This is a genomic window from Sandaracinus amylolyticus (assembly GCF_000737325.1).
Lineage (GTDB): Bacteria > Myxococcota_A > Polyangia > Polyangiales > Sandaracinaceae > Sandaracinus > Sandaracinus amylolyticus.
In genome coordinates this window covers 8,895,081-8,952,393 of record NZ_CP011125.1, presented here as the reverse complement: position 1 = coordinate 8,952,393, position 57,313 = coordinate 8,895,081, and the positions used below count along the sequence as shown (strand labels likewise).

Here is a 57,313-nt window from a genome sequence, read left to right as displayed (position 1 = left end):
GCCCGTGGCCCGCGCCCGGCGCGGTCGCCGACGCCGGCGCTTCGTTCGCCGACGCGGGCGGCGGCGTGACCGTCCACTTCCGCGGCGCGGTCGGTCCGTACGACGCGGTCGTGCTGCAGTCGGGCTCGGCCGACGAGCTCTTCGCGTGGCTCGACGAGAACGAGTACCGCATCCCCGACTCGTCGCGCCCGCTCGTCGCGGACTACGTCGCGGCGCGCCACGTCTTCGTCGCGCTGAAGCTCCTCGCGAACGCGAGCACCCGCGAGATCCAGCCGATCGTGCTGCGCTATCGCGAGGGCCAGCCGTGCGTGCCGATCCGCCTGACCGCGATCGCGACGATCCCCGACATGCCGATCATCGCGTACTTCCTCGCCGATCGGTACGCGACGCCGAACAACTACTCGCGCGTCGAGCCCACGTACGACGACGTCCGGCTGTGGCGGGACTTCTCGTATTACCCGACGTACGTCTCGAACCTGATCGACGACGCGGGTGGGCGCGGCTTCGTGCCCGAGTTCGCGGGGCGCACGCCCGATCTCTTCCTCGAGCTGCCCTCGGTGAGCGACCTCGCGACGCTCACCGATCCGACCGACCTCCTCCAGCAGCTGCGCGGCCGCGGGTTCGTCGGCGACTCGCAGCTCCTCGGCATCCTCGCGCGCTTCCTGCCGCCGCCTGCGATGTACGCGAGCGATCCGAGCCAGTACTACAACTGCCTCTTCTTCTCGTGGGGCTCGGCCGCGACGTGCGGCTTCGACGGCGAGCTCGACGCGGCGGGGCTCGTCGCCGCGCTCGAGACGCAGATCGTCGAGCCGCGTCGCGAGGCGCAGCAGATGCTCGCGCGGCACGCGCGGCTCACGCGCCTCTTCACGACGATGAGCGCCGACGAGATGACGCTCGACCCGACGTTCTCGCTCGACTCGGGCCTGCCCGACGTTTCGAACGCGCACGTCGCGACGGTCGTGACGGAGTGCAGCGAGCAGTACCTGCACTGGACCGCGCCGCAGCGCATCGAGCTGCCGAGCGGTCGGGCCGAGCGGTGGCGCGAGGGCATCGCGTACGGCGGGAGCGACGAGGACCTCTGCGACGACATGCGCAGCGGCGACTTCGCGCCGTGGACGTCCGAGGATCGCCTGCGGGCGACGGCAGCGCGCCGCGCGCTGCGTCCGGGCGGAGGAGGACCGCGCTGCGCGGCGAGCGCGAGCTCGCGCGCAGGAGGAGCCAGCGTGCTGTTGGCCGTCGGTGTGGTGATCGCGCTCGCGATCACGCGCCGCCGGCGTTGATGCACGCACGAGCGACCGCGCGCGTTTGGCCGCCGAGCAGCGTTGAGCGCGCGGGGAGGGGGGACGCCGCGAGGGGGCGCGATCGCGAGATCGTGTCCCCTCGCGCGTCTTCCCACCCCTTCTTTCCGTGCGATCCGCACCGCTGATAGGCTCGATCGCATGCCGCGCCACGCAGTGTCTTCGCTCTCGCTGCTCGTGCTCGTCGCGATCGTCGCCGCGGCTCCATCCGCGAGCGCGCAGCGACGCGTGCAGTACGACACGCTCACGAGCGAGTCGCCCGCCGCGATCTCGTGCGGCTTCTGCGCCGGCGAGCGGTTCGGCATGGTGTTCCGCCCGCTCGATTCGGGCGGTGGTCTGCGCGCGGACGAGTTCCCGCTCACGCTCACCTCGGTCGACGTCGGCGTCGCGCGCACTCAGATCACGGGCGGCATCCTCGAGGGCTACACGTGCTCGGGCACCGCGGGCGGCGGGATGGTCTCGATGATGATCGAAGTGTACGCGGGTCCCACCGCGCCTCGCGGATCGATCACGAGCATGCCCGGCTCGGGCCCGTGGCCCGGCGAGACGCAGGTCTTCGCGGAGAGCGCCGAGCTCAACCTCAGCGTCGAGACCACGCCGGGCTCGCGCATGTACGAGGTGATGCTGACGTCGGTGCCGATCTCGGCGCGCGTCGATGCGCCCAACACGTATCTGCGCGTCGTGGTGACGATCCCGAGCGGCGCCAGCACGTCCGCGTCGTGCAGCGATCTCGGCCTCGAGCCGCCCAGCGCGGTCGGTCTGCGCGACGACGACGGACGCATCGAGAACAACGTCGGCTTCATCTACGCGGTCGAGGCGCTCGGCGGCGCGGTCCCCGCGGGCTGGCACTGGAACGAGTCGAGCGACATCAGCGATCCCGCGACCGGCGCGACCGGCATCGGCGGGGACTGGGCGATCCGGCTCGACGTCGCGCCCGCGGGCTCGACCACGAGCGACGCGGGCGTGCGCGACGCGAGCACCACGCTCGACGCCGGCACCTCGTCGAACGACGACGCGGGCTCGAGCTCGACGAGCTGCACCGAGGATCGCGAGTGCGCGGGCGGCGAGCGGTGCAGCGCGGGCGAGTGCGTGCGCGTGACCTGCACGATGCCGACCGACTGCGCGGGCGGCATGACGTGCGTCGGCGGCATGTGCCGCGTGCTCTGCGACGACGACGACGAGTGTCGCGGCGGCGAGGTGTGCAGCACGATGGGCGGCTACTGCATGCCGGTGAGCACGTCGAGCGATGGCGGCTGCGGCTGCCGCGCGGTGGGCGCGACGGACGCACGAAGGCCGATCACCACGTGGGCGATCGGCCTCCTCCTCGCGCTCGTGATCGCGCGACGTCGCGCCGCTCAGCGCAGCTTCACGAACTGATACGACCAGCCGGGAAGCCTGACGCGCGGCGTCGCCTGGTTGCCCTCGACCTCGTAGATCTGCGTCGCGTAGCCCTCGGCCTCGCCGCCCGGGACCATCAGGAGCAGGCGGTCGTCGAACTGCACGGGCGTGAACGCGCCACCGTTGAAGTCGAGCCCCTCGAGCGGCGCCGCGGTGCTCGGGTCGTCGATGTCGAAGCGCCAGATGCGCCAGTTCAGCGTCGACAGGTAGCTCCACGGGTTCGTCGTCTCGTCGAACGACGTGCGCTCGTCGTAGAACGCCGACGCGAGCGCCTCGCCATCGCCCACGTAGGTGAACATCGCGCCGTGATGACCGTCGGTGACGTCGGCGTAGTCGAGCGTCCACTCGGGGTCGAAGCGGGTCTCGCCGGGCGCGATGCGCAGGACGCAGCTCTCGGGCGCGTCGCGCATGATCGTGCCCGCCAGCGGCCACAGCCAGTTGCTGAAGTAGATGTTGCCCGCCTCGTCCTGGTGCACGAGGTTGCCCGGCACCGGACAGCGCGTCTCGGTCACGAGCTCGATCAGCTCGTCGCTGTCGGTGTCGTAGATGGCGAGCAGGAAGTCGGTCGAGTACTCGGCCGTGTCGTAGTTCACCCAGTTGAACGTCCGGAACAGTAGGTTCCCGCGCACGGCGGCCGGTGCGCCCTCGAGCGAGAGACCCTCGCGCAGGAACTCCTCCGCGGGCTCGATCTCGCCCGTGATCTCCATCGTCGTCGGGTTCCAGATGATCGTCCGCCCGTCGGCGAAGTTCACGAGGTAGGCCTTCGTCGGGCTGAGCCAGGTGATCGCCCAGTCGTCGAGGACCGCCGACTCGAGGCCGTAGTTCGAGAAGCTGACGCGCCCCTCTTCCACCAGCTCTCCGTCGTCGTCGACGCTGTAGCGGATCACCGTGGGAGACTGCGCTTCCCCGACGAAGAGCCAGCCGTTGTAGGCCTGGATGAACGCGCGGCCGCCGCCGTACTCGCGCGTGCGTGTCGTGTCGATCTCTTCGATGTCGAGCGAGTCGAGCAGGCTGAGGTAGCTCGTCGATCCGACGTCGTCGTAGACCTCGTACATGACGGCGTAGAGCGGTCCCTCCGGGCCCGGGCCGCCGCCCGTGTCGTCGTCGCCGCCGCACCCGACGGCGCCCGCGAGCATCCCTGCGAGCAGCAGCCCGGCTGCTGCGGATGGGTTCCTACCGGTCGGCGTCCTCGAGCGCATCGTCTGCATCCTTTCGGCGAAGCCGTCCCAGGATAGGCGATGTGAGAACGATTCGCAATGTCGTTCTCAGGTAGCTCAGAGCTCCGCCGTGACGCGAACGAAGAACGAGCGCCCCGGGCGCTGCGCGCCGAAGAAGTCGAAGAGCGCCGCGTCCGCGAGGTTCTGGACCTCGAGCGACGTCGAGATGCGCGGCTCGCCGTCGACCACGTAGGTGAGCCACACGTCCTGCGCGAGCTGCGAGGACACCGTCTGCTTGTGCTCGACGCTCCCCTGCGACTCCCAGCCGCGGAAGAACTCGTGGACGTAGCGGCCACGCCATCCGAGCGTCAGCTCGTCGCGATGGCCGAGCACGCCGCTCGCGTGGAGCTCGGCCGAGAAGTTGGCGAACAAGAAGGGCCGGTTCGGGATGCGATCACCGCGGACCCGCGCGAACGTGCCCTCGGCGCTGGTGTTCCGGTCCTCCTGGTACGTCGCGTTCGCGGCGAGCACGACCCAGTCGCCCGGGCTCGTCCAGCGCACCGACGCCTCGCCGCCGACGACGAGCGCGCTGTACACGTTCTGATAGGAGAAGCTCCGCTGGGTGCCGAGGAGGACGATCATGTTCTCCCGCGCGCGCACGAAGCCGGCGATGCTCGCCTCGAAGCGCCCCGGGTCGGCGCGCACGTCGAGCGATCCCTCGAGCGTCGCGTTGTGGCTGCGCTCGGGCAAAAGATCGAGGTTCTCGACGACGAGGACTCCGTCGCCGAACACCTCGTACGGCTCGGGCAGGCGCGTCGCGTACTCGTACGTCGCGCGCGCGAGGATGCCGTCGGCGATGCGGTACCGCGCCGCCGCGCCGGCGCCGACGTCGTGCGTGCTGCGATCGTGGCGCGCGACGATCGAGTCCCGCAGCACCTCCTCCGACGCGCTCGCGTAGACGTAGTCCTTGATGAACAGCGACGTCTCGAGCGCGTCGTCGAAGACGCTCATGCGGTGCTCGATGCCGGAGACCATCGTGAAGAGGTCGCGCTGCGCGCTGAGCGGATCGCGCGCCATCGGATCGACCTGGACGCGCTCGTCGCCCGAGCGGCTCGTGAATTCGGGCGTGACGTTCGCGACGAAGAGATGCTCGGGCGTGAGCTGGAACGACAGCGTCAGGCGCGCCGGCGCCGCGTCCTCCCACACGACCTGGTCGCGCGCGCGAGGATCGATCTCGCCCGCGACGCGTCGCTCGCGGACGCGCCGTCCGTGCCAGTCGTAGACCCACGTCGACGCGTCGCGGAACGTGATCTCGCGGCGCGTGTAGCCGGCGAACGCGTCGATCGACCACTGCGTGTCGATCGTGTGCGAGTAGCGGAGGAGCCCGCCCGCCGAGACCTCGCCGTACGTCACTTCGCCGTAGGGCACCGTCATCACGACGTTGTGCTGGAGCTCGCGGTCGTACTCGTTCACGAAGCCGCGGAGCAGGAGCCGATCGGCGAACGGGACGCCGACGAGACCGACCTCCGCCGCGACGCCGTACGCGTCGTACGCGTCGTGGAAGCGGCGCACGCGCGCCGGTGAGAGGCGCCCCGCCGCGTCGGTCACGAGCACGTCGATCGGGTAGTCGTTGTCCGCGTGATCGACGAACGCGCTCGCGCCCGCGTAGAAGCCCGACGCGTCGTGCCGGTAGCCGCCGTCGACGTACGCGCGGTAGGTGCCCCACGAGCCCGCGAGGAGCGATGCCGACGCGTGCGGGACGAAGTACGCCTGCTCGCGCACGAGGTCGATCACGCCGCCGAGCGCGTCCGTGCCGAGCCGGATCGGAACCGCGCCGCGATAGATCTCGACGCGCTCGACCATCGAGAGCGGGACGTTCGAGATCCCGTGGCCGAACCCTGCGAGCTCGAGCGGGACGCCGTCGAGGAAGTAGCGGATCCCGGCGTCGCAGATCCCGTGGATGCAGATGCGCGCGCTCGAGCCGAGCCCTCCTCCGCGGCGCACCGAGATCCCTTCTTGTCGCGCGAGGACCTCGCCCGCGTCGGCGGCCTGGATGCGCACGACGTCGGTCTCGAGCACGAGCACCGAGTCCGCCGACTCCGCGATCGCGTCGGCCTCGCTCGTCGTCGACACGACGACGTCCTCGGTGAGCAAATCGTCGTCGTCGAGCTCGTCCGACGCCGGATCGGGCGCGTCTGGATCCTGCGCGAGGGCGCGCGACGCGCACGTCGCGAGCGCGAGCGCGATCAGCACGGCGACGCGCGCGCTCATCTCATGCCTCGCGCGCGCTCGGGCCGGAGACCGCGACGCGGCGCACGACGTCCGGCGCGACGGCGCGCCCGATGCGTGCTCCCGCGGCGATCGCGGCGATGCCCGTCACGGCGAACGTCACGTCGATCCACCACGCCGCGCCGAACGCATCCCCGACCGCGACGAGCGCCGTGAGCGGCGCGAGCACGCACGCGACGCCGAGCGCCACGAGCCCGAGCCGCAGCACGCTCCGGAACGAACGACGCGCCGCGTGCCACACGACGATCGCCGGCCCGAGGACCAGCGACACCGCCATCGCCGCGTACGGCGACGCGCCGGAGGCGTTCGCGAGCGCCCACGCGTGCACCGCGACCGCCGCGCCGAGCGGAAGCCCGAGCCCGGCGCCGATCGTGAGCACGCCCGCGACGCGCCCTGCGCGCGCCTCGGCGCCGCCGGTGCGTCGCACGCTCCAGATGCCGAGCCCGGTCAGCGCGAGCGACGCCGCGAGCACGCCGAGCAGCATCCACAGCGCGCGCACCAGGCCTCCGCCGAAGTTCCCGTAGTGGAGCGCCGACATCCACTGGTAGAGCGCGCCGCCGAACGACTGTCCGTTCCCGAAGCACGCGCGGACGCTCCGCCAGGTCCCGTCGCCGTCGTAGCGATGCGAGACGTCGTACTGCGGGCCGAACACCGGGCTCGTGTAGAGCGTCATGTGCGCGTCGCTGCGGCTCCAGTGCGCGACCTCGATCCACTCGACGCGCCGCGCGTCGTGCTCGCTGCGGCTGCGCGCGTCCGTGAGCGCGGCGCCGAGCGCCGTGGTCGCGGGCGCGATCGCGATCTCGGCGGCGGGCTCGGGCGCGCCGGAGAACGCGCGATCGAGCGCGGCCTCGTCCCCGCCGAACGCGGCCTCGGTGAGGAGCGGGAACACGAGCGCACCGCCGAACGAGAGGAACGCGCCGGTGAGCGAGAGCACCGCGGTGAACGGCAGCGTCCACACCGCGACCACGGTGTGCAGATCGTGCAGCAGCTTCCTCGGCGCGGCGGTGCCGCGGACCCGCGTCGCGTGACGGAAGAACGGCCGGTGCACGAAGAGCCCGGTCACCACGAGCAGCAAGAGCCCGAAGCCCACGAGGCCGGTCGCCCAGAGCCCGGTCGTGTCGGGCAGGAACAGACGGATGTGGAGATCGACGAAGAAGCGCGAGAGCGCCTCGCGTGGCGAAGGCGCGAACACCTCGTCGACCGTGCCGCTGCGTCGCGCGCGCTCGCCCCAGCTGGCCGGGTCGAGGTGCACCACCGTGCCGCGCTCGATGGGCGCGCCGCTCGCGTCCGTCGTGTGGTGATGCATCCACGCGACGACCGAGCCGTGCGCCGTCCAGAGGCCGATGTCCTCGAGGTGCTCGGGCGGCACCGTCGTCGCGACGCGCGCGATCGCTCGCTCGAGGCCGAGCGCGTCGACGTCGTGGAGCTCGGGGTGCGGTCGATCCCGGTGCGCCCACACGTCGATGTCGTCCGCGAAGACGACGATCGCGCCCGAGCCGATCACCACGAAGCCGAGGAGCCCGACGAGGAGCCCGCTCCACGTGTGCACCTCGAAGAGTCGACGGCGCGTCGACGGCCCGCTCGCGGACGGCTCGCTCATCGCGCCATCACGAAGGGCAGGAGGCTCGCGGCCGAGACCGCGACGAGGGCGGCGACCGACGTCCCGCTCCGCCCTCGGCGGACCTGGAGCACGAGGAACGCGGTCGCCCAGATCACCGGGAAGACGACGACTGGCACCACGACGTGGTCGACGCCTCCGCCGGGAGGGACCCACCGCGTCATCCCCGCGGCCACGCAGACCGCCACGGCGAGGCTCGCGACCAGTCGGATCGCGATCGCGAGCACCGCCGCCGCCCGTGGCGCCCGGTCAAGAATGATTCTCACTCGCGCGAAACTGACGGCGCGATGTCCCAGTGTCAAGGCATCGCCAGCGTCGCGTCAGCGCTCGATCACGACGCGAGCAGCGCGCGACAAGCACGCTCGCAGCGCCGGCACGCTTCCGCGCACAGCCGGCAGTGCTCGTGCACGTCCGCGTGCTGCTCGCACTCGCGCGCGCACTCTTCGCACGCGATCGCGCACGCCTCGACCATCGTGCGCGCCATGCGCGTGCCGTGCGGACCGACGCGCGAGAGCACGCGCCCCGTCGCGTCGCACACGTCGGCGCAGTCGAGGTTGAGCCGGATGCACTGGCGCAGCATCGCGACCATGCGCTCCTGCAGGCACGCGTTCGCGCAGAGCGTGCAGACCTGCGCGCACTCGAAGCACGCGTCGATGCACGCGAGCAGCGCGCGGTCGCTGCGCATGCGGATCCCGGGCGTCATCTCGAGCATCCGAGCGGTCATCTCCATGGGTCGTTCCTCCTCGGTCGATGCGAGCTAGGAACGCGCGCCGCGGCACCCAAGTGCTCGGCGGCGGACGCCCGCGACGCTTGCCTTTCCAGCGGGCGAGTGCGATGCAGAGAAACACCCGGAGGGCCTTCTCAGATGACGCGTGAGATCTCCAGCGAGAAGCGGATCGCGATCGGCAGGAACCGTGACGGACGGCTCGAGGTCTTCTTCGTCGGCAAGGACGGAGTGCTCCGCCACAACTGGCAGAGCCGGCCCAACGGTCTCTGGGAGGGCGAGAGCTCGCTGAAGCAGAACGCGATCGAGGTCGGCTGCGGCGTGAACGCCGATGGACGCCTCGAGGTCTTCTGGGTCGCGCCCGACGGCACGCTCATGCACGACTGGCAGCTCACGCCGGGCGGCAAGTGGGCGGGCGCCGAGGACCTGAAGGCGAAGGCGAAGGCGCTCGCGGTCGCGAGCAACGCGGATGGTCGCCTCGAGGTGTTCTACGTCGGCGCGGACGGCGCGCTCCACCACGACTGGCAGCTCGCGCCGAACGGCGACTGGAACGGACCGGAGAAGCTCGCGAAGGTCGCGAGCGCGGTCGCGGTCGGTCGCAACCAGGACGGTCGCCTCGAGGTGTTCTACGTCGGCGAGAACGGCGCCGTGATGCACGACTGGCAGAAGGAGCCGAACGGCGACTGGTTCGGCGCCGAGGCGCTGCAGGGCAAGGCGCGCGAGATCGTCGTCGGCAGCAACGCCGATGGTCGCCTCGAGGTGTTCTGGCGCGACGATCTCGACATCGTCTGGCACGACTGGCAGCTCGAGCCGAACGGCGACTGGCACGGCCAGGAGAGCCTCGGCGTGAAGGCCAAGCGCATCGACGTCGCGGAGAACCGCGACGGGCGCCTCGAGGTCTTCTACGTCGACGGCGACAAGAAGATCCGGAACCTCTGGCAGGTCCACGCGAACGGCGACTGGGGCACCGACCAGGAAGTGCTCGGTGACGAAGCGACCGATCTCGCGATCGGTCAGAACCAGGACGGCCGCCTCGAGCTCTTCTACTTCGGTCGTGGCTCGGAGATCTGGCACAACTGGCAGCCGCGTCCGAACGCGGGGCCGTGGAACCCGATCGTCCGGTACGACGAGCCCACGGTCGGCTGAGTCGCCGCCGGCGCCCGCGCGCTCGGATCCGGCCGCGCGGGCGTCCGATTCGCCCACTTCGCCTCGTGATCTCCGTCACCCAACCCCCCGTGGCGCGCCCTACCGACCCGCGGTAGCGTCGCACGCACAATGGGGGACACCGTTGAGCTGCCGAGCGGTCGCCTCGAGGTCGAGACCCGACCGGGTTATCTGTTCATCGTCGAGCACGGCACGCTCCGGAACGTCGACGAGGTCGATCAGTACGCCGCAGCGCTCGAGCTTCTCGTCGGGCGCACCGGCGTGCGTCGCGCGCTGATCGACTCGCGCGCCGCCGACGCGATCGAGCTCCCGCCCGACGTGCGCGATGCGCTGTGGCGCTGGCTCCTCACTGCGCGCGTCTTCGAGCAGATCGCGTTCGTGCTCGGCAGCGAGATGGCGGTCGTGCGCGTGAACATGGTCGCGCGCTCGCATCGCGCCGGGATCTGCGCGTTCGGCGCGGTGCACGAGGCGCATCGCTGGCTGAGCGGACGACAGCGCACGCTCTCGCAGACGTTCAGCGCGCCGCTCGGCGCGATGTCGCAGACGCCGGTCCCGCCGCCGCGCGCCGAGCGCGAGCCGCGCAGCAGCGTTCCTCCGCCGCCGCCCCCGCGCACGAAGAGCGACGTCTATCCGGCGCGCGATGCGAGCGGCGCCCCGATGCCCCAGCGCGCGTCCTCGGCGAGCACCGGTCGCTTCACCGCGCTCCCGCCGGCGCGCGCGCCGTCGCAGCCGGGCCTCGAGCAGGTCCGCCCGACGCGCGAGCTCGAGCCAGCGCGCCGCAAGAAGGTCGAAGAGACCTGACGCGCCAGCCGGGCTGGGCAATCAAATCGGCTCACCCACGGAGGGCCCTCCCGTCCGCGTGCTCCGCACGCTGCCGTGCGGGCCCTCCGCGGGCGAGCACTCCAGCTGGGCAAACAATCGGCTCACCCACTCCGGGCCCTCCCGTCCGCGTGCTCCGCACGCTGCCGTGCGGGCCCTCCGCGGGCGAGCACTCCCGCTGGGCAAACAATCGGCTCACCCACTCCGGGCCCTCCCGTCCGCGTGCTCCGCACGCTCCCGTGCGGGCCCTCCGCGGGCGAGCACTCCCGCTGGGCTCAGAGCTTCGTCTTCGCGCCTGCCAGCTTCAGCACGCGCGCGAAGTGCTTCTTCTCGACGGGCTGCACCGACAGGCGCTGTCCCTTCTTGATCACGAGCATCCCGTCGAGCGCCTTGTCGCTCTTCAGTCGATCGAGCGAGACCACCTCGTCGAACGCCTCGACGAACTCGACGTCGACCATGAGCCAGCGCGGATCGTCCTTCGGCGAGCCCTCGTCGTAGTACTCGCTCTTCGGGTCGAATTGCGTCGGGTCGGGGTACGCCAGCTTCGCTACCCGCGCGACGCCCGCGACGCCCGATGGATCCGCGTTCGAGTGGTAGTAGAGGACGAGGTCGCCGACCTTCATGTCGTCGCGCATGAAGTTGCGTGCCTGGTAGTTGCGCACGCCTTCCCACGTCGTCGTGCGATCACGCGCGAGATCCTGGATCGAGAAGACGTCGGGCTCGCTCTTCATCAGCCACAGCTTCATCGCGGCGGACGATAGGGCACGCGCGAGAGCGCGTCGATCGCCTCATTCGCTCGCGTGACCGAAGCCGAGGAACGGCAGCAGCGCGTGCTGCAGCTCGGTCACGTGACGCACCGGGCGCGGCGGGTTGTACCAGCGGAACGGCACGACCCAGCTCGAGGGATCGAAGAACGACAGACCCCCGCGCGAGCACTCGACGAGCAGCGGCGACATCCCCTCGTGCAGCAGGTGATCGACCTCCATGCCGTGCGCGAAGAAGCCGGGCACCCAGCGCGCGACGCTACGAATTCCGTAGCGCTTGCGCAGCGCGCGCCGGACCTCGCGCGCCATCGCGTGCAGGCGCGGATGCTCGGGCGGGAGCGCCCATCGTCCGCCGTAGGGCAGGAGCAACACCGCGCCGAACGAGTGCAGCGAGAGCGCGCGCTCGAGTCGGGTGTGGCCCGCCTCTTTCACCTCGAGGATCGTGTCGAGCACCGCGCGGATCTCGGGCTCCGACGCGGGGTGCGAGCCCGCGCTCCCGAGCAGCGGCAGCACGCGCGGGATGAGCCCGGTGGGCGCCCAGTGCGTCGGCCAGTTGCGGTTGAGATCGACGCCGCGCGCGTTCGCGCGCGAGTAACGCATCTTCCTGCCCGAGCGCAGATCGCGCTCCGCGCGGCGATAGCCGTCGGGGTTCAGCACCGGGAACGCGACGATGCGGCGATCGCCGGGCTCGTCCGCGATCGCGTCGAGGATCGCGAGCGCGACCTCCACGCCGATCCACTCCATCGCGTGAGTGCCCGCGATCATGAGCGAGCCGCTGCTCGCGCGGACGTCGCCGATGTCGACGCGCAGCACCGGCGCCCCCTCGTGCGAGCGCCCCGCGACGGTCACGCGCGCGCCGCGATCGCGCAGCGCCGCGATCGCGCCCACCACCTCGCCGAAGCCGCGATAGCGTCCGATGCGCGTGAGGTCGACGTCGTCGCGCAGCGGCGGATCGTCGAGGAACGGCGCGATCGCGTCGGCGAGCGCAGCGAGATCGTCGGCGCTCATCGAGCCGCGTGTGCTCGGGTGCGGAGATCGATCGTCGTGCTCATCGCTCGTTCCCTCCGGGGCTCGTGCTAGCAAGCCACGGTGCCGAAAGCATTCGAGGAGTGGAAGGTCCTATCGCATGGGCCGATCGAGGTCCTCGCGAGCAACCTGTGGCGCGTCTGGGGGTCGCTGCCCGGCATGTCCCTGAAGCGAACGATGACGATCGTTCGCCTCGCGGACGGACGGCTCGTCGTGCACAGCGGCATCGCGCTCGGCGCGCGCGAGATGGAGCGCATCGAGGCGTGGGGCGCGCCTGCGTTCCTGGTCGTGCCGAACGCAGGACACCGGCTCGATGCGAAGGCGTACGCCGCGCGTTATCCGCACGCGCGCGTCGTCGCGCCGCGCGGCGCGAAGAAGGGCGTCGAGGAGGTCGTGCACGTCGACGCGACCTACGCCGACGTCGACGTCGGCGATGCGAGCGTGCGCTTCGAGACGCTCGCCGGCGTCGACGAAGGGGAGGGCGCGATGATCGTGCGCTCCGACGACGGCGTGACCGTCGTGCTCAACGACTGCGTGATGAACATGGACCGCAAGCGCGATCCGCTGGGCTTCTTCTTCACGACGCTGCTCGGCTCCGCGCCCGGGCCGCGCGTGTCGCGCCTCGTGCGTCGGGTGTTCGTGAAGGATCGCAGCGCGCTGCGCCGCGATCTCGAGCGCCTCGCGGCGCTGCCCGATCTGACGCGCCTCGTGGTGTCGCACGAGAAGGTCGCGCACGGCGCCGAGGCGCGGCGGGCCCTCGAGCGCGCGGCGACCTATCTGTGAGATGCATGCTATGAGCACACGATCGTGCGCGCTCCCGTCCGGGGCCTGCGGGACGAGCACTCCGGGAACAAATCGGCTCGCCCGCCGGGCCCTACCGTCTGCGCGCTTCGCGCGCTCCCGTCCGGGGCCTGCGGGACGAGCACTCCGGGAAAGAATCGGCTCGCCCGCCGGGCCCTACCGTCCGCGCGCTTCGCGCGCTCCCGTCCGGGACCGGCGGGACGAGCACTCCGGCAGGTGCTCACAGCACATAGGCGAGACCGAGCGAGAGCCGGAAGATCTCCTGCTGCGGGTAGAGCGGCACCGCGCGCCCCGATCCGTCCGCGACGCCCGCGCCTCCCGACACCTCGGCGAACAGCATCGTCTGAAGCGTCATCAGCGCCTCGATGCCGAGCGTCGCGCTGAACGTGCCGATGGCGCGCACGTCCTCGCCGTTCGTCCACGACACCCCCGCGCCCGCGTCGACGCCCGCGAGCACCGTGACGCGCTCCGCGACGCGCCACCCGAGGCGCGGTCCGACCTCGAGCCGCGACGACACCCCGAGATCGTTCGCGCGCACGCCCTCGGCCTCGCCGAAGAGCCGCCCTTCACCGAGCGCGACCTGCGGCGCGATCCGCAGCGCGAGATCGACGTCGCCCTCGCCGAACAGATGGACGCGCATCGGCACGATCAGCTCGCCGCCCGCGCCGGTGACGAGCCCCATCACCGGCGAGCCGTACACCACCGCGACCCGCGCGCCGACGTTGAACGTCGAGTCCGGTGCGAGCTCGACGTGCGCCCAGAGCCCGGGCCATCCGAGCGCCGCGGCCATCAGCACCTGCCCGACGCCGAGCGTGCGCCCGCTGAGGAACGACGCCTCGCCCGAGGTCGGCCGCACCTCCTCGGTGGGTGGAGCCCAGCCGTCCTCGGCGCTCTGCGCGCGCGCGCTCGATGCGATGCCGAGCGCGAGCACGAGCGCGGCGAGGTGGAAACGCATGGCGCGGCGCTATCACGAAGTCGCCGAGCGCGGAAGTGGGGCGCGTCCCGAGTGGACCGCGCCCCGAGCGTCGGACCAGACTCGGATCGCAGCATGTCGGCGACGGCGCTCTCCCGGGTCACCGTCTCGCAGCTCGATCTCGCGGCGCGCGAGGTCGTGGGCAGCGCGCTCGCGGTGCGCGAGCGAGAGGTCGTCGCGATCTTCGCGGACGCGACGTCGGTGCGCATGGGCGACGCGCTCGCGCGCGCGGTCGAGGCGCGCGGCGCGGAGCCGCGGATGATCTGGCTCGACGATCTCGGGCCACGCCCTCTGCTCGAGCTCCCGGTCGGCATCGACGTCGTGCTCGAGGGCATGACCGCGAGCGCGTTCGTCGCGAGCGCCCCCGCGCCCGAGATCACGATGCGTCGCGCGCTGCTCGCGAAGCTCACCGGGCAGCGCGTGCGTCACGCGCACATGCCGGGCGTCAGCCACCTCGCGTTCGTGCGCGGGCTGCGCGTCGACTACGACGCGGTCGCGGGCCACGGCATGCGCTTGCTCGCGCGCCTGACGTCGTCGACGCGCATCACCGTGAGCTCCGCGAGCGGGACGCGGCTGCGCATCGCGACCTCGCCCGCGACGCGCTGGATGCCGCAGCTCGGTCAGCTCGAGCCGGGGCGCTGGGGCAACCTCCCGGCGGGCGCGCTCTACGCGGTGCCGGACTCGATCGACGGCGTGTACGTCGCGAACGCCGCGGTCGGCCCACACGCGACGTCGAGCACGCCGGTCACGCTCTACATCGCCGACGGTCGCGTGGTGCGCCTCGCGGCCGAGGACGATCCGGTGCTCGAGCAGATGCTGCGTGCGCGCATCGAGTCGGCGCCGAACCGCGATCGTGTCGGGCTCGTCGCGATCGGATGCAACTACGGGATCGTCGAGTCCACCGGCGAGGCGATCGTCGATCAGAACATGCCGGGCCTGCACCTCGCGCTCGGCGATGCCGCGTCGGACGTGACCGGCGTCGCATGGAGCGCGGCGGGATCGCTCCCGTGCTGCGCGGCGGGCACGTCGGTCGTGGTCGACGGCGAGGCGATCGTGCGGAGCGGCGTGCTCGTCGATCCGAGCTGATGCGCGTCGCGATCTTCGCGCGCCCGCCGATCCCCGGTCGCTGCAAGACACGCCTCGCGCGCGCGATCGGCGATGTGCGCGCCGCCGAGCTCCACGCCGCGTTCGTGATCGACACGCTCGAGCACGTGCGTGCGCGCGAAGGGCTGCGCCCCGAGCTCCACGTGACCGAGCTCCATCCGTTCTTCGCGCAGCTCCGCGCGCGCTTCGAGCTGCCTCCGCCCATCGTGCAGGTCGAGGGCGATCTCGGCGCGCGCATGCGCCACGCGCTCGATCGCGAGCCAGGCCCGGCGTGTGTGATCGGCACCGACGCGCCCACGCTGCCGCACGCGCTGATCGGTCGCGCGAGCATCGCGCTCGGCGACGACGACTTCGTGTGCACGCCGACGAGCGACGGCGGCTACGCGCTCATCGGCAGCGCGGGTCGCGCACCCTCGACGTTCCTCGAAGATCCGCGCATCCGCTGGTCCTCCCGCCACGCGCTCGCCGACACGATGCGCGCCGCGCCGTCGCGCATCGCGCTCACCGCGCCCTGGTACGACGTCGACGAGCCCGCCGATCTCGCGCTGCTCGGGACGCACCTCACCCTCGATCCGCGCGCAGCGCCCGCCACCGCCGCCCTGCTCCTCGGCCAGAGACGGCGAACATCCACGTTTTGACCACACCTCGCGCACCCGTTACGCTCACAGGCCATATGGGCGAGGGCGACGCGCTCTTCGCGCGGTTCGGCCGCACCTTCGAGCCGGGAGAGGTGCTGTTCCGCGAGGACGAGCCCGGCAACACGATGTTCGTGATCCAGCAGGGTCAGGTCCGGATCACCAAGGCGACCCGCGACGGCACGAAGACGCTCGCGATCCTCGGCCCCGGAGAGTTCTTCGGCGAGATGGCGATCCTCAACTCGAAGCCGCGCAACGCCACCGCAGAGGCGCTCTCGCCGCTGCGCTGCCTGGTGATCGACGCGCGCACCTTCGGGCAGATGGTCGTCAGCAACGCCGAGATCGCGGTCCGCATGATCACCAAGCTCGCGCGCCGGCTCGACTCGGCGAACGCGCTGATCGAGGTGCTCATGCACCGCGACCCGAAGGCGCGCGTGATCCTCGGTCTCTCGCGCCAGGCGGAGATGATCGGCGAGGAGCGCGACGACGGCTCGGTCTGGGTCCCGATCACGCGCACCGATCTCGCGGCCGAGATCGGGCTCAGCGAAGAAGAGACGGAGGACGTGCTGGTGCGCTTGCGTCGTCTGCGGATCGTCGAAGGAGGAGACGACGGCTTCGTCGTCGGCGACGTCCAGCGCCTGCAGGAGTTCCTCGAGTTCCTCGAGATGCGCGAGCGCTTCGGGGACGGCAACTGATGGAACTACGAGTCCTCGGCTGCCACGGCGGTGAGACGCCGAAGCACAAGACCTCGAGCTTCCTCCTCGACGGGAAGGTCGCGATCGACGCCGGCGCGGTGACCTCGATGCTCACGCTCGAGGAGCAGCACGCGATCGAGACGGTGCTCGTCAGCCACGCGCACCTCGACCACGTGCGCGACCTCGCGACGCTCGCCGACAACCGCTGCCAGCAGGGCGGGCCGCCGCTGGTGATCGCGGGCATCCCCGAGACGCTCGAGGTGCTGAAGAAGCACTTCTTCAACGACCTGCTGTGGCCCGACTTCTCGAAGATCCCCGCGGGGAGCTCGGGGATGACGATCGAGCTGCGCCCGCTCGTGCCCGAGGAGACGACCGAGCTCAGCGGGATGCGCATCACGCCGGTGCTGGTGCACCACACGATCGACGCGTCGGGCTTCGTCGTGGAGACGCCGAGCGGTGCGCTCGGCTACTCCGGCGACACCGGGCCGACCACGCGGTTCTGGGAGAAGCTCAACGCGACGCGCGATCTCCGCGCGCTGCTGATGGAGATCTCGTTCCCCGACGAGCACCACAAGCTCGCGAAGGTGAGCGGCCACCACACGCCCGAGACGCTCGAGGCGGAGCTGCAGAAGCTCCACGATCACCGCGAGCTGCCGGTGCTCCTCTATCACATCAAGCCGGTGTTCGAGCAGCGCGTCGAGAAGGAGCTGTCGCGCATCCGCGATCGCAACCTCGACATCTGTCGGTTGGGCGATCAGTTCGTCCTGTAGCGACGACAGAGAGAATCCACCGCAGAGGGCGCAGAGAGCGCGCGCTTCTCCCCTCTGCGGCCCTCTGTGTCCTCGGTGGTTCACTCCGTCCGGTCATTGCGGAACCGGGCGAGGCGGCGCATGTCCGTGGCCTCGACAGGAGAGGTCGGAATGCGGCTGCGGATGATCGGGAACGTGGTGATCGCGGCGATGCTCGCGGCGTGCGGAGGATCGCAGCAAGTGAGCGGCGGCGGCGGGACGACCGCCGAAGCAGCGCCCGCGCGCGAGACGCCGGTGCCCGTCGGTGAGGCGGCGCCTGCGTTCATGCTGCAGGACCAGACGGGGCGGGTGCGGCAGCTCTCCGAGTACCGCGGTCACCCCGTGGTCCTCTACTTCTATCCGCGCGATGCGACGCCGGGCTGCACCGCGGAGGCGTGCGCGTTCCGCGACGCGTGGGATCGGCTGCAGGGCACGGGCGCGGTCGTGCTCGGCGTGTCGACCGACGACGTCGAGTCGCATCGTCGCTTCCACGACGAGCACCAGCTGCCCTTCGAGCTGCTCGCGGATCTCGATGGTCGCGTCGCGCAGCAGTACGGCGTGCCGATGCAGATGGGCATGACCGCGCGCATGACGTTCCTGATCGACGACGAGGGCGTCGTCCGGCACGTGTGGGAGGACGTCGATCCCGGCGTGCACGTCGACGAGGTGATCGCGGAGATCGACGAGCTGCCGTGAGTCGATGTGGGCGGCGCACCGCGCGCGCCGCGCACGCAATGTGAGCGCAACGATGCGACGTGGATGTCGCGCAGCGCTCACGCGTGAGCTGCGCGTTCCGTCCGCGCGCGCGGAGGCGTGAGCACGAAAGCGCAGTCGTTCCGTGTCGCGCCTCGCGCGGTGTCGTGATGGATCGACGATTGCTGAGCGTCATGGCGAAGGAGCTTCGCCATGACCGTCCTCTCGACCGAGCCTGCCGACGTCCTCAAGCGCCGCGCGCAGCGCTTCGCCTCGAAGGGCGAGTACCGCAAAGCCGCGCTCGCGCTGCGTGAGCGCGCGGCGATCGTGGGCGATGCGGCGTCGTGGGTGATGGCCGGCGCGATGCTGCGTCGTGCGCGTCGCGACGACGAAGCGATCGAAGCGCTGCGCCAGGGGCTCTGGCTCCACGAGCGCGCGGGTGCGGCAGGGCGCGCTCAGGCTGTGGCGAACGTGCTGCGCGAGCTCGCGCCCGACGATCGACTGCTTCGTCGCTACGCGAAGGCGAGCTGATCGCCGTGCGTCACGCCGCGCTCACATCACTCGGAGCGCGGTCGGATCGAGCTGCAGCGTGACCTCGAATAGCGAGCGCCCTTCGCGATCGGCGTCCCGCACCGTGACGGTTCCGCGCGCGAGGTCGAACGCGATCGCGGGATCGCCATCGGTGACGCTCGGGTTCGAATCGGCGGCCGCGCTCGGGCCACCCTCGCCGAGGTCGCACGCGACGTAGCCCGCGGTCTGCGCGCGGTTCGGGTACACGACCGTCTCGCCGCACATCACGCGCACGAGGCAGTTGAACCCGCTGTCGGCCGCGGGCAGCACGCGCACCTCGCAGGGCTGCGCCGAGTCGATGTCGAGGCCGCTCGACGCGAGCACGCGTCCGCGACGGCCGATCGGCGTGAACGGCGGAGGCGCCTCGGTGTACACCGCGCGGTAGCGGCTCATCTGCGGATCGACGACCGCCTCGACGAGCGGCGGCAGCGGCTCGTCGCGATCGGTGAACGCCTGCGCCCACGCCTCGCGCGCCGAGCCCTCCGCGCCAGGATCGTCGACGGCGCGAGCCCATCCGTCGTCGTCGCGATCGGCGTCGTCGTCGGTCGCGGGCTCGAGCACGAACGTGCGGCCGCCGCGATCTTCTTCTTCGTCGTCGTCGGTCGTACGCGCGTGCTGAGTGACGACGCCGCCGACTCCGAGCGCGAGCAGCGCGAGCACCAGCGTGCTGACGACGACGAGGCCGGGCCGGATCGACCGAGGGTCGCGTGGTGACTGCATCCGCGTCCTTCTCCGCGAGAGTACGCGAGCGATAGACGCGCCGTGCCGCCTTCCGGTTCCCACGCGACGGAAAAAGAAAAACGGCTCGCCCGCCGTTCCCTCCCGTCCGCGCGCTTCGCGCGCTCCCGTCCGGGACCTGCGGGACGAGCACTCCGGCAAAAAAGAACCGGCCCGGGTGGGACCGGGCCGGCAGGAGGAACCGGGAGTGAAGAGAAGGATCAGCGCTCGACGGGGACGCAGGTGCCCTCGTCGGGACAAGGCGCGCTCGGGTCGTCCCAGATGCACACGGGCACGACGCAGACCTCACCGGCCGCGCAGTCCGCGTCCGCCGAGCACGAGGGCGGCGGCGTCGGACGGCACTCGCCGTAGCAGACCGCGGGGCACGCACGGTCGTCGGGCAGACCCTCGCAGGGCGAGCGGCACACGGTGTGGTCGCAGTACGCGCCCGCGCCGCACTCGTCGTCGCTCAGGCAGAGGTCCGCCGGCGGCGGGTTGCACGCGCAGGTCTCGCAGCCGCGCTCGTCGCGCGCGTGGCCGTGCTCGCAGTAGACGTCGCAGAGGACGGGCTCGCACACCGGCGGCGGGTCGCACGCGCAGGTCTCGCAGCCGCGCTCGTCGCGCGCGTGGCCGTGCTCGCAGTAGACGTCGCAGAGGACGGGCTCGCACATCGGCGGCGGGTTGCACGCGCAGATCGCGCAGCCGCGCTCGTCGATCACGTGGCCGAACTCGCAGGCGATCTCGCACATCACCGGCTCGCACGTCGGAGGCGGCAGGCACTCGGGCGTGGGACAGCCGTTCTGATCGACGACGTAGCCCCACTCGCAGTAGATCGGCGGGATCGCCGGGCACTCGCAGCGGCCTTCGTGATCGACCATCACGCCCGCGCAGTTGGCCTCGCACGCGTTGCCGTACGTGCGCCCGTCCTGGCCGCACACCGGCGCGTAGACGTCGGGGCACGCGCAGCTCGTCTCGCACTCGCCGTCGCGCACGACCATCACACCGGCGCACGCGGCCTCGCACGTGTTGCCGTAGGTCTTGCCGTCGTCGCCGCACACCGGCGCGTAGACCGCGGGGCAGACGCAGCCCGCGTCACACTCGCCTTCGTGCGCGATCATCGCGCCCACGCACTCGGCCTCGCACGCGTTGCCGTAGGTGCGCCCGTCCGCGCCGCAGACCGGCGCGTAGATGTCGGCGCAGAAGCAGGTGTCCGGGTCCCCGGGCTCCTCGCAGCCGCGCGGCGCGAGCAGCAGTGGGATGCCGAGCAGGAGCGCGAACGCGGGGCGCAGCGCTCGCGCGGCGCGCAAGGGAAGGATGGATCGATCGTGCATGGTGCCTCGTGTTCTGCAGCGGATGTGCCGCGTGAAGTCGTGCCTGCGTGTGCCAATCAAATGATGCAATCAAACGCAATTGATCGGGCCTCGCAGCGCGTGGCCGATCGCGGGCGTGCGCACCGTCGCCGGCGCGTGGAGGGACCCCCGGGGCGCGCTGCGCCTCGACTCCTCGCGTCGCACGTCCGTGGTGCTCGCTCGGTTGGTGGGCGCGCCCATGGGCGTCCGTCACGAAAAGATCGCGGGTATGCTCGGCGCGCGGAATGTGCGGACGAACGTCGTCGCGTGGGGACTGTGCTGGTGGGTCGTGCTCGCTGCGTGTGGCGCGACGCGCGCGAGAGAGGAGCGGCGGGTGCCGGTGACGCTGCGCGAAGAGGGCTGGCTGCCCGAGAACCGGGCGCGCATCGAGCGCGTGATCGGCGAGCTCGGCGCGCGCGACGGCCGTCGCGTCGCGGTGTTCGACTGGGACAACACGATGATGCGCGGGGACATCGGCGACCTCGTGCTCGCGCACCTGATCGAGCGGGGTGCGATCGCGGAGGGCGTGATCCCGCAGGGCGACGCGATGCTGAGCGCGGCCGCGCACGAGGCGCTCGCGCGCGCGAGCGACGCGACCGAGCGGGGGCGCGTCGTCGCGCACCTCGCGTGGCGCGGCACGACGCCCGAGGGCGAGCCCGCGTTCACCGTGTCGGTGGGGCCGTTCTATCGCGCGACGTACGGCGTGATCGCACAGGTGCTCGCGGCCGGGCGCACCGACGACGCGCTGCGCGCGATCGCGCGCGAGGCGTTCACCGCGGCGAGCGTCGCGCCGATCGGTGCGCGCGAGGTGATCGGCGGGGTCGAGGTCGAGCGCTTCGCGCGGCTGCACGCGCCGATGATCGAGCTCGCGCGCGCGCTCGAGGCGATCGGCGTCGAGGTGTGGATCGTGAGCGCGTCGCCCGAGCCGATCGTGGAAGCGATCGCGGAGATCGCGGGGCTCGATCCCGCGCGCGTGGTCGGGGTGCGGATGGAGCACGACGACGCGGGGCGCGGCACGTCGCGCTTCGAGGCGTGCGGCGAGGGCCCGCTCGCGACGCCGGTGATGACGTGGCTCGAGGGCAAGCGCTGCTGGATCAACCGCGAGATCTTCGGTGTGCCCTCCGCGCGGCAGCGGATGCGTCAGGACGATCCCGCGCTGCGCCCGGTGCTCGTCGCGGGCGACAGCGACGGAGACCTCGCGATGCTGCAGGACGCGACCGCGCTGGCCATCGTGCTCGATCGCCAGAACGTGCGCGTGATGTGCAACGCGCTCGCGTCGGGCTGGGTCGTGCAGCCGCTCTTCGTCGACCCTCCTGCGCCGCGCACGACGCCCTATCCGTGCAGCACGCACGAGGACACGCTCGGGCGCGTGGTCGACGTGGAGGGACGCGCGATCGCGGATCGCTAGAAGCGACCTTCGATCGCGATCCCGTTCGGGCGGATCGCGACGTGGGTCTCGCTCGTGTCGCTCGCCGCGAGATCGATGATCACGAGCGTCGCCGCGCCGGCCGCGAGCACGCCCGCGGTCACGTAGAGCGCGGTCGCGACGGTCGCCGTGGTGCGGGCCTGCTCGAGACGATCGTGCTCGGGGCTGCCGCGCACGATGAATGGCTCGTCGCGCAGATCGTCGACGGTCGACTGGGCGTCGAGCGCGAGCACGATCGCGGTGATCGCCGCACCCGCGGCGGGCGCGGCGAGGCCGAGCCCGACGTAGAGCGACGTGTGATCGGGCTCGGGCGGCGGCAGCGGATCGCTCGGCGGCGGGGGCGTGATCTCGGGCTCGGACGGCGGCGCGGGCTCGGGCGGCGGCGGCTCGTGCTCGGTGGGCTCGCTCTCGCTGAGCACGATCTCGCGCTCGATCTCCGCGACGCGCTGCTCGGCGAACGTGCGGAACCGACCGGTGTCGTCGTCGCGCGCGCAGGTGCGGTAGGCGCGCGCGGCCTGCGCGCGGTGCTCGGGCCCCCAGCGATCGTAGGTGAGCGCGAGGTTGCACATCGTCGTGACGCGCGGCGCGAGGCGATACGACTCGCGGAACGCCGCCGCGGCCGCCTCGTGATCGCCCTCGCGCAGGCGCTCGACGCCGCGCTCGAAGAGCGTGCCCGCGCGATCCTCGGGTGGAGCGTCCTGCGCGCGCCCGAGCGCGGGCAGCACGACGATCATCAGCGCGACGAGGACGTGGAAGCGCATCAGTGCTGCTCGATGATCGTGCCGTCCCACGTCGTCGCGGGCTCGCTCGGCGGGGTCGCGGGCGTGGTCGTCGCCGGCGGCGTGTCGGCGGTGGTCGTCGTGGCGCGCTCGGCGCGGCCTCGCTGTCGCGGCGCTCGCTCGCGCGGCACCTCGGGTGCCGTGACCGTCGCCGGCGCGGTCTCTTCTTCGCGCGCTGGCTCCATCACCGGCTCGGCGGACGGCACCACCACCGGCTCGGGCGTCGGCGCGCTCGCGGGCTCGGGGGCTGCGCTCGGTGCCGGCGCGGCCTCGTGCTCGATCGTGGTGATCGCATCGCGCCGCATCAGCCACACGCTCGCGCCCCATGCGACGATGCCCGCGAGCGCGAGCGCGATCCCGATCGCGATGATGCGCGCCTCGCGATCCCGCGACGGCCGCACGATCGTGCCAGACGCCGCCGCGCCGCTGCTGCGCACCTCGGGCGACGACTCGAAGTCGGGCGCGGTCGCGCGCGTGGCGAGCGACGATCGCGAGGTGCCCGACGAGGGCCTCGCCAGCGCGCCCTCGAGCAGCTCGATCGCCTCGCTCGCGCTCGCCGGCCGCTCCCCGGCATCCTTCGCGAGCAGCTTCGCGAGCACGCTCCCGCAGCTGCGCGGCGCGTCGTGCGACGAGGGCACCGGCGCGTAGAGGATCTGGTGCATCAGCGCCGCGGTCGACGGCGCCTCGAAGGGCAGCGCGCCCGTCAGCATCTCGTAGAGGATCACGCCGAGCGCCCACAGATCGACGCGCACCGTCGGGCGCTCTCCGTGGAACTGCTCGGGCGCCATGTAGGGCAGCGAGCCCACGATGCTGCGGCTCTCGGTGATCTTCGATCCGAAGCGCTCGTCCACGCCGGTCGCGAGCCCGAAGTCGAGCAATCGCACTCGCACCGGACCGCTGCGGCACACGCCGAGGTTGCTCGGCTTCACGTCGCGATGGACGATGCCCGCCGCGTGCACGTCCACCAGCGCCTCCGCGATCCCGATCGCCAGCTCGAGCGCGCGCTCGCGGGGCAGCGGCCCTTCGCGCGCGAGCAGCACGTCGAGCGGCGTGCCGTCGACGAGCTCCATGACGTAGAACGGGCCGCACCCGGGGTCGACGCCGAAGTCGGTGATCTGCGGCACGCGCGCGGTGGTGACCTTCGCGAGCGCGCGCGCCTCGCGACGGAACCGCGCGTCGAGGGTCGCGTCCCAGCGATCGGGGCGCACCAGCTTCAGCGCGAAGCGCTTCTCGAGCTCGACGTGCTCGACCTCGAGCACCTGGCCCATGCCGCCCGCGCCGATCTCGCGGGTGACGCGGTAGCGCGCGGCGACGACGTCACCGATGCGCACCGGGGCGAAGACGCTCTTCTCGAGGGCGGGCGCGTCCGACATCCGACTGCGCCGCGGAGGATAGCAGCGCTCGCTTTCGCGGTGCTGTCCGCGGTGCTGTCGCAGGGGTGCATCCCTGATTTTTCCGGGTTCACCATCGTCGACGACATCGCCCGGGACGACGGCGGCATGGACGCCACGGTCGCGCAGGAGGACGCGGGCGACGTGAACGACGGCGGCCCGATCGACGCGAACGATCCGCCGGCGACCCCGCTCGACACCGCGTGCCCCACGCCGTGGGAGGACCTCGTCGCGCCGTTCCCCGAGGTCTGCACGGGCCGCGTCAGCGAGCGCGTGGGAGCGCCGTTCGAGCTCGACGACGTCGCGATCACGCGCGGCAGCGACGGCGTCGTGGTCATCGCGTACGACTCGTACGACGGGCCCGACCTCGCCGAGCTGCGCACGCTGCGCTTCCACGAGGACGCGCCCGAGCACGCCGCCGCCGGGCCGGTGATCCGACCGGTCGCGGTGATGGGCGAGTGGGTCGGCACGTCGGTCGCGCTCGCGACGCAGGGCGCCGACACGCACCACCTCGCGTACTGGGTCCGCTCCGACGTCGGGCACGAGATCCAGCACCGCACGTTGCGCGGGAACCTATTGTCCGAGCCCGATCCGGTCGCGATCTCGGTCGGCGCGCGTGGCGCGGTCGACATCGAGATCGATGCGGCAGGGCTCCCGGTCGTCGCGTGGCACGACGACGAGACCGGCCGCAACGCGGTGCGACGCGCGACGGGCGAGGGCACGTGGGCGATCGACGTGAACGTGCGCAGCGACGGCGATCCCGGCATCGAGGGGGTCGGCGCGGTGGCGCTCGCGGCGGGCGCGGGCTCCGCGATGCACTACGCGTTTCAGTGGTGCGTCTCGCTCGCGGTGTCGGCGCCGTCGTACTCGGTCTCGACCGCCGCGGCCTCGTGGTCGGCCGCGCGCATGATCGACAACAGCGAGATCGAGGACCGCGCGTCGGGCATCGGCGTCGACCTCGCGCTCGTCGGGGACGAGACGTTCCTCGCGTACCTCGACTGGGCCGAGCAGCGCGGCGCGGTCCGTCTCGCGCGCTTCACCGGCAGCGGTCCGATCGCGATCACCACGCTGATCGACGACATCTCGATCCTGAATCGCCCCGGCCGCCATCCGATGGTCATCGAGACCGACGCCTACGGCCTCCTGCACCTGCTCACCGCGCGCGTCGAAAGCCCCGAGACGCAGCTCGAGTACTGGCGCCAGGTGCGTCGTGGCGGCGAGCTCGAGTGGGTCGTCGACGTCGTCGGTGTGATCGGCGCGGTGCCCGAGCGCGTGCACGCCGACATGGTGATCGGCCCCGATCGGCGGCCGCACATCGTCTACTCGGATCCGTTCGTCGGCGCGGTCGTGTACGCGACCGTCCAGCTCTGACGCGCGCCCCGGGTTCTTGACGCTCGCGCGCGCCCACACGAGGCTGGCGCGCGATGGCCGACGCGAAGACGAAATTCTCGATGCCGATCTGGGGCTGGATCCTCGTCGCGGGCCTCGTGCTCGCGGGGATCTTGAAGGTCGTGCACGTGCCAGGGCTGGCGGGCGGCGGGCTCGAGGCGCTGGCGGGGCTCTGCTTGATCGCGGGCTCGTGCGAGGCGCTGATCATGAGCGTCGAGGGCATGAGCGCGCTGCTCGGGTGGAACCAGTTCGTCGGCGGGACGATCGCCGCGGTGGTGTCGAACGTGCCCGAGATCGCGCTGCTCGGGTTCTTCGTCGTCGACGATCCGACGATGGCGTTCGTGATCGGCCTGATGAGCGTCTACACGAACTCGATGGCGTTCGCGCTCTACGCCGTGATCATGCCGAAGGATCGCGGCACCGCGTCGATCCCGATGCCGATCGTGCGCGCGGGCACCGACCTCCTGAGCTTCGGCGGCGGCCTGTGCCTCGCGCTCGCGATCACGATGATCGTCCTGCGCGAGTTCGGCTCGCCGATCGATCGCATCGGCGTGCCCGAGCTCTACTTCGTCGGCTTCGCGCTCATGGCGGTGTTCGGCACGTTCCTCGTCAGCCTCGTGCGCTACTTCGGTGCCGAGGAGAAGAAGGAAGGCGAGCCGACGCCGAAGAAGGAGCCGGAAGAAGCGCACCACGGCGTGCCCAAGACGTACGGCGGCGTCGCGGGTCTGCTCGTGCTCGGCGTGTTCGGATCGTTCCTCGGCGGCGAGTCGATGAGCGAGGTCGGCGACGCGATCGTCGCCGCGTTCCCCGACCTGTCGCGCATGGCGGTCGCGCTGATCCTCGCGATCATCGCGGGCGTCCCGACGTACGTGATCGTGCTCAACGCGCACTACAAGAAGCAGCCGCTGATCGCGCTCTCGAACACGTTCGGCGGGCTCACGCAGAACCTCTTCAACGTGATGGCGTTCTGCTGCTTGATGATCGCGTTCTTCAACACGATCGGCGTGCTCCACGACGAGACCGTGCCGATCACGATCCCGACCACGCTCGCGCTCGCGCTGATCTATCCGACCTATGCGATCCTCTCGCGCGCGATCGAGGACGACGGGAAGTTCAACTGGATCGAGATCGTCTCGTTGGTCGCGCTCTTCGGGCTCCTGATGTTCGTGCTCGTGCGCGACGGAGGGTGAGCGAGATGCGGACGCTGGTGATCGGAGACAAGCGCTGGTCGTCGTGGAGCATGCGGCCCTGGCTCGCGCTGAAGCAGGGCGGCATCGCGTTCGACGAGCACGTCGTCCGGCTGCGCAGGCCCGACACCAGGGCGCAGATCGCCGCGGTCTCGCCGAGCGGGAAGGTGCCGCTCCTGATCGACGGTGAGCTGACGATCTGGGACTCGCTCGCGATCTGCGAGTGGGCCGCGGAGCGCGTGCCGTCGCTGTGGCCGAGCGATCCGAGCGCGCGCGCGATCGCGCGCAGCGTGAGCGCGGAGATGCACTCGAGCTTCGTCGCGATGCGCACCGAGATGTCGATGGACGTCGAGCTGCGCACGAAGAAGGAGCTCTCGCCCGAGGCGCGCGCCGACGCGGATCGTGTGATGGCGATCTGGCGCGAGACCCGCGCGAAATGGGGACAGAACGGTGACTTCCTCTTCGGCGCGTTCTCGATCGCCGACTGCTTCTACGCGCCGGTGGTGACGCGCTTCCGCAGCTACGGCGTCGCGCTCGACGACACGGCGGCGCGCTACTCCGAGGCGATCTTCGCGCACCCGCACGTGCGCGCCTGGTGCGACGCGGCGGAGCGCGATTGACCGTCGAGAGCGCGATCCTGCTGTTGCCGTGGATCGCGCTCGTGGCGCTCGATCGACGGGCGCTCGCGGGCGACGTCGAGCTCTCGACGCTGATCGAGCCGATCGCGGCGCGTCCGGTGCCGGGCGAGTACCGGACGTCGATCGCGTACTACCGCGCCGTGCTCGCGCTGCGTGCGAAGGACGCGCGCTCGGCGCGTGCGCTGCTCGACGCGGTGCCGCGCCCGCTTCCGCGCAAGCGCCACGCCGAGGCGTTCGAGTACCTCGGCGCGCTGCTGGACGTCGTGGAAGGCGCGACCGAGCGCACGCTCGCGAGCGCGGCCGCGCACGAGCACGGCCCGAGGCGCGCGTCGTGGCTCGCGGTGCGCGCGCACGCGCAGGCGGCGAGCGGGGACGTCGAGAGCGCACGCGCGACGCTGCGCATGCTGCGGGCGCTGCGCGATCCCCAGCTCGACCTCGCGAGCGTCGCGCGGTGGGAGCTGCCGGCGTCGCGCCTGGCGAGCGAGCTGATGCGAGGAGAGGAGCACCCGTTCCGATGAGCACCGAGAGTGAGCAGCTCGCGCGCCGGTGGCTCGACGCGTTCAACGCGCGCGACGTCGACGCGATGGTCGCGCTGTACGCCGACGACGCGACCCATACGTCGCCGAAGATCGCCGCGGCGCGCATCGTGGGACGCGAGGCGCTGCGCGCGTGGTGGCGCGGCGCGCTCGAGCGCACCCCGAGCCTGCGCTACGAGCTCGTCGGGATCGCGGCGAGCGAGGATCGCGTCGCGCTCGAGTACGTGCGGCACGTCGACGGCGAGCCCGCGATGCCGGTGTGCAACGTGTTCGACGTGCAGGGCGGCCGGTTCGTCGCATCGCGCGTGTACCACGGCTGAGGAGCGCGGGGCCGGGAAGCTCGAGCTCGATGGCGGATGGGTCGAGGTATCGTCGAGCGCAATCCAGCTCGATGGCGGATGGGTCGAGGCATCGCCGAGCGCAATCCAGCTCGATGGCGGATGGGTCGAGGCATCGCCGAGCGCAATCCAGCTCGACGGCGGATGGGTCGAGGCATCGCCGAGCGCAATCCAGCTCGACGGCGGATGGGTCGAGGTATCGCCGCCCGCAATCCAGCTCGATGGCGGATGGGTCGAGGTATCGCCGGCGCCGATGACGCTCGCTGGGTGAATGGTCGCCGGATGCTCGATCGCCGCACGCTCGCGCAGTCCGGGCGACGACGCCCTTGCGAGAGCGCCCATCGCTCGTGCGATGATCCGCGAGCGGGGGAGCGCATACCGGGATTGAACCGCGATCGGCGACGTCGGACGAGCCGCGAGGTGAGCGCGGGGATGGTGCTGCTGCGACGCGGTGCGCGCGGCATCGAGATGCTCGTCGTGCATCCAGGCGGGCCCTTCTTCGCGAAGAAGCACGAAGGTGCGTGGTCGATCCCGAAGGGGATGATCGAAGAGGGCGAGGACCCGCTCGCCGCGGCGCAGCGCGAGGTCGTCGAGGAGCTCGGGGTCACACCGCCAGCGCCGCCCTACGTGGCGCTGGGCGACGTGCGGCTCAAGAGCGGCAAGCGCGTGCACGCATGGGCGGCGCGCGCGGACTTCGATCCGTCGCGGATCGTGAGCAACGAGTTCGAGCTCGAGTGGCCGCCGCGCTCGGGGCGCCTCCAGCGCTTCCCCGAGGTCGATCGTGCGTCGTGGGTCGACCTCGAGACCGCGAAGCGGCTGACCAGCCCGGCGCTCGCGCCGCTGTTCGAGCGCGCGGTGTCGAAGGAGACACTCGACATCGTGTTCGGCGATCCCCCGTGACCCGCCAGCCCACCATCCCGTCCTCGTCCTCGTCCGACGTGCTCGTGCTCGTGCTCCTGCTCGCGTCCTGCGCGCCCACCCCACCACCCCACGAGCCCGACGTCCTCGCGACCACCGGCGAAGAGCTCGCCGCGATCCCCGACACCGACGTCCCCGACGCGATCGAGCCTCCACCGCCGACCCCGTGCGACGCGCATCCGCCGTCGCCCACCACGCTCGAGCCGCTCGGCCAGCGCGGCATCCTCGTGCTCGACGCATCGTTCCCGCGCGAGCTCGGCACCTGCCTCTCCCCCGCGCTCGTCCTCCGCGAAGGCGCCATCGAGTGCGAGCCCGGCAGCACCCGATGTCGCGTCGGCGACCGCGCGATCCTCCTCGCGCGCGAGCACGACGACAGGTGCGAGCCCTACGCGCTGATCCGCTACCCGGACACCACGCCGACCACCGAGCCCGACGACGTCCTCGCCGCCCTCGCCCATCGCGACGAAGCGTGCGCGCTGCACGATCGCATCGCGCTCCAGGACCCGTCGCTCTACGACGCGACCCTCCGCGCGCGCCGCATCCAGGCCGGCCCTCGCACCGCGCTCGTCGCCGAGTGCCTCCGCGACGCCGACGCCCAGACCTTCGCGGCCGACGCGCGCGCCCGCTTCGCCCGGGTCCCGCTGCGCTGCGCGGGCCTCCGCTGCGAGAGCGCGGCCGCTGCCGATGACGCGGCCGCACCCGCGCACTCTCTCGTCTTCGCGAACCGTCTCTCCGGCCCGCTCCGCTTCGACGCGGTCGCGTGGGTCCTCACGCCCGAGGATCACCCGCGTGCGCTCGAGCTCCTTCGAGAGCGCTGCCGCTGATCGCGGCCTCCACGATCCGCCGCGCGACCAGCCCCGGCCGATCGAGGTGCGGACAGTGCCCCACGCCCTCCGGCTCCTCGACCCGCGCGTGCGCCGGAAGATGCGCCCGGAAGTACGCGAGCCCGCTCGCGGGCAACACGCGCTCCGAGCGGCCCCACATCAGCGTCACCGGCATCGTCAGCCCACGCAGCGCGTCGGGATCGAACCCGTGATCGCTGCGCACGTTCGCCAGCAGCTCACGCACCACCGCGCGCCCCATCTGCCGCCGCACGTCACCCGCGACCCAGGACGCGCCCGGCGGAGCGCGGTGATACACCCGCTCGACGAACGCGATCGCATCGGCGGTGGAGCGCAGATGGAACACGCGCCGCACCGCCTCGAGCTCGTCCTCGCTCATCCGCGCGCCCGCGGGCGAGAGCAGCACGAGCGCGCGCACCTTCTCGGGCCGCGTGCGCGCGTAGTCCAGCGCGACCGCGCCGCCGAGCGAGTTCCCGACCACCACCGCGGGCTCGTCGATCAGCCGATCGATCACCGCGCCCATCACCTCGAACAGCGTATCGGGCGCGAGACGTCCGCGCGGCGGCGCGCTCCATCCGTGGCCCGGCAGCTCCGGCGCGATCACCGCGCGCACGTGCTCCTGCACCCGCGCGATCACCGGCGCGAACGGCGCGGCCGCCGAGCCGATCCCGTGCACCATGACGACCGGCGGCAGCGCGCCGTGCCCGCGCCCCACGTACGCGTGCACCCGCCCGACGGCGGTGTCGATCATGCGACCACGCAGCCCACGCGCCCGCAGCGCGACGTGCGAGAGCCCCTCGACGAGCGAGAGCAGCCCCATCACGCGCCCGCGCTCGCCTGCCACGCCGCGATGGCGCCCGCGGAGTCGATGTCGTTCGGATGGAACCCCGGACGGAACCAGTCCGCCCAGAGCCGCCACACCTCCTGCAGACCGCCCGGCTCGACGAACAGGAAGCGCACCAGCGCGATCCACTCGCGCGCCGAGAGCGCGTCGCCGTCCTCCGCCATCATGCGCGTCTGGAACTCGAGCACCTTCGCCCAGAACACCGCGGTCGCGGCGAGCATGATCACGCTGCGCTCCGCGTAGTTGCCGCCCGCCGCGCGATACACGTCGAACGCGACGGCCTTGTGCTCGTTCTCCTCCGCCGCGTGCCATCGCCAGAGCGCGACCATCTCGGGGTGCGCGCCCTCGAGCAGCGCGGGGCGCGCGAGGATCAGGTGCCCCATGAGCGCGGTGAAGTGCTCGAGCGCGGCCGTCACCGCGAGCTGGGTGCGCGGCGGCAGCGTGCGCTTCGCGCGCTTCAAGATCCGCACGACCGACTGCTCCATCTCGTCGACCGGCAGGCCCTGCGCGCGGAGCATGTCGTTGTATCGACGATGCTCTCGTCCGTGGATGCCCTCCTGCGCGCAGAAGTCGCGCACCAGCTTCCGCAGCACCGGGTCGTTCTCCACGACGTGGCGGTGCGCCTGCACGCTCATCACGAAGAAGCGCTCGCCCTCCGGGAAGAAGATCGAGAGGTTGTCGAGGAAGCGCGTCACCGAGCGCCGACCTCCGTGCCAGTGCCGCGGGACGTCCGCGCCGGTCGCGAAGGTCAGGTTGCGGACCTCGAGCGTCTGCGTGCCGTTCATGCTGCTGCAGGCCTCCTCCACGACACTCTCCGCGCGATGCGCGGCGCCCGCGAAGTCAGGCGGTGCCAAGCTCTTGTCATTTCGGGCCAGCTCGCCATGATCTCGTGTTTTCGCGAGACTCTCGGCCGCCCGATGCACGCGCCCGACGCGCACACCATCCCCGCGATCCACGCGCTCCACCTCGCCGACGTGGTGGAGCGCTGGGGCATCGACGTCGACGCGCTGCTCGCGGGCTCGGGATGGACGCCCGACGCGCTCGCGCAGCCCGACGCGCGGCTCACGCTCGCCGACGTCGAGCGGCTGGTCGAGCGGGCGCGCAAGCTGACCGGCGAGCCCGGCCTCGGGTTCCACGTCGGCCTGCAGATGCGCATCGCGTCGCACGGGTTCCTCGGGCTCGCGGCGATGGCGGCGCCGACGCTCGGCGACGCCGCGCAGGTCGCGGTGCGCTTCGCGCCGACGCGCACGACGGCGCTGTCGTTGCGGCTCGAGACCGGGCCCGAGGGCGCCGCGCTCGTCATGCTCGAGCACGCCGATCTCGGCTCCGCGCGCGACGCGGTGGTGCTCGCGCTGACGGTGGGCATCGTGCAGCTCGCGCGCGCGCTGACCGGAGCCGACGCGGCGTACCAGGTCGAGCTCGCGTTCGACGAGCCGAGCTACTACCGGCGCTTCGCGCACCTCCTCCGGCCGGCGCGGTTCGGGTGCCCGGTGCATCGCATCACGTTCCCGGCGGCGGCGCTCGCCGCGCGCCTGGTCACCGCGGATCCCGCCGCGCTGCGCCTCACGCTCGAGCAGTGCGAGCGCGAGCTCGCCGAGCTGCGCGCCGGCGATCCGTTCTCGCAGCGCGTCGCGCGCGTGCTGCCGCGCGCGAGCGGCGGGTTCTTGACGATCGAAGAGGTCGCGAAGGCGCTGCACGTCTCGACGCGCACGCTCAAGCGGCGCCTCGCCGAGGAAGGCACGAGCTTCCGCGATCTCCTCGAGGACGCGCGCCGCGCCCGCGCGCTCGTGCTGCTGCGCGACGAGCTCGGCCTCGACGAGATCGCGGCGCGGCTCGGCTACTCCGACGCCGCGAACTTCAGCCGCGCGTTCCGCCGCTGGACCGGGGTCACACCCGGCGCGTGGCGGACGCGCGAGCCGAAGTGACGCAGCGCGCTCCCGTCGGCACGAGCTCCGGTCGAGCTCAGCGGACCTCGACCTCGATCTGCGCGCGGCACGAAGCGGGCAGCGTGCCCGCCTCGAGGCTGCTGCACGCGAGCGTCTCGAGCGCCGGCAGGCACTCCTCGCGCAGCTCCGCTTCGTCGCGGATGCTCACGACGCGCCCGCAGCCCTGCGTCATCGTGACCGTCGACTCGATCTGTCGCTCGAGCGCGTCTCGCGACAGACCGTCGTCCAGCCCGCAGCGCACGATCGCGTCGCCGAACACCTGCACCGTGTCGTTGCAGGCCGCCTCTTCCGCGCTCTGACCACACGCCGAGAGCGCGAGCGCAACGAGCACGATCGCTGGGGCCGTCGTTCGTTTCGTCATCGGGAACCTCCGGGCGCCGAGCCTAGCGCGTGACCCCTTGGCGAGCCCTCGTCCGGTGTCCAAGTAGCGCCGCCCGAGATCGTCGTTCTCCGGTATCGTCCGCACGCTCGATGAAGATCCTCTTCCTGACCGCCGAGGCCGCTCCATTCACCAAGGTCGGTGGGCTCGGCGACGTCGCGGGCGCGCTCCCCGCGGCGCTCCGTGCGGTTCCAGGTGCCGGGCTCGACGTCCGCGTCGTCACGCCGCTCCACGGCGGCGCGCGAGCGCGCATCACGACGCCGCTCGAGCGCGTCGCGCGCGTCTCGGTCCCGCATCCCTCGGGACCGCTCGGTGCAGAGATCCTCGCGACCACATACGACGGCGTGCCGTTCTACTTCGTGCACGCGCCCGGGCTCTTCGACGACTCGATCGCCGTCTACCACCAGGACACCGGGTGGGACGGGCATCGCTACGCGTTCTTCTGTCTCGCCGCGCTCGAGCTCGCGCGCGTGATCGACTTCGTGCCCGACGTGCTGCACGCGAACGACTGGCACACCGCGCCGTCGATCCCCGCGCTGCACCGCGCGCGCTTCTCGGACCCGAAGCTCGGTCGCGCGCGCACCGCGCTCACCGTGCACAACCTGCCCTACGTCGGCTGGGGCGCGGGGCCCGCGATGCGCGCGTTCGGGCTGGTGCCCGGTGAGCTCCCGCGCGTCGCGCCCGAGGGCCGCGAGATGCCGCTCCCGATCGGCCTCTCGCTCGCCGATCGCATCACCACCGTCTCGCCCGGGTACGCGCGCGAGATCCTCGAGCCGGAATTCGGCGCCGGCCTCGACGCGCTCCTCCGCGCGCGCAAGGACGCGCTCGTCGGCATCCTCAACGGGATCGACACCGAGCTCTACGATCCGAAGACCGACGCCGCGCTCCCGCAGCGCTACGACGCGACCACCGCGCTCGCCGCGCGCGCCGTGAACAAGCGCGCGCTCCGCCGCGAGCTCGGCCTGGTTCACGAGCAAGGCAGTGTCGACGAGCCGCTGCCGCTCTTGGCGGTGGTCTCGCGCCTCACCGGCCAGAAGGGCATCGACCTCGTGCCCGACGCGATCCGCGCGCTCGCGCGCGATCACGCGTTCCAGTGCGTGATCCTCGGCACCGGTGATCACGCGCTCGAGGAGCAGCTCCTCCGCCTCGCGGGAGAGCTCGGCGATCGCGTACGGGTGCGCGTCGCGTTCGACGAAGCGCTCTCGCGCCGCATCTACGCGGGCGCCGACATGCTGATGCTGCCGTCGCGCTACGAGCCCTGCGGGCTCGCGCAGATGATCGCGATGCGATACGGCTGCGTGCCGGTCGCGCGCGACACCGGAGGCCTCTCGGACACCGTGCGCGACCTCGATCTGCACGACGCGCCGACCGGCTTCCTCTTCCCGGTCGCGTCGTCGCGCTCGCTCGCCTTCGGGCTGCGGCGCGCGCTCGCGACGTTCGCGGCGGTGAGCCCGCGAACCGGCGAACACTGTGCTCGAGAAGGACGCTTCGCCATGCTGCAGCAGAACGGCATGCGCGAAGACTTCTCGTGGTCGCGCGCCGCGCTCGCGTACGCGCACACCTACCGAGAGCTCGTGACCGGAGAGACGCGCTGATGAAGACCGTGGCCGTGATCCTGGCGGGCGGCGAGGGCTCTCGCCTCGGCGTCCTGACCGCCAAGCGAACCAAGCCCGCCGTGCCCTTCGGCGGCAAGTTCCGCATCATCGACTTCGCGCTCTCGAACTGCGTGAACAGCGGCTTGTTCGACGTGATGATCGTCGCGCAGTACCGCCCGCACTCGCTGATCGAGCACATCGGCGCGGGCGGGCCCTGGGAGCTCGACCGCGAGCGCACCGGCGGCGTGCGGATCTACTCGCCGTACAAGTCGCGCGAGGCGGGCTCGTGGTTCGTCGGCACCGCCGACGCCGTGCAGCAGAACTTCCTGTTCGTGAAGGATCGCCGCCCCGATCTCGTGGTGATCCTGAGCGGCGATCACATCTACCGGATGAACTACAACGACCTGATCGCGAAGCACCTCGAGCGCCGCGCCGACGTGACGCTGGCGACGATGGAGGTGCCCGATCACGAGAAGTCGCGCTTCGGGATCGTGCAGCTCGACGACGACGAGCGCGTGACCTCGTTCGTCGAGAAGCCGAAGGACCCGATCCCCGGCCTCGGGTCGATGGGCATCTACGTGTTCAACTACGGCGTGCTCGACCGCGTGCTCCTCGAGGACTCGCGGATGCCCGACTCGAACCACGACTTCGGCAAGGACATCCTGCCGCGCATGATCGCGCGCGGAGAGCGCGTGTTCTCGTGGAAGTACGCCGGCTACTGGCGCGACGTCGGCACGATCGAGAGCTACTGGGAGGCCCACATGGACCTCATCGGCGAGCCGCCGCTCTACGACCTCAACGACCTCGGCTGGCTCATCCACACGCGCTCCGAGAACCGCCCGCCGGCGCGCCTCGCGAAGGGCGCGGACGTGAGCGACTCGCTGATCACCCACGGCTGCGCGATCGCGACCGACGCGCACATCGAGCGCTCGATCCTCTCGGCCGGCGTGCGCGTCGAGCCGGGCGCGGTGGTGCGCGAGTCGGTGCTGCTGACCGACTGCGTGATCGAGCGCGGCGCGGTGGTGGAGCGCGCGATCCTCGACAAGCGCGCGCGCGTCGGGCAGGGCGCGCGGGTCGGCGCGATGCCGCAGGGCGACGACGAGCCGGGCTCGCGCCGGTTCGCGGTGCTCGGCAAGAACGCGGTGATCCCCGCGGGCTTCGTGGTCGGCGCGGGCGCCGAGGTGGGGCCGGACGTGATCCCGAGCGACCTCGGGTCGAGCCCGCTTCCCGAGGGCGCCGCGGTGTTCACGAAGCGCCGCCCTCACGAGGTCTGAGCCCCAACCGGAGTGCTCGTTCGCCGGCCCGGACGGGAGCGCGCGAAGCGCGCGGACGGTAGGGGTCGGCGTGCGAGCCGATTTGGTTGCGGGAGTGCTCGTTCGCCGGCCCGGACGGGAGCGCGCGAAGCGCGCGGACGGTAGGGGTCGGCGTGCGAGCCGATTTGGTTGCGGGAGTGCTCGTTCGCCGGCGCCGGACGGGAGCGCGCGAAGCGCGCGGACGGTAGGGGTCGGCGAGCGAGCCGATTTGTTGCCGGCCCCGCGCGACGCCGAATCGAGACGAGGGATCTCCATGCCCGTCCCGCGGGACGGCGGAGAGCCCTCGGGGTCGTCCGCCCGCGGGACGCCAGAACGCGTGTGATCTCCGCGCTCTAGCCCCGCCGCCGGGCGTGCGCCTCATTCGCGATTCGGGGCCCGCGCTCGCGGCGGTCTGCGCGGGGCGACGCCTCCGCGTGGTCTGCCGCGCTGCGAATTTTTCGTGCACTCTCGATCGCGACTCGGGGGAGTCGTTGGGGTGGTGGGGGTGTCGCGCGCTGTCCCATTCCGTCGTGATGTCGACGGGATGGTCGCCGCGAGCTGAGGGCGTGATCTGTTCGCGCTTCCATGCTCGTGAAAAAAGTACGCCCGGTGTGAAGGCGAAAACCTTCGCGGCCATCGACCGGCGCATCCCTTCTTTTCACCTCGGCGGGGGGCCGAGCGGGAGAACGCGATGGGCGTACGGAACGAGAGCGGAGCCAGATTCCGAGGATGGGCCCGAGGGGCCGCAGCCGTCGCGACGTTCAGCATCTGCTTGATGCACGTCGGGCATGCCTACGGCGAGGGCATCGCCGCGCTGATGGTCTCGAAGTCGATTCCCGAGTCGACCGTCGCCGTGATCGACCCGGAGTCGGGCACGTCGAGCGGAGCCAGCACCGGGACCGACGTCCGGATCGCGCCCGGCGACGTGATCCTGTTCCGCATCAACTACTTCGGGATGCCGGACCGCGTCGCGCGCGGCATCAACGCGTACATCACGGAGTTCGTCCCGCCGAACACCGAGGTGGTCGGCGTCCGCCTGATCGATCCGACGACGCTGACGGCCTATCCCGGCGGGCGCACCATCGCGCCGAACCACCCGGGCCTGGCGCTCGACCGCTGCACGAGCGGCGGCAGCTGCGGCACCTACACGCTGCCGTGCACCGGGGGCGCGGGCTGCAGCGGCGGAACGCGCAGCGTGCCCGAAGGCGCGCTCTCGCAGCTCTACGGAGACACCGGCTTCTTCTATTCGACCGACGCGCGCACCCAGCGCACGCCGGCGAACGCGTTCCTCACGTACTTCAACGGCCAGTCGATGGCGGGCCGGCCTCCGACGTTCGCCGCGAGCATCTCGCCGATCCTCGGCCTCGACGGCGTCACGACGTTCTTCGGGCACACGCCGTGGGACGTCGATCAGGTCTACGCGTTCGGCATCGCGAACAGCGACGGCAACCGCAGCGGCAACCAGGGCAACGGCGACACGCCGTTCCAGTACGGCTCGCCCGTCGCGGGGCCGCAGACCCACTACCTCTACGAAGCCACCGATCTCAGCGTCGGCGGCGCCGACCCGCCGACCGACGTCGTGTTCAACCACGTCGTCGGCCCGTGGCAGCGCATCCGCTACGCGGGCGCGCGGATCGGCACCGGCACGACGGCGACGTACACGGCCTCCGACACGCGCCGCAGCATCGACGCGTCGGCGACCGGCTTCGACGTGCGCCCCGCGAACCCGCTGCCCGCCGCGACGAACGCGGTGCGCGCCGCGATCGGCGAGCTGCGCGCGGGTGAGGCGGGCATCCTCGAGATCGCGCTGCGCGTGATCGACACGCCGCTCGACCCGGTGATGATGCGCGACGCGAACTGCGCCGAGAGCTTCGGCGGCGGTCCCTCGAGCAGCAACGCGGGCCAGGACAACCCGTGGGGCTTCGTGATCCCGTCGCCGGGCTGCGTGTTCCTGAACAACCAGTTCGACCTCACGCCGGACCGGATGCTCACCGACAACGGCGAGCGCATCACCTACACGCTGCACGGCATGAACCTGTCGACGTTGCCGCAGACGAACGTCGTGGTGACCGCCGACTACGACAGCAGCCGCGGCGCGCTCGTGCCGGGCAGCGCGACCGGCGCGCCGAGCTCCGCGATGTGCGGCACCCGCCCGTGCTTGCGCTGGGTGCTCGGCACGCTCGATCCCGGCGAGGAGTACACGTTCACGTTCCAGTACGACGTGAGCGGCACCGGCCAGATCTCGCTCGTCTCGTACGCGAATTACACGTCGACCCAGCTGCCCGCGCCGGGATTCACCACGCAGGCGGTCACGCTGAGCCGCCCGACGCCGGTGCTGCGCGCGTCGTTCACCCAGCCGCTCACCGCGCAGGCCGCGGGCAGCAACGTCGTGCTCAGCGGCACGCTGCAGAACTGGGGCACGCAGGCGGCGTCGCTCGATCCCGCGCAGATGCTCCTGCCCGCGGGCTGGACCGTCGTCTCGGGCCCGACGCTGGGCACGACGTCGCTCGGACCGCGCACGAGCATCACGACGCCGACGAGCACCCCGATCTCGGTCACGCTGCGCGCGCCCGCGGGCACGGCCGCCGGTCTCTACGACCTCGACTTCAAGCTCTTCTGGTCGGCGAGCAACTACGGTGGCTCGTTCGAGGCGTTCTTCCCGACGGCGGTGCGCGTGCCGATCGGACAGCCGCGCAGCGATCGTCCCGTGATCGACTGCTCGCGCGTGCTCTCGAGCGCGACGACGATCGTCGGCACGCACACCGAGAGCAACGCGAGCACGGTGGTGCGCGTCTTCTTCAACAACATCGAGCGCGGCAGCGACGCCTCGACCGCGGGCGGCGCGTGGGACGTGGGCACGTTCGGGCCCGGCTCGACGTTCGGCGCGCTCTACGGCGGCCTCGAGGTCACCGCGACCGCGCAGGCACCGGGCGAGCTCGTCTCGCTCCCGAGCGAGCCCTGCTTCGTCACGCACGTGCCGGGCTGCAGCGACGGCCTCGACAACGACGGCGACGGCGACGTCGACTTCCCCGGTGACTCGGGCTGCTCGGGCCCCGGCGACAACGACGAGCGCGACGTGCAGTGCTCCGACGGCGTCGACAACGACGGCGACGGGCGCGTCGACTTCCCCGCCGACCCCGAGTGCAACGGCCCCGACGACGGCACCGAGGGCGGCGCGCCCGCGTGCAGCAACGGCGTCGACGACGACGGCGACGGGCGCGTGGACTATCCCGCCGATCCCGACTGCTCGAGCTCGAGCGATCGCGACGAGGTGACGCGCCGCGCGTGCAGCGACGGTCTCGACAACGACGGCGACGGCCGGATCGACTTCGGCCTCGGCGCGACGAACGACGAGGGCTGCCACTCGGCGAACGACACGAGCGAGGGCCCGTTCGTCTACGCGCCGGGCGACGTGCGCCCGCGCATCCTGCTCGTGTTCGACACGTCGGGCTCGATGAACTGGCACACCTGCGCGGATCAGTTCACCGGGGGCGACGGCTCGGGCGAGTGCCTCGGCGGCGACGTCGCGTGCGCGACCTGCGGCGCGTCGGGGTGCGGCAACGGCATCGCCGACGACTCGCGCATCGCGCGTGCGCGCGCCGGCGTGAGCGACGTCGTCGCGGCGTTCGGCGACGTCGAGATGGGCCTCATGCGCTTCCGCCAGCGCGCGACGAGCTTCGCGTGCCCCTCGGCGAACGCGACCGCGGCGTCCGGCGGCTGGGCGGGCTCGGGCGCGGTGTGCGGCGAGTACGCGGCGGGCGATCTGCTCGTCGGGTTCTCGCCGGAGAACGAGTACTCGATCCTCGAGTGGCTCGACGGCAGCGACAACTACGGCGGCACCGCGCCCGCGGGGCTCGACCTCGAGCTGCGCGGCTCGGGCACCACGCCGCTCGCGGGCTCGCTCGCGTCGGCGCAGGCGTACCTCGCGGACGTCCGCACCGACGATCCGCGCAGCTCGTGCCGCCCCTACGAGGTCATCCTGCTGACCGACGGCGCCGAGACCTGCGGCGGCGATCCGATCGACGCCGCGACCGACCTCCGCACCGCGGGCTTCCCCGTCAACGTCATCGGCTTCGCGAACAGCCCCGACGCGAGCGCGCAGCTGAACGCGATCGCCAGCAACGGCGGCACGGGCAGCGCGATCTTCGTCGACGACTCGGCGGCGCTCAGCGCGGCGATCGCCGACATCGTCAACGGCTCGATCCGCACCGAGCTCTGCAACGGCGGCGACGACGACTGCGACACGCTCGTCGACGAAGGCTTCGTCCTCTACTGCAACCGCCCCGGCGGCGTGACGTCGCCGACGCTCTGCACCGATCCCGGCGAGACGCAGTGCAACGGCGTCGACGACAACTGCGACGGCCGCATCGACGAGGGCCTGCGCAACCGCTGCGGCGCGTGCGGCGCGGAGCCGCCCGAGGTCTGCAACGGCGTCGACGACGACTGCGACGGCGTCGCCGACGAGAACAACGTCTGCGCGGGCTGCCGCCCCGAGGCGGAGCTCTGCGACGACGTCGACAACGACTGCGACGGCCGCACCGACGAGGGCCTCGCGCGCGTCTGCGGCACCGACGTCGGCGCGTGCACGGTCGGCCAGGAGGTCTGCACCGCGGGCGCCTGGGGCACGTGCAGCGGCACCGGCCCCGCCACCGAGACCTGCGACAACGTCGACAACGACTGCGACGGCGTGATCGACGGCCTCACGCGTCCGTGCGGCACCAGCGTCGGCGTGTGCCGCCCCGGCACCGAGACCTGCACCGCGTCGGTGTGGGGCGCCTGCGTCGGCGCGGTCGGCGCGTCGCCCGAGATCTGCAACACGCTCGACGACGACTGCGACGGCGTGGTCGACGACGGCAACCCCGGCGGCGGCGGCGCGTGCGGCACCGCGCTCGGCGAGTGCAACCCCGGCGCGCTGAGCTGCGTCGCGGGCGCGCTCGTGTGCAGCGGCGGCACCGGCCCGACGCCCGAGACCTGCGACAACCAGGACGACGACTGCGACGGCCGCGTCGACGAGGAGCTCCCGACCGGCGCGTCGTGCGGCGCCTGCGGCGCGGGCCTCATGCGCTGCGTCGGCGGCACGATGACGTGCACCGGCGATCGCGCGCCCGGCACCGAGATCTGCAACGGCGCCGACGACGACTGCGACACCCGCATCGACGAGGGCAACCCCGGCGGCGGCGTGACGTGCGGCACGTCGACCGGCGCGTGCGAGCCCGGCAGGACGCAGTGCACGGGCGGCGCGATCGTCTGCACCGGCGGCACCGGTCCCGCGACCGAGAGCTGCAACACGATCGACGACGACTGCGACAACCTCGTCGACGAGGGCAACCCCGGCGGCGGCGCGGAGTGCGGCGGCAGCGATGCCGGCGAGTGCGAGCGCGGCACCGAGGTCTGCGTCGGCGGCGCGCTGGTGTGCGTGGGCGAGAGCGGCCCGCAGCCCGAGCGCTGCGACGGCCTCGACAACGACTGCAACGGCAGCGTCGACGAGGGCAACCCCGGCGGCGGCGCGGCCTGCGGCGACGACACCGGCGAGTGCACCGCGGGCACGACGATGTGCCAGGGCGGGACGCTCGTGTGCAGCGGCGGGCGGGGCCCGGTCGAGGAGGTCTGCAACGACCTCGACGACGACTGCGACGGCGTCGTCGACGACGGCCTCTCGGTGGGCGCGCCGTGCGGCGAGGGGACGGGCGAGTGCACGCCGGGGCGCCTGACCTGCGTCGGCGGCGAGATCGTCTGCGAGGGCGGCAACGGCCCGATCAACGAGAGCTGCAACAACCTCGACGACGACTGCGACACGCGCATCGACGAAGAGGTGCCCTCGGCGGTGTGCGGTGAGACCGAGGGCGTCTGCGAGCCGGGCACGCTCACGTGCATCGGTGGCCGTCAGGTCTGTACCGGCGGCACGCCGCGCGGTCGCGAGGTCTGCGACTGCGACGACGACGACTGCGACATGATGGTCGACGAGGACCCCGACGGAACGCTCTGCCCGCCGGGCAGCGCGTGCGTCGACTGCGCGTGCGCGCTGCCCTGCGCCGACAGCGAGTTCGCGCGCTGCCCCGCGGGCCGCGTCCCGCAGACGAACGACGAAGGCATGTGCTTCTGCGTCGCGCCGCGGTGCGACGACACCGCGTGCGCCGGCGAGACCGTGATGGACGGCGACGAGGTCTTCTGCGCGCCCGGCATGGAGGCCGAGGGCATCCCGTCGTGCGCGTGCCACAACAACCGCTGCACCTACGCGTGCGAGGACGTCGACTGCTCGGCCGAGGGCCTGCGCTGCGAGCCCTTCTCCGGCACCTGTCAGGTCGACGACTGCCGCAGCTTCCCGTGCCCTGCGGGCGAGATCTGCGATCGCACCGCGCCCGATCCGGTCTGCGTGCCGGACCCGTGCGCGACCGCCGGATGCACCGCCGAGCAGGCGTGCCGCGCCGGCGTCTGCGAGACGAGCTGCGCCGAGGTGAGCTGCGAGGACGGCGAGCGCTGTACGAGCGGCGAGTGCCTCGTGAACCCGTGCGCCGACGTCTCGTGCGGCGGCGAGCGGGTCTGCGATCCGACGACCGGCGAGTGCACCACGAACCTGTGCGGCGACGTGGTCTGCTCGAGCGGCGACGTCTGCGATCCGCTCACGGGCCTGTGCCGTCGTGATCGCTGCCTCGACCTGCAGTGCCCCGAAGGCCAGCGCTGCAGCGGCGGCGAGTGCGAGCTCGTCGTGGTGCCGCGCCTCGACGGAGGTCCGCCGCTCGACGACGGAGGCTCGGACGTCGACGCCGGCCCCGACGGCGGTGACGGAACGGTCCGCGTGCTCGCGGCGGGCGGCGGCGGCTGCCTCTGCACCGCGGCGGGCACCGGTGAGAGCTCGCGTGCTCCGTGGGCGATGGCGATGCTCGCCGCGCTCGGTCTCGTCCTCGTCGCGCGCCGGAGGGTCCGATGAGCCGCTTCGTCTCCAGCGCGCAGCGGTTGGCGCTCCTCGTCGTCCTCTCCTCGTGCACCGTCGAGCCGTACTGCCTGGTCTGTCCCGACGTCGACGGCGGTGAGCCGCTCGACGGCGGGACCGACGCCGGCAGCGACGCGCGCGTCGCGCCGCGCGATGCGTCGGCCGACGTGATCGTCGTGCCCGACGGCGCGTGCATCGACTTCGAGCTCTGCAACGAGCGCGACGACGACTGCGACGGCCACACCGACGAGGGGATCGACACCGAGTCGAACCCCGACCACTGCGGCGGCTGCGACATGCCGTGCCCCGTCTACCCGCACGCGTTCGCGGTGTGCGAGGCGGGCGAGTGCAGCATCGGCGCGTGCGACGTCGGCTACCTCGACCTCGATCCCGCGCAGCCGGGCTGCGAGTACTACTGCATCCCGACGGTCACCGACGGGACCGACGAGATCTGCGACTTCAACGACGACGACTGCGACGGCGCGATCGACGAGGACATCGACTTCGCGAACGACCCCGAGAACTGCGGGTTCACCAGCTCGGGCGCCGGTCGTTGCGGCAACCACTGTCGTGGGTCGCGCGCGGCCGGCTCGTGCAGCGCGGGCGTGTGCACGCTCGGCGCCTGCGACCCCGGCTACTACGACATCGACGGCAGCGCGACGAACGGCTGCGAGTACCAGTGCACGCCGGCCGATCCGCCGGTCGAGGTCTGCAACCTCCTCGACGACGACTGCGACGGGACCGTCGACGACGGCGAGCCCGGCGCGGGCGTGGCGTGCGGCAGCGACGTCGGCGCGTGCGGCGCGGCGGCGGGCGTCACGATCTGCCGCGCGGGCGAGATCGTCTGCACCGGCGAGCCCGCGCCGGCGGCCGAGACCTGCAACACGGTCGACGACGACTGCGACGGGCGCGTCGACGAGAACAACCCCGAGGGCGGCCGCGTGTGCGGCATCAGCACCGGCGCGTGCGAGGTCGGCACCCAGCAGTGCGTCGGCGGCGCGCTCGTGTGCATGGGCCAGGTCGAGGCGACCGCCGAGATCTGCAACACCATCGACGACGACTGCGACGGCGCCGTCGACGACGGCAACCCCGGCGGCGGCGCCGCGTGCGGCCCGACCGCCGGCGCGTGCGAAGCGGGCGTCGTGACCTGCACGCGCGGCGCGCTCGTGTGCACGGGCGGCGTCGGGCCGAGCCCCGAGCTCTGCAACAACGTCGACGACGACTGCGACGGCAACGTCGACGAGGGCGATCCCGAGGGCGGCCAGCTCTGCGGCAGCGACGTCGGTCGCTGCGCGCCGGGCGTGCAGCACTGCCGCAGCGGCTCGCTCGTCTGCGAGGGCGCGATCACCGCGACCACCGAGACCTGCGACGGCGTCGATCAGGACTGCGACTCGAACGTCGACGAGGGCAACCCCGGCGGCGGCGCGGCGTGCGGCGAGACCGCGGGCGCGTGCGAAGCGGGCACCGTCCAGTGCCGCGGCGGCACGCTCACCTGCGAGGGCGCGATCGGCCCGACCGTCGAGCTCTGCAACGGCACGAACGACGACTGCGACGCGATGACCGACGAGGGCTTCGCCCTCATGACCGACATCAACAACTGCGGCGCGTGCGGCCGCGTGTGCTCGTTCCCGAACGCGACCCCGCGCTGCAACGCGGGCACCTGCGCGATCGCGGCGTGCCGCCCGGGCTTCGTCGATCTCGATCCGACGCGCCCCGGCTGCGAGTACGCGTGCTCGTTCGCCGGCAACGAGGCGTGCAACGGCCGCGACGACGACTGCGACGGCCGCACCGACGAAGGCCTCACCGCGCCCTCGGCGTTCTGCAACCCGAACGGCGTCTGCAACGGCACCGCGGCGACCTGCGGCGGCGCGCGCGGCTGGGAGTGCGTCTATCCGGCGACCTACCAGCAGACCGAGCAGCGCTGCGACTCGCTCGACAACGACTGCGACGGCAGCATCGACGAGGCGTTCCCGCTCGTCGGCGATCAGTGCAGCAACGGCAGCGGCACCTGCCGTCGCGTCGGCACCTACGTCTGCGCGGCGTCGGGCACCGCGGTGCAGTGCAACGCGGCGGCGGCGGGCACCCCCGGCGACGAGTCGTGCAACGGCGCCGATGACGACTGCGACGGCGAGGTCGACGAGACCGGCGTCAACGATCCCGGCACGCCGTGGCGCGACGCGATCGACGCGAGCGCGATCCCGACCGTCACGTACACGAGCGGCGGCCGCACGATCCGCGTGATGCGCTACGAGGCGTCGCGTCCCGACGCGACGTCGACGAGCGCGGGCTCGCTGAGCACGCTCGCGTGCTCGGCGCCCAACGTGCGCCCGTGGACGAGCGTGACCTGGGCCGAGGCCGAGGCCGCGTGCTGCGCGCTCAACGCGAGCGGCACGTGCACCTCGCCGACGAGCGGCTGGCACCTCTGCGGCGCGGAGGACTGGGAGACCGCGTGCGAGGGCCCCGCGGGCAGCTGTGACTGGTCGTACGCCGCGACGTGCAGCGCGACGCAGCCCGTCGCGTGCAACGGCATGGAGTACGACAGCAACACGAGCCTCGCGGGCGATCAGGACGCGCTCGCGACGACCGGCTCGCCGACGTTCTCGTCCTGCTACACCGACTGGGCCGCAGCCGGCCGCGTCTACGACATGAGCGGCAACGTCCGCGAGTGGACCTCGACGTCGGCGGGCACCTCGGGCGGCGTGCCGCTCTACCAGGTGCGCGGCGGCTCGTACCAGAGCATCGAAGAAGGACGTACCTGCGACTTCGACTTCACGGTCGCGCAGCGCACGTTCCGCGCGCCCACCACGGGCTTCCGCTGCTGCATGTACTGAGCTGCCGGAGTGCTCGTCCCGCCGGTCCCGGACGGGAGCGCGCGAAGCGCGCGGACGGAAGGGACTGGGGGGCGAGCCGATTTTCGGCAGCTGATCTCGAGAACGAGCGCGGCGCGCGTCTGCGTGCCGCGCTCGTTCGCGTGTCGGGAATCTCGGAGATTCGCCGGGTGGATTCGAAATCCAGAGGGTGAATCTCGGAGATTCGCCGGTCGATTCTAGAATCGCCGACCGAATCTCGGAGATTCGCCGGGTGGATTCAAAATCCAGAGGGTGAATCTCGGAGATTCGCCGATCGATTCTGGAATCGCCGAGCGAATGTCGGAGATTCGCCGGGTGGATTCGAAATCCAGGGGGTGAATCTCGGAGATTCGCCGGTCGATTCTAGAATCGCCGAGCGAATGTCGGAGATTCGGCGGAGCGCTCCAGCCGTCCGAGGCCGCTCACGGCGGAAGGACAGGCGAGACCCTGCTCCGCTCGCCTTTTTTCCGATCAGCGCACGCAACGCTCCGAAGCCCACGCCGATGACCGGGCATTCGCGCACGAAACCACTCGCGCGAGAAGGAGCGACACCGTGCCCGTTCGTCCCGACAGCCACCCCGACGCGCCGAGCCTCAAGGCCGCGCTCGACAGCAAGCGCGACTTGCTCGAGCGCATGCCGGAGCCGGAGATCTTCCGCACCCACCGCCTCGACGCCGCGACCGCGGCCGGCGTCGTCATCGGCAGCCTTCCGCGCATCGCGCAGCACCGCGATGCCATCGCCGCGCAGTTCGGCCGCGAAGGCGCCGGGTTCCTCGACGATCTCCCGATCGTCGCGCGCGCGACGCTGCAGGCGAACGTCGAGCTCACCGCGTCCGACGCGATGAGCGATCTCGCCGACATGGCGGCGGACGTCGCCGAGGAGCACAAGCTCGTGTTCACCGACGCGGAGGCGCTCGCGAACCGCAAGCTGCTCGATCGCAGCCGCGTCGAGACGGGCCGCCCGGTGCAGGGCTATCGCACCGTCGCCACCAGCACGCTGGTGATCGTCTCGCTCTTCCGCGAGCACTGGAGCGCGGTGCGCAACAAGACGCCGCTCACCCGCGAGGATCTCGATCGCGTCGAGAAGAAGGCGGAGCTGCTCCTGCAGCGCCTCGACGAGCGCGAGCAGGGCTCGACGCGTCTCCCCGCGGCGGAGCTGCGCACGCGCGCGATCAGCTTGCTCGTGAGCACCTACGGCGAGGTCCGCCGCATGATCACGTACGTGCGGTGGTGGGACGAAGACGCGGACACGATCGCGCCCTCGCTCTGGTCGGGCCGCCGTCGCGGCAGCCGCAACGAGGTCGTGGTGGAGCCCACCGACCCGACCGAGCCCGAGACGCCGGTGACGCCGATCCCGACGCCCGGTCCGATGAACGGCGACGGTCCGTTCACGTCGTGAATGGGAGAGGCGCGGAGCAATCCGCGCCTCGTTCGTTCCGCGAATCCGCCGAATAGGCGACCGCTCATCCGTCACACCGCTGTCTCGCGGCGCGACGCGAAGAATCCGAGTCGGACTCTGCTGAACCGTCCTGGCGATGTCGTATCTGCACGGACCGATGACACAGAGTGCGTTCGTAGACGCGCGACACATGATCTGCAGCCCCGGTACTCCCACGAGCCGCAGGGGGAGCAGGCGGGCTCCTCCTCGGCGGCGGTGGGGGCGGTGGTGGTGGTGGGGCGGTCCTGTATCACGGGACGGATCTCGCGAGCGCACAGGAGATCGCCGCTAACAAGGCCCGTTGGTTCGCACAAGCGAACCCCGCGATGGCTGAGTCGACGGGCGTAGTCGGGATGAGATTGCCGGGTACTCTTGCTGAGGCACAGCAGGCAGGCCTCATAGCGCTCGACGGAACTGGTGCCCACGTCGTGAGGAACTGGGAGGCTTTCAACAATGCCGTGACCTTCTTCCTGGTGCCGTGACGAGATTCGACGAGGTCTTCATGAGACAGGCAAAGTTCCCCACGAGACGGGCTGATGGAAGTGTCTCCGTTGCTGGACGGTTCAACTTCGGTGGACAAGTGGCGGCTGACGCTGCTGCGGCGAAGGTGCGAAGCTGGATCGCGGAACGCGAGGCGGAGACTATCGAGCTGACCGAAGACCTCGCGTCGGCTCCGTACATCGTGGTTAGGGATGACAGTACGTTCGACGTAGTGTTCGAAGGGCGGCCCGGACAGCCGCGGTGGAAGGACTGGATGGTGGCGTTGACTCGGGAGTTGGCGTCGACCGTTTCCAACGTCAGGTTCGACTGCTTCTACGACCTTGTTGGCGACGTGCGGCATCCTGGATCTGGTATCCCGGGCTCGGGAACCCTGCCCCAAGCCTGACCCACGTGATCGCCGATAGTCCGACGGAGTCACTGGGCAGGATCCGGAGCGGGACTGGCTCGATGGCTCGCGCTCGCGCGCGTACGTGCACGACTCGCTGGGCCGGCTGACGGACGTGACGAGCTTCGACGGCGCGACCATCATCGAGAGCACCCGCTACGACGTGCTCGGGAACATCACGTCGCGGACGGGATCGGGAGCTACGTGTACGCAGATCCGAGCGGCGCGCCGCACGCAGTGACGCAGGCGGGCCCGAACGGCTACAGCTACGACGCACGCGGTCGCCAGGTGGAGCGCAGCGGTCCGCAGGTCCGCGAGGGCTTCCAGCGGATCGACTCCTACACGGCCTTCGACCTGCCGGTGTCGGTGACCGTCGGCCTCGGGGAGGCGTCCCGCACGGGCTACCTGCACACCGACCCCCTCGGCTCGGTCGTGCTGGTGACCGACGAGACCGGCGCGCCGAGGTGCGAATCGACGGACGCTTTCGATCCGACCCCAGCCTCATCGATCAGGTCATCGACGGTGCAACTCAGACTACGACTCAGGCCGACGGCGCCGACGTTTTCATCCGGCGGCAAGGACGCGGCGGTTCCGCTCGCTTCGATGTCGTCGTCGTCGGAGAAGAAGGCGTGGTGACCGCGATGAGCAATATGAGGAGGGACGAACTGCCCGGGCTCGCTCGTAACTACGGTTGGGAGGGTGCATGGTGACGCTCGAGGAGCGCTTTGTCTTGCACACCACGAGTGCTGATATCGAGTTCGACATGACGACGGCGAGCTTCGCAGAGAGGTTCCTGGATTATCACGTGACGATTCGTGCTCTCGACGACGCGCGCGCGGCGGGTGTTTGCTTCCCGACTCGCGTTCCGTGCTCTACCTACCAGGGTTCGTTTCGCTCTTTCCGAAGGCTGTTCGAGGAGTACCTCTCGGGCGGCAAGGACACCGACGGAGTCCCCGACGAAGCGTCGGAGATTTTCCTGGCTATGGAACTGGACTTCTTCTTCTACTTTCGCGGACGGCTTGGATGTTGGCCGGACGGTCGTCGGGTGCGGCTCGTGTTCATGCTGATCATGCCCTCGTCGCCCCCGAATGAGCGCGACTACGCAGGAATCGAGGGGAGCGTCGCGGTCGATGCGGTCCGAGGACTCTTTGAGTTCATGAGCGAATGGGAGACCGTGCTCCGCAGAACTGCATCCTGATGGATGGGCCGAATCTCATGCCGACCAATCCTAGACAGACAGTCGCTAACGCATTTTCGCTCGTCACGAAGGGAGGCTGCGTCGAGTTCGACATGTCGAACGCGCGGCTCATCGATGGCATGCTGACCTGTCTCGTCTCACTGCGTCCCACGGAAGCCGCGGCCCGAGCCGGTCTTCGATTGCCTCATGACATCGCGTGCTCGATCCGCCCGGAGACGTTCCGAGTCTTTCGAACTTCGTTCGAGGCCTATCTGCGGGAAACGGTAGACTCCGACGGCGCGTTGGTGAGGAACTCCGAGGAGTTCGTTCCCGAGCAGCAGAACTTCTGGTTTGCCATCCACGGCGGCGGGGTGGATGAGGACGGGACGGGTGAGGTAGCGCTCCTCTTCATGCTGAGCGCAGGACAGATGTACGTAGGAGTGCGCGGAGACGTGCAGATTGTCGCCATCCGCGAGCTCTTCGACTTCATGGACGGTTGGACGGCAAAGCTTGGTGGCTGACGTTTGACCGACCGGCACCGGGCCGTGCCGGCCGCGCAGCGGTCGGGCTGGGACCGATACGCGCTCGCGCACAGCGCGTGTTCGCAGGGGGAGGCGCCCTCGCGCACGAGATTCGCTATGGATACGAGCCCGTCCCGACGATGGGGGCGAACCGCGGTTTCCTGTCGTCCGAGACTCACGACCAGCCGGGCCTGCCGGAGATGGTCGTCACGTCGTCCTACGACAGCTTCGGCCGGCCGCTTCAACTCGGCTATCCCGGCGAGGCCGGTGCGTTCGCGGTCACTCACGAATACGATAGCTTCGGCCATCTGAATCGACTGCGTGACTCGACGGGAACGCTCCTCTGGGAGTCGCTCGAGAGCTACCAGGGCTATCGACGTGCTGGTGAGACGTTTGGGAACGGCGTGGAGAGCTCGGTCAGCTTCGAGCCTCTTACCGGCCGAATCCAGCGAATGTCGACCACGAGCGCAGCCGGCGTCGCGCGCGACGTGACCTACGCGTACGATCTCGATGGTCGACGAGCTTCGGAGATCGATGGGCTGACTCCCGCGAATTCTCGTGCGTTCGTCCACGACGTGCTCGGGCGACTCACCGACGTCACGAACCTCGACGGAACTGTGACTCACGAGAGCACGCGCTATGACGCTCTCGGGAACATCACGTTCCGCACGGGAATCGGCACCTACGACTCCAACGATCCCAGCGGATCGCCTCACGCCGTCAGTCAGGCTGGTGGGAACTCGTACTCCTATGACGCACGCGGGCGCCAGCAAGAGCGGAGTGGTCCGCAAGTGTCTGGCGGGTTCCAGCGTATCGACGAATACACCGCGTTCGACCTGCCGACGACGATTGTTGTCGGTGCCGGTGAAGCCGCGGAGACGGTCGAAATGCGCTATGACGCGTCCGATCGGATCGCAGCGCGCCTGAGCACGGGGACCGATATCCGCTACATCGGGCGACTCTACTCTCGTGAGGAGACGAGCGCTGGAGTCGAGCACCGCTTCCGCGTCTACGCTGACGGGCATCAGGTCGTCGAAGTCACGAGGCACACCGGCGGTGTGGGTGGAACCACGGAGTCGCGGCAATTCCTTCATGCTGATGCGCTTGGCTCGATCGTGCTCGTGACTGACGACAACGGTCACGAAGTCGACGAGCGCAGCTATGCGAGCTTCGGTGACGCTGGCTCGGTCACAGGCCCCGAGGCCGGATACACCGGGCACCGCCACGACGATGAGCTCGGCCTCATCGATATGATCGGTCGGGTGTACGACCCGGTGATCGGCCGGTTCCTCACGCCGGATCCCATCACGGCGATGCCGACGTGGACTCAGTCGCTCAATCGGTATGCGTACGTCTACAACTCGCCCTTCGTGGACCGATCCGACTGGCTGCAACGGGGTGAGCGTCACGAGCACGGATGGTGGGCCTGCCACGCTTCAGCCGCCCCCCGGTGTCGAGTTGCTCGGATACGACGAACAGGGGAACCCGATATTCGGCGCCCGTCGGTCGCCGGGCCAATCGGAAGGCATGTCGCCGCCGCCGAATCCCTACGACGCCGAGACCAGCTCGAGCGGCGAGCCGATCGCGACCGGAGGTGTCGCGGAAGGACAATCGCCTTCCATCGACTGGGGAACGCTAGCAGACCGGACTGTCCATCTCGTCGGGGGTATCGCGGTAGGTCTCACGGGGTCTGTCGGCCCGCCCCCGACCGACCCCGAGAATGCACGTGCTTTCGAGATTGGCGTGCTCATCGGCTCGATTGGTGGCCTGGGATACGACGCTGCCGTGATCGTGAGCGGGCTCGGCGCCATCGGGGGATCGGGGGCCGGTGGCATCGCAGGGGCTGCTCCGAGCGGGGGTCTCAGTCTCGTACCCGCGGCTGTTGGGGTCGCCGAGGGTGCGGCGCTCGTGACCGCTGGTCTGGCCGCTGCGGCCGCGCACGTGCGCGGCGCCGTGACCGCGCTCGATCACATCGACCGCATGAACGCCGGAGACGGCGATTCCGAGAGCCCGCTCGAGTTCTACGGGCCAGAAGACGCAGCCCGGTACGCACTGGAGAGTCCGGACGTGCCGCCACCGATTCGTGGTCAGAGCGTGAGGAGTGTTCGCCGCATCGGGGACATCGGCCCGGTGCAGAATCCCGCCGTGCGCGACGGACTCCGACGAGCCGGGTATGATCCGAACGATTTCCGTGCCGTGCAGTACGAAGTCAGAACCGAGAACGGCGGCAGTGCGATTGTGGCGATGTTCGAGGCCGAAGGCGGTGTGATCGTCGGGCCGCACTTGTCTTCGGCGAACTAGCCTGGAGGTCGGACGCGGATGGACGCGAGCGTACTCGAACGAGCAGTGGAGTTGGTGCGCGCACATTTCGACGCGTTCAGTCGAGGGGACATCGAGCTCGCGCGCAGACAGCTGTACCATCCGAGCGGGGCGAATGAGCTGCCTCGCGACATCTATGTCCGCGGGATGACGCGACTCGGCCCGTTCGACGTTCGACACGTTGCCGTGTCTGAGATCGGAGCGTTGCGTGAGCGCCCGTACGGAACGTGTGCAACCATCTGGGTGGCGTTCGAAGTCAATGTTTCGAAGCTCGGGGTGCGACGCGACATGCTCCCGGTCTGGTGGTTTCCGGACGACGGGAGGATGCTAATCGCGTCGCGGCGATCGGACTGGGTCCAAGAGTACGACAAGCAATCCAACTAACGCGATACAGGTACGAGCGAGCTCCGTCTCCCCCGCGCGCTGCTGAGGGAATGGACCATCACAGGCACGGTGCGCTTCGCTGTGTTGGAGCGGTGCTCCGGCAGGAGCTTCCCCGCGGAGCGGCGTTGCAGTTGCAATGCTTTGGCTCACGACCCCCACGCATCAGCGCTGCAGTTGCGCGCGAGCCCGGAATGCCGGTGAGAACCGGCTCGGTGAGATGTCATGACGCACAGGCGAGCCTGCGCGGACGTACGTGTACGCGCGCGCTGATCGCGCCAGTCAACCCCGCGTTCCACCTCGTGTCACGACGGTGCCCTCGTCACGTCCGAAGGGGGCCCGATCATCCGCGCGATCTCGCGCGCCAGCTCGATCGGATCGAGCGGCTTGCCCACGTGGCGATCGACGCCGCCCTCGCTCGACGCGCGCGCGTCCTCCTCGCGCACGAGCCCACTGATCGCGATCGCCGGATCCCGCTGCACTGCGCGGCCGCGCGCCTTGCGGTCGATGACCTGGAGCCCCGCACGATCTTCCGCGCTCACTTGCAGTCCAACGTGATCGCGAGATCCGCGCACAATCGTACGTCGGCGTATGAGGCCCGAAGCTCTCGACGCGATCGCGCTAGGACGGATGCCGGCCGAGCCCGATGCCACCGACGCCGAGCTGCGACGCTGGCAGGACACGATCCAGCGAATCCCCGAGCCCGTTTCCCTCCAAGAGGCACGCGCGCTCTCGGCCTCGTTCGGTCCGGACGACTGCTTTGGGCTCGCGTGGGCGCTGCTGCACAAGATCGAGACGTGCGGAATGCAGGTCGTCGTCGACGAGCCCGAACCGTCGGACGAGTGGCGCCATCGACTCTGGCGCAGGTGGCAGAATCAGCTCGGCATTCCTTGATGCGCGCGTACGGCTCGTCCCGGTGCGCGACGGCTCGTTGCGCGATTCATCGAAAACGACTACGGCGCCGCGTGGTGAACCGAGACGAGATCGATGGAACGCAGCTCGCGCTGCTCCTCGCTTCGACGTTCAAGATCTCAGGCTGGGCTTTCGGACGCCCTGCCGCGCGCGCTCTTCTCGGCGTGCGACCGCGGAGACCGCACTCGATCGCGCGGTCAACCCGTGACATGCGTTGTGGCAGCAGGCCCAGAGCTGCGCTGCTGCTGCTGGCGCTCGCGCACGCGGCGCATGGCTGTGGAGTGTCGGTCGATTCCGGGGACCCGCCGCGAGACCGCGACCTCGAAATCGCGTCGGCTCACGCGCTCGAGGCTCCAGCTCGCGACGTCGAGCCTGCTCCGAGCGAGCCCTCGACACTTGTGCCTGCGGCGCTGCCGCCGCTCAGCGTCTCGCCTCGAATCGATGCCTTCGGTTACGCGGTGTGCTGGTTGGCCGACCCACACACCGTTCGGTGCAGAGAAGGCGAATCGCAGCGATTCACCTACGACTCGCGCGAACCGCTCGCCGGGCTCGACCTGAGCGCGCAACGCCTGTGCGTCTGGGGGCTCGCGGGGCCCGCACGATGCTGGCGGATGAGTCGGCGGACGACGACTCCGATCGGGGCTCCCGTCTCGCACGGGCGCGATGTCGTTCAGCTCGCACAGGACGACTCGGGATTCTCTCTGTGTTGGCGAGAGCGCTCAGGAGAGATGGTGTGTCGTGGGGACGATGCAGGCCGAGAGCTCCGCACTCCCGTGGACTATCTCGCGCACTCATGCGTGATCGCGGACGGCGTCGTGAGGTGTCGTGGGAACGCGGACGGCGGGCGACTCGGCCCCGGGTGCTCGTCATCCCATTGCGATGAGTGGGTCGACGTCCCGATTCCTGATCGCGTCATCGCGGTCGCGACGACGATTCAGGGCGGGTGTGCGCTCGCAGTGAACCGAACCGAGCTCCACTGTTGGGGCGGCGTCGTCGGCGACACGAGTCTGTGCCACCCGGACAGCAGTCGGATCATGCCTCCTGCCGACGCGATCAGGCGCCATCGCCTGCCTGGTTCGGTCGAGGCTCTTCGGAGCGTCGGAGTGAACGTCTGCGCGGTGCTCACCGACGGCGACGTTCACTGTCTCACGACACTCGGGGTCACGATCCCATCGAGCGTGCTCGTCGATCGAGAGCCTCGCCGTGTACTGGGTGAGGTCGCGGACATCGGACAGACGAGCCTCGCGCGCACCTGTGCGATCCTGAGAAGCGGTGAGGTCCGCTGCAACGCGAGCCTGGACGACGTCGGGTTCGACTTGGCCGCTGCGATCGATTGAGAGCGACCCACGTCGCGCCGACCGGGCGCGAAGAGCATGCGGGCGCAGAGTGTGGCCTCTCAGAGATGATCGGCTCGCGACGGAGCTCGTCGACCCATGGCCGGTTCGGCGCGTCTCACTCGACGAAGAAGGCCGCCCCGATTCGCGCGATGCGAGCACGGTCGACGAACGCACCGCGCTGGTCTGGACGCTGACGCGCGAGCAGTGGGCGCTCAGGGGTGAGCCGATGCCGAGCTACGCGCGCACCGAGATGCCGGGCAAGCTCACGCGCCTTCGATGCCGAGCGCGCTCCAGGCACTCCAGGCCTCGCGCACCCGACGCGCCCACGTTCTCCCCGCACGAGCACGACTCTGCTGAGTCCGCCTTCATCGGCGGGCTCGACCTCGTCTCACGACGGTGCGCTCGTCACGTCCGACGGGCGCCCGATCATCCGCGCGATCTCGCGCGCGAGCTCGATCGGATCGAGCGGCTTGCCCACGTGGCGATCGAACCCCGCCTCGCTCGACGCGCGCGCGTCCTCCTCGCGCACGAACCCGCTGATCGCGATCGCCGGGATCCGGCTGTACTGCGCGGCCGCGCGCCGCACCTCGCGCATCAGCCACCAGCCGTCGTGCCCCGGCATCCCGATGTCGCTGACGAGCACGTCGTAGCGCCCGCGGTCGAGCAGCGCGAGCGCGGGCTCCGCCGCGTCCGCCGCGTCCACCATCGCGCCGCTCGAGCGCAGCCCTTCGCGCACCGCTTCGCGCGAGTCCGGGTCGTCCTCGACGAGCAGCACGCGCGCGCCCTCGAGCAGACCGTGCGCGAGCGGCACCGGCGTCACCGCGCTCGGCCGCGTCGGCATCGCTTCTTCGGCGTGCGGCTGCGCACCGGGCTCGGCGATCGGCAACGACACCTCGAACCGCGCGCCGCGACCACGCCCCGCGCTCTCCGCGCGCACGCGCCCGCCGTGCAGCTCGATCAGCTGCCGCGTGATCGCGAGCCCGATGCCCATCCCGCCGTGCACGCGCGTGCTCGACGCGTCCTGTTGGCGGAAGCGGTCGAACACGTGCGGCAGGAACGCGGGATCGATGCCCTCGCCGGTGTCGATCACGTCGAGCACCGCGCGCTCGTCCTCGCGCCGCAGCGCGACGCGCACGCGCCCGCCGCTCGGCGTGAACTTCAGCGCGTTCGAGAGCAGGTTCCAGGCGACCTGCTGCAGGCGCCCCGCGTCGCCCATCACCGGCACCGCCTCCTCGCCGAGATCGATCTCGAGCACGAGGTGCTTCGCGCGCGCCGACATCCGCACCGACTCGAGCGCGTCGCGGATCGGCACCCGCAGATCGAGCCGCTCGGGGACGAGCGCCATCTTGCCGCCGAGGATGCGCCCGAGGTCGAGCATGTCGTCGATCAAGCGCGCCTGAGCGCGCGCGTTGCGCTCGATCACCTCGAGCCCGCGCACGATCTTCGGGTCGACGCTCGCGCGCTGCCGCAGCAGCACCGCGAACCCGAGGATCGCGTTCACCGGCGTGCGCAGCTCGTGCGAGACGGTGCCCACGAACTCGTCGCGCAGCCGCGCCATCGACTCGGCGTTCGCGCGCGCATCGCGCTCTCGGAGCAGGAGCTTCTCGCGCTCGGCGAGCGCGTCGCTCCGCGCGTCCACCTCGCGCTGCAGGCGGCGCCGCGTGCGCAGGAGCAGCTCGCTCGTCGCCGACATCGCGATCGCGACCGCGAGGAAGAACACGACGCGCACCTGATCGCCGCTGGCGAGCGGTCCCAGCTCGCCCGGTCGTCCCATGAAGAAGACCGAGCCCACGAGCACGCCGAGCACCGCCGCGATCGATCCGCCGAGCATGCCCGCGACCGATGCGCTCACGTACACCGCGAGCAGGAACAGCATCAGCGACGCCGTCGAGCCCAGCCAGGGGCGCAGCCACACGTGCAGCAACGCCACGACGAGCGTCGCGACGGACGCGATCGCGAGCGCCCGCAGGGCGCGTCGGGCCCGAGCGTTGGTGCGCACCGTGCGACGGGCAGCAAGCGCGGTACCGCACCCGGGGCCGCGCGCTACCCTCGAGCTCGCGATGGACCTCTACAGCGCCGCCTCGCGCCTCTCGCGCCCTTTCGTGTTCACCGAGGACGATCGTGATCCGCACCGCGTGGCGCGGCGCCTCGGCATCGCCGCGCGCGGGATCATCGGCGACGGTCTCACGTGCGCGCTGGTGCGCGTCGACGGCGTGATCGACTGGTGCTGCATGCCGCGCTTCGACAGCCCGAGCTGCTTCGGCGCGGTGCTCGATCCCGAGCGCGGCGGGAGCACGTCGATCCAGCCGGTGCGCCGTCCGTTCGAGTCGCTCCAGCGCTACGACCCCGACACCAACGTGCTCGAGACGCTCTTCCGCGTGCCCGGCGAGGGCGTGGTCCGGATCACCGACTACATGCCGTGGACCGACGATCCGCGCGCCGCGATCCACGAGATCCATCGCCGCGTGGAGTGCGTCGAG

The 57,313-nt window shown here is 71.2% G+C and carries 50 protein-coding genes and 1 pseudogene (2 of these 51 only partly in view); 34 read left to right on the top strand and 17 right to left on the bottom strand.

The genetic code is table 11. From position 1 onward, the window contains the following. Both DB32_RS37680 and DB32_RS37675 read left to right on the top strand, forming a co-directional pair. Positions 1–1,280, top strand: the 3' portion of a protein-coding gene (locus DB32_RS37680) for a DUF2330 domain-containing protein (RefSeq protein ID WP_053237493.1). Its footprint begins 388 nt before the window's first position; 1,280 of the gene's 1,668 nt are visible here — the last part of the coding sequence; its start codon lies off the left edge, out of view; the stop codon is at positions 1,278–1,280. Between the two features lie 159 nt (positions 1,281–1,439). Continuing rightward, entirely contained in the window at positions 1,440–2,675 is a 1,236-nt protein-coding gene (locus DB32_RS37675; RefSeq protein WP_053237492.1) for an MYXO-CTERM sorting domain-containing protein, read from the top strand. On the opposite strand, the gene DB32_RS37670 is transcribed toward DB32_RS37675, so the two are convergent. The 5 genes from DB32_RS37670 to DB32_RS37650 all read right to left on the bottom strand — a co-directional run bounded on the left by DB32_RS37670 (position 2,654) and on the right by DB32_RS37650 (position 8,490). Then, positions 2,654–3,832 (bottom strand): hypothetical protein, encoded by a 1,179-nt coding sequence (locus tag DB32_RS37670; RefSeq protein WP_053237491.1) that lies wholly within the window; start codon positions 3,830–3,832, stop codon positions 2,654–2,656. The two genes, DB32_RS37675 and DB32_RS37670, sit on opposite strands and share 22 nt — an antisense overlap. 138 nt (positions 3,833–3,970) lie before the next feature. Further along, positions 3,971–6,124, bottom strand: coding sequence for a TonB-dependent receptor domain-containing protein (locus DB32_RS37665; RefSeq protein WP_053237490.1), 2,154 nt, complete (start codon positions 6,122–6,124; stop codon positions 3,971–3,973). A gap of 1 nt (position 6,125) precedes the next feature. Beyond that, on the bottom strand, positions 6,126–7,742 hold the full coding sequence (locus DB32_RS37660) for a PepSY-associated TM helix domain-containing protein (protein WP_053237489.1): 1,617 nt from the start codon (positions 7,740–7,742) through the stop codon (positions 6,126–6,128). After that, positions 7,739–7,987, bottom strand: coding sequence for a hypothetical protein (locus tag DB32_RS37655; protein WP_053237488.1), 249 nt, complete (start codon positions 7,985–7,987; stop codon positions 7,739–7,741). The genes DB32_RS37660 and DB32_RS37655 overlap by 4 nt, the downstream gene beginning before the upstream one ends. 104 nt (positions 7,988–8,091) lie before the next feature. After that, the gene (locus DB32_RS37650) at positions 8,092–8,490 is read right to left on the bottom strand and encodes a four-helix bundle copper-binding protein (protein WP_157069961.1); all 399 of its coding nucleotides are present in this window, start codon (positions 8,488–8,490) and stop codon (positions 8,092–8,094) included. Between the two features lie 135 nt (positions 8,491–8,625). Here DB32_RS37650 and DB32_RS37645 point away from each other — a divergent pair, with 135 nt between their 5' ends. Beyond that, entirely contained in the window at positions 8,626–9,630 is a 1,005-nt protein-coding gene (locus DB32_RS37645) for a PLL family lectin (protein WP_053237487.1), read from the top strand. Between the two features lie 129 nt (positions 9,631–9,759). Beyond that, entirely contained in the window at positions 9,760–10,449 is a 690-nt protein-coding gene (locus tag DB32_RS37640) for a hypothetical protein (RefSeq protein WP_053237486.1), read from the top strand. A 293-nt stretch (positions 10,450–10,742) separates the two neighbouring features. Here the strand turns inward: DB32_RS37640 and DB32_RS37635 are convergent, their stop codons facing one another. Continuing rightward, positions 10,743–11,213, bottom strand: a complete 471-nt coding sequence (locus tag DB32_RS37635; RefSeq protein ID WP_053237485.1) for an EVE domain-containing protein — start codon at positions 11,211–11,213, stop codon at positions 10,743–10,745. 42 nt (positions 11,214–11,255) lie between these two features. Beyond that, on the bottom strand, positions 11,256–12,239 hold the full coding sequence (locus DB32_RS37630) for a M14 family metallopeptidase (protein ID WP_053237484.1): 984 nt from the start codon (positions 12,237–12,239) through the stop codon (positions 11,256–11,258). A 177-nt stretch (positions 12,240–12,416) separates the two neighbouring features. Between DB32_RS37630 and DB32_RS37625 the strand changes: the two genes are divergently transcribed. Then, complete coding sequence (locus DB32_RS37625) at positions 12,417–13,040, top strand: DUF4336 domain-containing protein (RefSeq protein ID WP_240481302.1); 624 nt, start codon at positions 12,417–12,419, stop codon at positions 13,038–13,040. A gap of 238 nt (positions 13,041–13,278) precedes the next feature. Here the strand turns inward: DB32_RS37625 and DB32_RS37620 are convergent, their stop codons facing one another. After that, complete coding sequence (locus DB32_RS37620; RefSeq protein WP_053237482.1) at positions 13,279–14,013, bottom strand: hypothetical protein; 735 nt, start codon at positions 14,011–14,013, stop codon at positions 13,279–13,281. A gap of 93 nt (positions 14,014–14,106) precedes the next feature. On the opposite strand from DB32_RS37620, the gene DB32_RS47590 reads away from it, so the two are divergent. The 6 genes from DB32_RS47590 (at position 14,107) to DB32_RS37590 (ending at position 18,477) form a co-directional block, all read left to right on the top strand. Continuing rightward, entirely contained in the window at positions 14,107–15,117 is a 1,011-nt protein-coding gene (locus tag DB32_RS47590; protein WP_053237481.1) for an aminopeptidase, read from the top strand. Continuing rightward, positions 15,117–15,773 carry a TIGR04282 family arsenosugar biosynthesis glycosyltransferase gene (locus DB32_RS37610; protein WP_157069958.1) on the top strand — a complete coding sequence of 219 codons (657 nt, stop codon included), beginning with the start codon at positions 15,117–15,119 and terminating at the stop codon, positions 15,771–15,773. The genes DB32_RS47590 and DB32_RS37610 overlap by 1 nt, the downstream gene beginning before the upstream one ends. Then, positions 15,770–16,465: a Crp/Fnr family transcriptional regulator gene (locus DB32_RS37605; protein ID WP_240481301.1), complete on the top strand. Its 696-nt coding sequence runs from the start codon at positions 15,770–15,772 to the stop codon at positions 16,463–16,465. Before DB32_RS37610 ends, DB32_RS37605 begins: the two co-directional genes overlap by 4 nt. Next, positions 16,465–17,235 (top strand): MBL fold metallo-hydrolase, encoded by a 771-nt coding sequence (locus DB32_RS37600; protein ID WP_053237478.1) that lies wholly within the window; start codon positions 16,465–16,467, stop codon positions 17,233–17,235. Before DB32_RS37605 ends, DB32_RS37600 begins: the two co-directional genes overlap by 1 nt. 150 nt (positions 17,236–17,385) lie before the next feature. After that, positions 17,386–17,949, top strand: a complete 564-nt coding sequence (locus tag DB32_RS37595; RefSeq protein ID WP_205627109.1) for a peroxiredoxin — start codon at positions 17,386–17,388, stop codon at positions 17,947–17,949. Positions 17,950–18,159: 210 nt separating this feature from the next. After that, entirely contained in the window at positions 18,160–18,477 is a 318-nt protein-coding gene (locus DB32_RS37590; RefSeq protein ID WP_053237477.1) for a hypothetical protein, read from the top strand. Between the two features lie 21 nt (positions 18,478–18,498). Here DB32_RS37590 and DB32_RS37585 read toward each other — a convergent pair whose 3' ends face one another. Continuing rightward, on the bottom strand, positions 18,499–19,236 hold the full coding sequence (locus tag DB32_RS37585) for a hypothetical protein (protein WP_053237476.1): 738 nt from the start codon (positions 19,234–19,236) through the stop codon (positions 18,499–18,501). Positions 19,237–19,454: 218 nt separating this feature from the next. Next, positions 19,455–20,564, bottom strand: a complete 1,110-nt coding sequence (locus tag DB32_RS37580) for a Kazal-type serine protease inhibitor domain-containing protein (RefSeq protein WP_083458271.1) — start codon at positions 20,562–20,564, stop codon at positions 19,455–19,457. 265 nt (positions 20,565–20,829) lie between these two features. Between DB32_RS37580 and DB32_RS37575 the strand changes: the two genes are divergently transcribed. Then, positions 20,830–21,990 (top strand): HAD family hydrolase, encoded by a 1,161-nt coding sequence (locus tag DB32_RS37575; protein WP_169791685.1) that lies wholly within the window; start codon positions 20,830–20,832, stop codon positions 21,988–21,990. Here the strand turns inward: DB32_RS37575 and DB32_RS37570 are convergent. Both DB32_RS37570 and DB32_RS37565 read right to left on the bottom strand, forming a co-directional pair. After that, entirely contained in the window at positions 21,987–22,769 is a 783-nt protein-coding gene (locus DB32_RS37570) for a hypothetical protein (protein ID WP_053237473.1), read from the bottom strand. The genes DB32_RS37575 and DB32_RS37570 overlap by 4 nt on opposite strands. Further along, complete coding sequence (locus DB32_RS37565; protein WP_053237472.1) at positions 22,769–24,160, bottom strand: serine/threonine-protein kinase; 1,392 nt, start codon at positions 24,158–24,160, stop codon at positions 22,769–22,771. The genes DB32_RS37570 and DB32_RS37565 overlap by 1 nt, the downstream gene beginning before the upstream one ends. A 39-nt stretch (positions 24,161–24,199) precedes the next feature. Here DB32_RS37565 and DB32_RS37560 point away from each other — a divergent pair, with 39 nt between their 5' ends. From DB32_RS37560 to DB32_RS37530, 7 genes are all read left to right on the top strand, one after another. Next, positions 24,200–25,549 carry a hypothetical protein gene (locus tag DB32_RS37560; protein ID WP_157069953.1) on the top strand — a complete coding sequence of 450 codons (1,350 nt, stop codon included), beginning with the start codon at positions 24,200–24,202 and terminating at the stop codon, positions 25,547–25,549. A 53-nt stretch (positions 25,550–25,602) separates the two neighbouring features. Next, the gene (locus tag DB32_RS37555; protein WP_053237470.1) at positions 25,603–26,757 is read left to right on the top strand and encodes a hypothetical protein; all 1,155 of its coding nucleotides are present in this window, start codon (positions 25,603–25,605) and stop codon (positions 26,755–26,757) included. Positions 26,758–26,762: 5 nt separating this feature from the next. After that, entirely contained in the window at positions 26,763–27,374 is a 612-nt protein-coding gene (locus DB32_RS37550; protein WP_053239091.1) for a glutathione S-transferase family protein, read from the top strand. Then, positions 27,371–27,910, top strand: a complete 540-nt coding sequence (locus tag DB32_RS37545) for a hypothetical protein (protein WP_169791684.1) — start codon at positions 27,371–27,373, stop codon at positions 27,908–27,910. The genes DB32_RS37550 and DB32_RS37545 overlap by 4 nt, the downstream gene beginning before the upstream one ends. Beyond that, positions 27,907–28,248, top strand: a complete 342-nt coding sequence (locus DB32_RS37540) for a nuclear transport factor 2 family protein (RefSeq protein WP_053237468.1) — start codon at positions 27,907–27,909, stop codon at positions 28,246–28,248. The genes DB32_RS37545 and DB32_RS37540 overlap by 4 nt, the downstream gene beginning before the upstream one ends. 438 nt (positions 28,249–28,686) lie before the next feature. Next, positions 28,687–29,166: an NUDIX hydrolase gene (locus DB32_RS37535; RefSeq protein ID WP_205627108.1), complete on the top strand. Its 480-nt coding sequence runs from the start codon at positions 28,687–28,689 to the stop codon at positions 29,164–29,166. After that, entirely contained in the window at positions 29,163–30,008 is an 846-nt protein-coding gene (locus tag DB32_RS37530) for a hypothetical protein (protein ID WP_157069951.1), read from the top strand. The genes DB32_RS37535 and DB32_RS37530 overlap by 4 nt, the downstream gene beginning before the upstream one ends. Here the strand turns inward: DB32_RS37530 and DB32_RS37525 are convergent. Further along, positions 29,953–30,846, bottom strand: a complete 894-nt coding sequence (locus tag DB32_RS37525; RefSeq protein ID WP_157069948.1) for an alpha/beta fold hydrolase — start codon at positions 30,844–30,846, stop codon at positions 29,953–29,955. The two genes, DB32_RS37530 and DB32_RS37525, sit on opposite strands and share 56 nt — an antisense overlap. Continuing rightward, entirely contained in the window at positions 30,846–31,655 is an 810-nt protein-coding gene (locus tag DB32_RS37520; RefSeq protein ID WP_053237465.1) for a metal-dependent hydrolase, read from the bottom strand. Before DB32_RS37520 ends, DB32_RS37525 begins: the two co-directional genes overlap by 1 nt. A gap of 132 nt (positions 31,656–31,787) precedes the next feature. On the opposite strand from DB32_RS37520, the gene DB32_RS37515 reads away from it, so the two are divergent. Then, complete coding sequence (locus DB32_RS37515) at positions 31,788–32,795, top strand: AraC family transcriptional regulator (protein WP_053237464.1); 1,008 nt, start codon at positions 31,788–31,790, stop codon at positions 32,793–32,795. A gap of 37 nt (positions 32,796–32,832) precedes the next feature. On the opposite strand, the gene DB32_RS37510 is transcribed toward DB32_RS37515, so the two are convergent. After that, on the bottom strand, positions 32,833–33,177 hold the full coding sequence (locus tag DB32_RS37510; RefSeq protein ID WP_157069945.1) for a hypothetical protein: 345 nt from the start codon (positions 33,175–33,177) through the stop codon (positions 32,833–32,835). Between the two features lie 110 nt (positions 33,178–33,287). On the opposite strand from DB32_RS37510, the gene DB32_RS37505 reads away from it, so the two are divergent. From DB32_RS37505 to DB32_RS49805, 11 genes and pseudogenes are all read left to right on the top strand, one after another. Then, the gene (locus tag DB32_RS37505; protein ID WP_053237462.1) at positions 33,288–34,790 is read left to right on the top strand and encodes a glycogen synthase; all 1,503 of its coding nucleotides are present in this window, start codon (positions 33,288–33,290) and stop codon (positions 34,788–34,790) included. Further along, positions 34,790–36,064: a glucose-1-phosphate adenylyltransferase family protein gene (locus DB32_RS37500; protein WP_053237461.1), complete on the top strand. Its 1,275-nt coding sequence runs from the start codon at positions 34,790–34,792 to the stop codon at positions 36,062–36,064. Before DB32_RS37505 ends, DB32_RS37500 begins: the two co-directional genes overlap by 1 nt. 793 nt (positions 36,065–36,857) lie before the next feature. Beyond that, positions 36,858–43,010, top strand: a complete 6,153-nt coding sequence (locus DB32_RS37495) for a MopE-related protein (protein WP_053237460.1) — start codon at positions 36,858–36,860, stop codon at positions 43,008–43,010. Continuing rightward, the gene (locus DB32_RS37490; RefSeq protein ID WP_053237459.1) at positions 43,007–45,844 is read left to right on the top strand and encodes a MopE-related protein; all 2,838 of its coding nucleotides are present in this window, start codon (positions 43,007–43,009) and stop codon (positions 45,842–45,844) included. Before DB32_RS37495 ends, DB32_RS37490 begins: the two co-directional genes overlap by 4 nt. Before the next feature lie 571 nt (positions 45,845–46,415). Further along, the gene (locus DB32_RS37485; protein WP_053237458.1) at positions 46,416–47,261 is read left to right on the top strand and encodes a hypothetical protein; all 846 of its coding nucleotides are present in this window, start codon (positions 46,416–46,418) and stop codon (positions 47,259–47,261) included. Between the two features lie 517 nt (positions 47,262–47,778). Continuing rightward, positions 47,779–48,186: a hypothetical protein gene (locus DB32_RS37480; protein ID WP_157069943.1), complete on the top strand. Its 408-nt coding sequence runs from the start codon at positions 47,779–47,781 to the stop codon at positions 48,184–48,186. Positions 48,187–48,390: 204 nt separating this feature from the next. After that, entirely contained in the window at positions 48,391–48,822 is a 432-nt protein-coding gene (locus DB32_RS37475; RefSeq protein ID WP_157069941.1) for a hypothetical protein, read from the top strand. Between the two features lie 67 nt (positions 48,823–48,889). After that, positions 48,890–49,384, top strand: coding sequence for a hypothetical protein (locus DB32_RS37470; RefSeq protein WP_053237455.1), 495 nt, complete (start codon positions 48,890–48,892; stop codon positions 49,382–49,384). A 17-nt stretch (positions 49,385–49,401) separates the two neighbouring features. Continuing rightward, the gene (locus tag DB32_RS37465) at positions 49,402–49,884 is read left to right on the top strand and encodes a hypothetical protein (protein ID WP_157069939.1); all 483 of its coding nucleotides are present in this window, start codon (positions 49,402–49,404) and stop codon (positions 49,882–49,884) included. A 140-nt stretch (positions 49,885–50,024) separates the two neighbouring features. Then, positions 50,025–51,242: pseudogene (locus DB32_RS50350) on the top strand (RHS repeat protein); the annotation flags it as partial. Positions 51,243–51,282: 40 nt separating this feature from the next. Further along, complete coding sequence (locus tag DB32_RS49805; protein WP_240481300.1) at positions 51,283–52,185, top strand: hypothetical protein; 903 nt, start codon at positions 51,283–51,285, stop codon at positions 52,183–52,185. Between the two features lie 704 nt (positions 52,186–52,889). Here the strand turns inward: DB32_RS49805 and DB32_RS37450 are convergent. Further along, on the bottom strand, positions 52,890–53,126 hold the full coding sequence (locus tag DB32_RS37450; RefSeq protein ID WP_053237451.1) for a response regulator: 237 nt from the start codon (positions 53,124–53,126) through the stop codon (positions 52,890–52,892). Between the two features lie 49 nt (positions 53,127–53,175). Between DB32_RS37450 and DB32_RS37445 the strand changes: the two genes are divergently transcribed. After that, positions 53,176–53,478 carry a hypothetical protein gene (locus DB32_RS37445; RefSeq protein WP_075097715.1) on the top strand — a complete coding sequence of 101 codons (303 nt, stop codon included), beginning with the start codon at positions 53,176–53,178 and terminating at the stop codon, positions 53,476–53,478. 791 nt (positions 53,479–54,269) lie between these two features. Further along, entirely contained in the window at positions 54,270–54,833 is a 564-nt protein-coding gene (locus DB32_RS47585) for an RCC1 domain-containing protein (protein ID WP_157069934.1), read from the top strand. A gap of 388 nt (positions 54,834–55,221) precedes the next feature. On the opposite strand, the gene DB32_RS37435 is transcribed toward DB32_RS47585, so the two are convergent. Next, positions 55,222–56,832, bottom strand: coding sequence for an ATP-binding response regulator (locus DB32_RS37435; protein WP_053237448.1), 1,611 nt, complete (start codon positions 56,830–56,832; stop codon positions 55,222–55,224). Positions 56,833–56,893: 61 nt separating this feature from the next. On the opposite strand from DB32_RS37435, the gene DB32_RS37430 reads away from it, so the two are divergent. Further along, positions 56,894–57,313 carry the 5' portion of a glycoside hydrolase family 15 protein gene (locus tag DB32_RS37430; RefSeq protein WP_053237447.1) on the top strand. It continues 1,518 nt past the right edge of the window, so only the first 420 of its 1,938 coding nucleotides appear in the window; its start codon is at positions 56,894–56,896; the stop codon falls past the right edge of the window.

Bases quoted from the DNA above. Each gene is read 5' to 3' on its own strand.
- DB32_RS37555 (WP_053237470.1), top strand. From the start codon at position 25,603: ATGGCCGACGCGAAGACGAAATTCTCGATGCCGATCTGGGGCTGGATC.
- DB32_RS37670 (WP_053237491.1), bottom strand. From the start codon at position 3,832: ATGCTCGCGGGCGCCGTCGGGTGCGGCGGCGACGACGACACGGGCGGC.
- DB32_RS37565 (WP_053237472.1), bottom strand. From the start codon at position 24,160: ATGTCGGACGCGCCCGCCCTCGAGAAGAGCGTCTTCGCCCCGGTGCGC.
- DB32_RS47590 (WP_053237481.1), top strand. From the start codon at position 14,107: ATGTCGGCGACGGCGCTCTCCCGGGTCACCGTCTCGCAGCTCGATCTC.
- DB32_RS37650 (WP_157069961.1), bottom strand. From the start codon at position 8,490: ATGGAGATGACCGCTCGGATGCTCGAGATGACGCCCGGGATCCGCATG.
- DB32_RS37510 (WP_157069945.1), bottom strand. From the start codon at position 33,177: ATGACGAAACGAACGACGGCCCCAGCGATCGTGCTCGTTGCGCTCGCG.
- DB32_RS37465 (WP_157069939.1), top strand. From the start codon at position 49,402: ATGCCGACCAATCCTAGACAGACAGTCGCTAACGCATTTTCGCTCGTC.
- DB32_RS37635 (WP_053237485.1), bottom strand. From the start codon at position 11,213: ATGAAGCTGTGGCTGATGAAGAGCGAGCCCGACGTCTTCTCGATCCAG.
- DB32_RS37610 (WP_157069958.1), top strand. From the start codon at position 15,117: ATGCGCGTCGCGATCTTCGCGCGCCCGCCGATCCCCGGTCGCTGCAAG.
- DB32_RS37525 (WP_157069948.1), bottom strand. From the start codon at position 30,846: ATGGGGCTGCTCTCGCTCGTCGAGGGGCTCTCGCACGTCGCGCTGCGG.
- DB32_RS37505 (WP_053237462.1), top strand. From the start codon at position 33,288: ATGAAGATCCTCTTCCTGACCGCCGAGGCCGCTCCATTCACCAAGGTC.
- DB32_RS37580 (WP_083458271.1), bottom strand. From the start codon at position 20,564: ATGCACGATCGATCCATCCTTCCCTTGCGCGCCGCGCGAGCGCTGCGC.
- DB32_RS37620 (WP_053237482.1), bottom strand. From the start codon at position 14,013: ATGCGTTTCCACCTCGCCGCGCTCGTGCTCGCGCTCGGCATCGCATCG.
- DB32_RS37660 (WP_053237489.1), bottom strand. From the start codon at position 7,742: ATGAGCGAGCCGTCCGCGAGCGGGCCGTCGACGCGCCGTCGACTCTTC.
- DB32_RS37600 (WP_053237478.1), top strand. From the start codon at position 16,465: ATGGAACTACGAGTCCTCGGCTGCCACGGCGGTGAGACGCCGAAGCAC.
- DB32_RS37540 (WP_053237468.1), top strand. From the start codon at position 27,907: ATGAGCACCGAGAGTGAGCAGCTCGCGCGCCGGTGGCTCGACGCGTTC.
- DB32_RS37585 (WP_053237476.1), bottom strand. From the start codon at position 19,236: ATGCAGTCACCACGCGACCCTCGGTCGATCCGGCCCGGCCTCGTCGTC.
- DB32_RS37675 (WP_053237492.1), top strand. From the start codon at position 1,440: ATGCCGCGCCACGCAGTGTCTTCGCTCTCGCTGCTCGTGCTCGTCGCG.
- DB32_RS37500 (WP_053237461.1), top strand. From the start codon at position 34,790: ATGAAGACCGTGGCCGTGATCCTGGCGGGCGGCGAGGGCTCTCGCCTC.
- DB32_RS37570 (WP_053237473.1), bottom strand. From the start codon at position 22,769: ATGCGCTTCCACGTCCTCGTCGCGCTGATGATCGTCGTGCTGCCCGCG.
- DB32_RS37640 (WP_053237486.1), top strand. From the start codon at position 9,760: ATGGGGGACACCGTTGAGCTGCCGAGCGGTCGCCTCGAGGTCGAGACC.
- DB32_RS37515 (WP_053237464.1), top strand. From the start codon at position 31,788: ATGCACGCGCCCGACGCGCACACCATCCCCGCGATCCACGCGCTCCAC.
- DB32_RS37630 (WP_053237484.1), bottom strand. From the start codon at position 12,239: ATGAGCGCCGACGATCTCGCTGCGCTCGCCGACGCGATCGCGCCGTTC.
- DB32_RS37665 (WP_053237490.1), bottom strand. From the start codon at position 6,124: ATGAGCGCGCGCGTCGCCGTGCTGATCGCGCTCGCGCTCGCGACGTGC.
- DB32_RS37645 (WP_053237487.1), top strand. From the start codon at position 8,626: ATGACGCGTGAGATCTCCAGCGAGAAGCGGATCGCGATCGGCAGGAAC.
- DB32_RS37495 (WP_053237460.1), top strand. From the start codon at position 36,858: ATGCACGTCGGGCATGCCTACGGCGAGGGCATCGCCGCGCTGATGGTC.
- DB32_RS37595 (WP_205627109.1), top strand. From the start codon at position 17,386: ATGCGGCTGCGGATGATCGGGAACGTGGTGATCGCGGCGATGCTCGCG.
- DB32_RS37550 (WP_053239091.1), top strand. From the start codon at position 26,763: ATGCGGACGCTGGTGATCGGAGACAAGCGCTGGTCGTCGTGGAGCATG.
- DB32_RS37470 (WP_053237455.1), top strand. From the start codon at position 48,890: ATGGTGACGCTCGAGGAGCGCTTTGTCTTGCACACCACGAGTGCTGAT.
- DB32_RS37625 (WP_240481302.1), top strand. From the start codon at position 12,417: ATGTCCCTGAAGCGAACGATGACGATCGTTCGCCTCGCGGACGGACGG.
- DB32_RS37520 (WP_053237465.1), bottom strand. From the start codon at position 31,655: ATGAACGGCACGCAGACGCTCGAGGTCCGCAACCTGACCTTCGCGACC.
- DB32_RS37590 (WP_053237477.1), top strand. From the start codon at position 18,160: ATGACCGTCCTCTCGACCGAGCCTGCCGACGTCCTCAAGCGCCGCGCG.
- DB32_RS37445 (WP_075097715.1), top strand. From the start codon at position 53,176: ATGAGGCCCGAAGCTCTCGACGCGATCGCGCTAGGACGGATGCCGGCC.
- DB32_RS37490 (WP_053237459.1), top strand. From the start codon at position 43,007: ATGAGCCGCTTCGTCTCCAGCGCGCAGCGGTTGGCGCTCCTCGTCGTC.